The following is a 57,671-nucleotide window of genomic DNA, read 5'->3' as shown; positions in this document are numbered from 1 at the left end:
GCCATGATCGTAGAAGTCGAATACCTGGAAGATATCGAAGTAGCGTCCGTCGTGCATATAGGGAGAGCTTTTCAGGATATTCCGCAGGGAGGGCACTTTAAACTTGAGATAATCCGCGGTATTTCCGGTGATCTTCATGCGGCCCACATCGTTGAGTGCGGGGAGGTAAGGCAGGCCGTTGCTGCGATAGCTGAGGTCCGTGAACAGCGGCTCTTTATGACAGGCCGCGCACTTCTGCTGGTACAGTGTATAACCGGCGGCTTCGTCGGGTGAAAAGGCTGCTCCCGGCACCTTGCGGACGATGCTGTCATACCGGGAGTTACCGGAAATCATAGTGCCAACAAACTGTGTAATGGCTTTGAACATCCGTTCACTGGTGACTTCCTCTGTACCGAAGGCGGCGCTGAATTGTTGCCGGTACTTCGGATCGCCCTGCATTTTTTTCAACAGCTCCTGCAGGTCCACGCCCATTTCCTTGTGATCGGTGAGCGGCGTCAGTGGTTGTATTTCCAGGTTGTTTACCCCGCCGTCCCACATAAACGCTTTCTGCCAGATCATGTTGAAAAGCACCGGCACCGAACGGGTGCCTTGTTGTCCGCCTACGCCGTGGCTCAGTGCGTGGTCAAAATGTCCGAAGGCGGCGAACTGCTGATGGCAAAATCCACAGGACACGGTGCTGTCTTTGGAGAGACGGTAATCGTAAAAAATAAAGCGTCCCAAGGCTACGCCCTGTTTGGTCAGCGGGTTGTTGGAGAAATTGTATACCGGCTCAGGGAACCCCGGTGGCAGGGACAGCGTCAGCGGGTCTGTCCGGAAACCACCTGTTCCGCCCTTATTTTCCTTTTTACAGGCATGGGCGAAGAGGAGCAGTGTCCCGAAGGCAGCAGCGATATATAACGCTTTATGACGCATGCGCGGTATCAGTTTTTAATAGAGAACATCTGTTGATAATTGTTGGCGATGTTAACTGCCGCAGCGCCCGGGCCCATGATAATCGCAGTCTTGGCGAAGCTGGCCTCGTTGGGCGTGAACCATTTATCTACACTGGCCACCATGCTAAAATGCGGTATGGCGGCCATGAACGGTATCACCCTGAAGCTTAACGGCAGTTGCACCGTTCGCAGTACGTTATAAGGCTCTTTGAATCCGCCCACATGCCACTCGAATCCCTGCATGGGCGTTGTTGCGGCATCGGAGGTGCCTTCCATTTTGGCCATGATGTAACCGCTGTTCCAGGTCCAGAACATACCGTTTTCCGGGGCTAAAGCACCGGACTGTACGCCGCTGTTATTACGGGCGCTGTCTACTCCTATCAGGAAACGGACCGCCGTAAAATTGCCCACCGGCACACTATCAAGCACCAGGCGTTTGGTGGAGTCCACCGCGTCATCTATCAGGAAGTAGGCCGATGCCAGCGGGACGGTTTTCCCGGCGTCATCCACCAGTGCGAAATTGCTGAGGTAATAACGGAATTTGGTGATAATGAACTTCTCTCCTAAAGGATTGGAATAAGTGCTGGTATTCCTGACCAGCGGGCTGCCATTCATTTCATGGGAGATGTCCAGCGACAACCGGGTATAGAATACCGGTGGCGGGTCAGAGGGTTTATCTTTTTTTGCGCATCCGCAGAGCCATAGGACAGGCAGGCATATCAGGACACAACGGAAGATATAGGAAGTAAAAATCCGCAAGATCATGGTATTCCTTTTTGTGATCAGGAAGATACGATGATTTTGCGGATTAAAGGATTAAAAAGGCCCTAGCTTCTCTTGTATCCCCGCCAGCCATAGTAGAACACTACTACGAAACAAAGCATTGGGATACCATAGGAAATGGCGGTAGAATACTTTTCTGTCACCACGCCCATCAGGTAAGGAACAGATGCCCCGCCCACGATAGACATCACGATAAAAGAAGCACCTTTTTTAGTATGTTTTCCCAGATCTTTTACTCCCAGAGCGAAGATGGTCGGGAACATGATAGACATGAAGAAAAATACTGCTATCAGCGCATATACGGAAGCTGCGCCGCTGCCTGTCATCACAAAGGCGCATAGCAGCACGTTGACAAACGCATAAATTGCCAGCAGTTTGTTGGGAGCGATTTTACGCATCAGAGCAGTGCCTACGAAACGGCCAGCCAGGAACAACACCATGCCAGCAGACAGCAGATAGGCCGCTTTTTCGTTGGACGTTCCCTGCCAGTATTCGGTGGCATAATTGATAAACAAAGCGCCTACGCCCACTTGTGCCGCCACATAAAAGAACTGCGCCACCACGCCGCCTACAAAATGTTTATGGGCAAACAGGGGCCTTTCATCTTTTAATACCGCTTCTCCTTCCGCCTCGGCCTCTTTGATTTCCGGCAGTTTGGTACGGTAGAAGAAACCAGCGATCATCAGCACAACTACGCCAATCACAATATAGGTAAGCTGTACGGTGGTCAGATCATCTTTTCCGCTGCCAAAAAAGAGCGCGCCGCCGATCACCGGGCCCAGGAAGGAACCCAGCCCATTGAAACACTGCGACAGGTTCAATCGCTGCTCGGAAGATTCTTTTGGTCCCAGTACAGTCACATATGGATTAGCAGCCGTTTCCAGGCAGGCCAGCCCGCAAGCAAGAATAAACAGTGACAGCAGGAAGAAATCAAAATTAAGTGCACGGGCTGACGGATAGAAAAGGAAGGCGCCCGCTGCATACAGCAGCAGTCCCATAATAATGCCTTTCTTATAGCCAAACCTGTTCATGAACATGCCGGCCGGTAAAGCCATGATAAAGTAAGCGCCGAAGTAAGCGCCCTGTAACAGCGTAGAGCGTTTAGGCGTAATGTTCAGCACTTCCTGGAAGTGTTTGTTCAGCACGTCCAGCAGGCCGTATGCGAGGCCCCATAAAAAGAAAAGACTGGTCACCAGTATAAACGGGAAAAGGTAGTTGCCAGCCTGTTTCCCGCTCGAGGGGCTGCTGGTATAGGTGGAATTACTTACTGCGCCTCCGGCCATAACGAAGAGTTTTGTTTTCAGGTAAAAGTGTAATGTATCAGTTTAGTCGGCAAATGCTCAGCTGATGGACCTGTCGAGGTGTGTATAACCTCCGTCTACGAATAATATCTGTCCGGTTGTATGTGATGAACGGGGAGACAGCAGGAACACGGTGGTGTTGGCGATCTCTTCGGAGGTGGTCATTCTGTGCTCAAAAGGAATTTTGGCGGTGATGGAAGCCAGTTTTTCCTTTGGATTGGGCAAAGAATTGATCCAGGTTTCGTACAGCGGTGTCCATACTTCGGCCGGGATGACCGTATTGACACGCACAGAATATGGCAGCAGCTCTACTGCCCATTCACGGGTAAGCGCATTGATGGCGCCTTTGGAAGCTGCATAACCGGAGGTGTTGCCCTGACCGGTAGTAGCTACTTTGGAGCCGATATTCACAATATTGCCTTTGGTGGTTTTGAGGTATGGCAGCGCAAAATGGGCCAGGTTGTAGTAGTGGGACAGGTTGTTCTGCAGCGATTGCATAAAACGTTCCGGACTACCGCTTTCCAGTCCTACACCGTCATTAGCGCCGGCGTTGTTCACCAGGCCGTCAATTTTCCCGTATTTTTCTATGGTTTCAGCGATCACTTTGCGGCAGTCGTCCACGTTAGACAGCTCGGCCCGGATACCATAAGCCTGACCACCCGCCCCGATGATCTCGTTGACGGTTTTGCTGTTATCTGCTTCATTTCTGCCGGCAATTACGACAATGCCTCCTTCAGCTGCTACCAGTTTTGCAATACCTTCTCCAATACCTTTGGCACCGCCGGTAACAATAATCACTTTTCCCTGTAATCCTAAATCCATATGCGTGGTGTTGTACTTGTTTTTTATAGATGATAAAATGAGATGGCGTTGCCTCCCATTATGTTGTTTTGTTCTGCTGTTGACAGTTTGCCAATGTAGCTGACAATGATGTTTTTCACCTGGGCGTATTCCGCTGCCAGCAGGCAAACGGGCCAGTCGGAGCCAAACATGAGCCGGTTGGGACCGAAGCATTCCAGCACCACGTCGAGGAACGGTTCGAAGTGTTCCTGTTGCCAGTGCTGCCAGTCGGCCTCAGTTACCAGTCCGCTGAGCTTACAGTATACATTGGGCGCCTTGGCGATGCGACGCATATAGGCGGCCCATTCGTCCAGCGCGCCGGTTTTGAAATCCGGCTTCGCCACGTGATCGATCACGAAGCGGTGGTCCGGGAATTTTTCCACGAAAGCAGCTGTGGCGGCTAACTGTTTCGGATATACGAGTATGTCGTAGGTGAAACCGAATTCAGCCAACGCGGCGATGCCGTTGCAGAAAGCCTCTCCAAGCAGGAAATTGCTATCAGGCTCTCCCTGCACAATATGCCGGAAACCTTTCAGTTTGGGATGGGCGGTATAAGCGGCCAGCCGTTCCCGTACATCCGGACTGCGCAGGTCTGTCCAGCCTACCACACCTTTGATGAACGGATGTTTATCTGCCAGGTCCAGCAGGAAAGCGGTTTCGTTTTCCGACTGGTCGGCCTGGACTGCCACACAGCCGTGTACACCATTGGAAGCCAGTATCGGTTCCAGGTGTTCCGGGAAAAAGTCCCTCCGAATGACCTGCATGGAATCGTCTATCCAGGCGTCGCGGACGGGATCATACTGCCAGAAATGCTGATGTGCGTCAATAACCATTTGATTATTTAGATATTTTGTTACTTGGTTATTTATTGAGCTGTTTAGTTATTCAGGAACCTGATCATTCAGGAAAATCCAAATGATCAAATTCCTGAATAACAAAATATTACAGTGAGAAAATCTTATCCATGATGATCCATTTCTCTCCGGGCTTCGCTACCGGCAATGCCTGCTGGTATTTCCACATGAGCTGTTCCCATTCCTGTACTTTAGGATTGGCAGCGTCCATGGCGCCTTTGGTGTCAAAAGAGAAAGTATCGTTCACTTCCATGATCATAAACAAGCGGTTGCCGGCACGGTATATTTCCATGTTTTGGATGCCGCTGTCGGTAATGCTTTTTTTGATTTCCGGCCATACGTTGCGGTGATAGTCTTCATATTCGGCTATCAGCTGCGGTTCGTTGACCAGGTCCAGTGCCAGGCAATAACGTTTCATATGCGGTTATTTATAGGCCACTACTGATTGTTTGGAAGTGCCCAGGCCATCGATGCCCAGTTCCACTACGTCACCTGGTTTCAGGTAAACCTGCGGGTTCATGCCGAGACCTACGCCTGCCGGTGTACCGGTGGAGATCACATCGCCGGGGAGCAGTGTCATGAACTGGCTCAGGTAAGACACTACGTACGCTACATTAAAGATGAAGTTGGAAGTGTTGCCGTCCTGCATTTTCTGGCCGTTAACGGTAAGCCATAAACGCAGACTGTTCACGTCTTTGATTTCATCTTTGGTAGCCAGCCAGGGGCCCATCGGAGCGAAGGTGTCGCAGCTTTTTCCTTTCACCCACTGACCGTTTCTTTCCAGCTGGAAGGCGCGCTCGCTATAGTCGTTGTGCAGGCAGTAGCCGGCCACATAGTCCATCGCGTCTTTTTCTTCCACATAGGAGGCTTTTTTACCGATTACCACGGCCAGCTCCACTTCCCAGTCGGTTTTTTCGCTGTTGCGCGGAATCACCAGGTCGTCGTTGGGGCCTACCAGTGCGGTAGTGCTTTTAAAGAACACGATTGGTTCTGTCGGGATCGGCGCATTGGTCTCGCGGGCGTGGTCAGCGTAGTTCAGACCGATGCACACGATTTTGGAAGGCCGTTGGAACGGCGCGCCCAAACGGGTGCCGGCAGGCACCTGCGGACAGGAAGCGCTGTTTTGTTCCCACCATTGGGACAGGCGTTCGAGGCCGTTGGAAGCCAGGAACTGCTCGCCAAAATCTTCACCAAAAGCGCTGACGTCAAACATGCCTGCTGCTGTAACAATGCCCGGCTTTTCTTGTCCCGGTAAACCAAACCTGATCAGTTTCATTTCAATATTTTTTATTGTTATCCTTTAGTCTTTTTTGATTTCTTTCAGTGTTTTTACCTGTAAGTGGCCGTTTTCCACTTTCAGGTCGATGAATGGTTCCGCTTTGCCGTCTTTTACCAGTGAGAAGTACACATGGTCAGCATCTGATGTTTGCTGGATGGTAGGCTGGTAGCCTGCAGGGATGCCGATGTACATGCTTTTGCGTACGCCGCCGAATTCCACGTACAGCTCTACGCTGTCGGGTGTGTTGTCCGGTCTGATTTCTACAATGAAGTCGGCGATGATCATGCCTGACTGCATATTTTTGCTGTACTTTTTACTCAGTTCAGCGGAAGCAGACACTTTACCCAGGCCCATGGTGTTTTCCATGTATTCCCAGATACGTTTCGGCGGGGCAGTGGCCCACAGTATCTTCAGGTCTCCTTTATCATCCTGGCTGGCATGGTAATACCTTACCGCATGATTAGGCTTCAGTACGCCGATGTAGGCGCTGTTGGGCTCGTCCCACAGGACTTTAAACAGTTCCGCATCGGGCGCGTCTTTCAGGACGGCCTGTTCAAATGATTTTTCTTTTTTCAGATCTTTTATCTGAAACTTAATGGTGATCTGCTGGGTGTCTTTATCCTTGCCGGTAATAGCCACTTCCACTGAACCTGCCGGAGTAGCAGGCACCAGTGCGGCAGCCGTATCGGTGCCGTTGTTCTTTTTTCCGGTCCCCGAATTACAGGCGGTAAAGGCCAATACTGCCAGCCCTGCCAGCCATACACGAAAATGTTGCATAATCGTTATTAATGATTGATGAATGAATAGATTGAAAGATAATAACCTTCAGCAATATTCATCACATTCAATCTATTAATTATTTAACCTGATAAAACCGCCGTCAATCGGGTAGTCGCATCCGGTAATGAAACCAGCCTCGTCGGAGCAGAGGTAGAGGGCCAGGTGCCCTACTTCCACCGGCTTGGCCATACGGCCTATAGGCTGGGTTTTGCTCAGTTTCTCAAACATTTCGGCTTCTTTGCCGGGATAGTTTTTAGCGATGAAGCCATCCACGAATGGCGTGTGTACCCTTGCCGGAGAGATACAGTTGCAACGGATATTGCTCCCGAGGTAATCTTTGGCAGCAGACAGTGTCATGGTGAGTACCGCGCCTTTGCTCATGGAATAGGCGAACCTGTCCGGAATGCCCACGCTGGAAGCTATGGAGGCGATATTAAGGATCACGCCGCCGCCCTGTGCTTTCATTTGTTTAATAACTGCGTACATACAGTTATAGGTGCCTTTCACATTTACCTGGTATACGCGGTCGAAATCCGTTTCGGCGGTATTTTCCAGATTGCCCACATGCGCAATGCCGGCACAGTTTACCAGGATGTCCAGTTTACCGGCCTGCTGCACAATGCTGTCCATCACGTTGATCACCGCTGCCTGGTCGGCCACGTTGCAGGCATGTACTTCCGCCTGTCCGCCTGCCGCCCTGATTTCTTCTGCCGTGCTCCGGCCCCCTTCTTCATTCAGCTCGATAATATGCACCCTTGCACCCTGGGCGCCAAAGCTTTTTGCGATCGCCTGTCCTATGCCGCTACCACCACCGGTGATAACCGCCACTTTGTGATCTAATCTGAACAGCTCCATATTAAAAAATTTAAGGGTTCTAAAATACCTATTTTACCAAGCGATTTACAATTGTATTTTCACTGTATTTCATACTTTCTTGCCTAATTTTCGCAAAATTCAATAATTTCCGGAGCAAATGAACGACTTTTTATTATTTAAGCCCATGAGAAAACTGATGTTGACAGCCCTGTTAGGGAGCCTTTTACAATATGCCGGCGCACAGCAGATCAAACCCAATAAATACGGCCTGCTGATAGTAGGCAGCACTGAACAGTATGCCCAACTGGTAAAAAAGGACAGCAGTCAGCAGCTGGTGGACCTGGAGACGTTCATCCCCCATATCCGCAAAGATGTGCGGTATGCCACCACCAATAACTTCACCCATCAGCGATTATATACCCACACAAAGATCTTCCTGCGCCGGCCTGCGGCCGAGAAGCTGAAAGCCGTACAGTCAGCGCTGAACAAAAAAGGATATACCCTCCTGATATACGATGCCTACCGCCCCTACCGGGTTACCGAGGAGATGTTTAAAATTGTGCCCAACGACCTCTATGCCGCCGATCCGCGCAAGGGGTCAGGACATAACCGCGGCGTAGCGATAGACCTGTCCATGGCCGACCTTAAAACAGGGAAGCCCGTGGCCATGCCTACGGACTTCGATGATTTCACTCAAAAAGCGCATGAGAACTACGTCCCCTCCGATCCAACAGTAACGGCTAACCGCAAACTGCTGCGCGACACCATGAAACAACACGGTTTTAAAGGCTCCCGCACGGAATGGTGGCATTATTATCTCCCGGACTATAAAAAATATCCGCTGATGGATATTTTGTTTTAAGATATGTACAGCAAGAAAAAAGGAGTTGCGGTAACTGACCCGCAACTCCTTTTTTATGTCCGATATCTTTCTAGTGTATCACAACGGTATCAATAGCGCCATTGTATGGTCCCCATTTGTAGTAGTGGGTGCCGGGGCCCGGCGTTTTAACGGCAAATGGCAGTTCTGTTCTTTGAAGCGTGTCTGTACAATCGCATGACTCGAAGAAACTTTTGATGTACACCACATGAACACCGGCGGAATCAAATTCTTTAAACCCGGAAAAACGCTCACAACGGGAGGTATAATAGCTCAGGTTAAACCGGATACTGTCAGCGGTCCCTTCTACGCGGGAAGCTTTTATCGGAGGATAGTTCTCCGATGTGCAGGTGGTTTTGTGACACGCAGCCGCAGCAAGGCATACAATGCCCAACAAGACATGGTTAAATTTCATACTGTGTAGTTTAAATGACTCTAGTTGATTTGTGTGAACGCAGTCAACAAAAACCATGCTACACAAAAAAAACGGAGTTGCCGGTTGTTCACCGCAACTCCGTTATACGTTCTGTTGGCAATAGTTAGTATATCTTATTAAGCGCGTCTACATAGGCATGCACAGAGGCATTCACGATATCGGTAGAGTAACCGAAACCGTAGAAGGACTGGCCGTTGTGTTTCACACGCATATTTACTTTACTTACATCTTCGCTGCCGCCATGCATGGCCTGGATGCTGAATTCATCCAGTTCGATATCATCTTTAATGATGGCGTGGATAGCGTTGATAGTGGCGTTTACCGGGCCATTACCGGCAGCACTGGCTTCGCGGTCTTCCCCGTTGATGCGCAGTTTCACGGTAGCCATCGGGCGCAGCGGATCACCGCATACTACTTGTAACAGGGTCACTTTAATGGCTTTGTCGCCATAGTTTTTGCTGTCGCCATCGCCCATCAGCTGCAGCAGGTCGGCGTCGTTGATTTCCTTTTTGTTGTCGGCCATTTCGAGGAAACGTTGGTACACTTCGTCGAGGTTGATTTTATCCATTTTGTAGCCGAGGCGCTCGAGGTGATGCTTGAGGGCATGGCGGCCGCTGCGAGCGGTGAGGATAATGGCGTTGGAGTTGATGCCCACGTCTTCCGGGTTGAGGATTTCGTAGTTCTCGCGGTGTTTCAGCACACCATCCTGGTGGATACCGGAGCTGTGCGCGAAAGCGTTGCGGCCTACGATAGCCTTGTTGGCCTGTACCGGCATACGCATCATTTTCTCTACCAGCGTGCTGATTTCGTAAATGCCTTTAGAGTTGATATTGGTATGATAACCCAGTCCGTGGTGTGTTTTCAGGATCATGGCCACTTCTTCGAGGGAAGTGTTACCGGCGCGTTCACCGATACCGTTGATCGTACATTCCACCTGGCGGGCACCGTTCATAACACCGGCGATGGTGTTGGCAGTGGCCAGACCGAGGTCGTTGTGGCAGTGAACGGAGATAATGGCTTTATCAATATTGGAGACGTGTTCTGTCAGGTATTTGATTTTAGCGCCATACTGGTCGGGCAGGCAGTAGCCGTTGGTGTCGGGGATGTTGACGGTGGTGGCACCGGCAGCGATCACCGCTTCGATCATCTGTGCGAGAAATGCGTTATCTGCGCGACCGGCATCTTCCGCAAAAAACTCTACATCGTCAGTGAATTTGCGGGCGTATTTTACGGCGGCCACCGCGCGTTCCACGATCTGTTCGCGGGTGCTGTTGAATTTATGTTTGATATGGATATCCGAAGAACCGATACCGGTATGGATACGCTTGCGTTTAGCGAAACGGAGGGCTTCCGCAGCAGCATCTATATCGGTGGTATTGGCACGGGTGAGGGCGCAGATAACAGGCTCTGTTACTGCTTTGGATATTTCCACCACGCTCTGGAAATCACCGGGGCTGGAGATAGGGAAGCCGGCTTCAATGATATCTACACCTAGCGCTTCGAGTTTTTTAGCTACAATAATTTTTTCGACGGTAGTCAGCTGGCAACCAGGGACCTGTTCGCCATCACGCAGGGTGGTATCAAAGACGTATACACGATTTTTATCCATGATAGTGTAATATTTTCGATGAAGAAATTAGTTCAGGTTTTCCAGCACTTTGGCGCCCATGGCATCTGTGCCCATGATGAATTCGTTCTCGGTATGTTTGTTGGCGATGTCCATGGTCCTGTAGCCCTGGCGGAGCGTAGCTTCCACTGCTTTGATCACGCGTTGTGATTCGGTTTTGAGGCCGAAGGAAATGTCCAGCATAAGGGCGGCAGACAGGATGGACGCCAGCGGGTTGGCGATGCCTTTACCGGCGATATCATGTGCAGAACCGTGGATAGGCTCATAGAAACCTACGGTGTCTCCTACAGATGCAGAAGCCAGCATACCCATAGAACCGGCGATCTGGGAAGCCTCGTCTGTGAGGATATCACCGAAGAGGTTACCTGTTACCACCACGTCAAAACGTTTCGGGTCTTTGATCAGCTGCATGGCGGCGTTGTCAATGAACATATGTTCTGTTTCCACGTCGGGATATTCTTTTGCTACTTCCTGCATCACTTCTCTCCACAGGCGGCTGGCCTCGAGTACGTTGGCTTTGTCCACTGAGCAGAGTTTTTTGCGGCGGGAGCGGGCAGCCTCGTATGCTTTACGTGCGATGCGCTCCACTTCATAACGATGATAGATCATCAGATCGGAAGCGGTGTTGCGGTCTTCTGTTCTTTTCTTTTCGCCGAAGTACACGTCACCGGTGAGCTCGCGGAAGAAGAGGATATCTGAGCCGCGGAGAATTTCCGGTTTGATGCTGGAAGCTTCCAGCAGTTCATCAAACAGTTTGATAGGGCGTAGGTTAGCGTACAGGCCCAGTTCCTTGCGGATTTTCAACAGCCCCTGCTCTGGTCTTACCTTCAGTGTGGGATCGTTGTCATATTTGGCGTGGCCTATGGCGCCAAACAGGATAGCATCGCTGTTTTTAGCCTTCTGCAGCGTTTCTTCAGGCAGCGGGTCGCCGGTAGCTTCGATGGCCACGTGGCCCATGATACCTTCTTCAAACGTGAATTGGTGGTGATAGTTGGCAGCTATTGCAGTCAGTACTTTCTGTCCCCAGGTGGTTACCTCCTGGCCTATGCCGTCGCCGGGTATTACCAGTATTTTCTTCTCTACGCCCATACAGGATATTGCTTTTTTATGTTGTTGTTTTAGTGATTGTTAGAAATTAAATGCCCGTGTGCCTTCGTATTTTTCGATGTCCTGACGGAGGCTCAGGAGATAGTCGATATCATCGTAACCATTACGCAGACATGTTTTTTTGTAAGCATTGATATCGAAGCTTTCCTGTTCGCCGCTGGCCACGATACGGATAAACTGGTTTTCCAAATCTACTTCCAGCTCCGCTTTCGGATCTGCTTCGATGGCTTTGAACACCTTGTCGAGGAAGGTTTCGCTGACCTGTACCGGCAGGATGAAATTATTGAGCGCATTGTTCTTGAAGATATCCGCGAAGAAGCTGCTCACCACCACTTTAAAACCGTAGTCGCCGATGGCCCATGCCGCGTGCTCACGGGAGGAGCCGCAGCCGAAGTTCTTACCGGCTACCAGGATTTTACCACTGTACAGGGGATTGTTGAGCACAAAATCAGCTTTAGGCTGATTGTTGGCATCGAAACGCCAGTCACGGAACAGGTTTTCACCAAAACCTTCGCGGGTGGTAGCTTTCAGGAAGCGGGCCGGGATGATCTGGTCTGTATCAATATTTTCAATGGGTACAGGTACCGCAGATGAAACAAGATGTTGAAATATTTTGCTCATAGTAATAATGTCATTTAGATTTTTGTAGCGGCTACGCGCAGTCTCACATAATCTGCATAGAGCTGTCCGTCGCGGGTCACCTGCGGGCCCAGCTCCTGCTGCACCTGTTGCAGGATAGCCTGTTTATCATTTTCCGGGACGCCGGCAAAGAAGTGATTGCCGAACATCTCGAGCCAGTCGATGATGCCTTTTTCAGGATCGGCCAGTTTGGTGGGACGGTCAAAGAAATGGACCCTTTCCACGCGGAAGCCGGCGTTTTCCAGCAGGGTAGCGTATTCGCCGGGAGAAGGAAAATACCAGAAAGGCGCGTAGTGGTAGCCTTTGGCCTGCATCACCCTGTCGAGTGTGCGCAGGATGCTGTCCACATTTCCTTTGCCTCCCATTTCGATGACCAGGCGGCCACCTTTCTTCAGATGCGTGTACATCCGGTTGATGGCCTTTTCTTTTTCCCGTACCCAGTGCAGGGTGGCGTTGGAGAAAACAGCATCAAACTGTTGCGGCAGCGAGAAATTGGTAGCGTCGCCCACTTCAAAGGCCACTTCCGGGAATGACTGCCTTGCGGTGGCAATCATTTCGGGCGAAGCATCGATACCGGTGACCAGGGCGCCGGTGGCCCCCAGTTGAGCGGTGAGTTCTCCGGTACCGCAGCCCAGGTCAAGGACAGTTTCCCCGGCCTGTGGTTGCAACCAGTCACCGATCAGGCTGTTGCCATATTCAAACACGAAGGCGTGTTTTGTTTTATATAAGTCGGCGTCCCAAATCATATTGTTTAGCAATTTTGATAGTTAGAAATTGTCTCTGACGTCTGTCACGCGGCCTGTGAGAGCAGCAGCGGCAGCGGTAAGCGGGCTGGCCAGGAAGGTGCGGGCGTTAGGGCCCTGGCGACCTTCGAAGTTGCGGTTGGACGTAGAGATGCAATACATGCCGGCAGGCACTTTGTCTTCGTTCATGGCGAGGCAGGCGGAGCATCCCGGTTCACGGAGCTGGAAACCAGCTGCTGCAAACACTTTGTCGATACCTTCTTCTTTGGCCTGTGCCTCCACCTGTTTAGAGCCGGGCACGATCCATACCACCACATCATCGGCTTTGCGTTTGCCTTTCACATAGTCGGCCACCAAACGGAGGTCTTCGATACGGGAGTTGGTGCAGCTACCGATAAACACATAGTCTATTTTTTTGCCGAGCAGCGCGCTGCCTGGTTCCAGGTCCATGTATTCTAGTGATTTTTTGAAAGAAGGTCTTTCTTTTTCTTCCACCTGGTCCAGTGCCGGGATATGCTGGGTAACGCCCATGCCCATGCCGGGGTTGGTGCCGTAGGTGATCTGAGGTTCGATGTCTGCAGCGTCGAAGGTGAGCACTTTATCGAACTGGGCGTCGTTATCGGAATAGAGTGTTTTCCAGTAAGCGAGCGCTTTGTCCCAGTCGGCGCCCTGTGGCGCGAACTGACGTCCTTTGATATAGTCGAACGTAATATCATCCGGAGCGATGAGGCCGCCGCGGGCGCCCATTTCGATGCTCATGTTACAGATGGTCATACGGGCTTCCATGCTGAGGTTGCGGATAGCGTCGCCGGCATATTCCACGAAGTAGCCGGTAGCGCCGGAAGCGGATATTTTAGAGATGATGTAGAGGATGATGTCTTTAGACAGCACGCCTTTTTTCAAGGAGCCGTTCACCTCTATTTTCATGCGTTTAGGCTTGTATTGCAGGATACACTGGGTGGCCAGTACCTGTTCCACTTCGGAGGTGCCGATACCGAAAGCTACGGCGCCAAAGGCACCGTGGGTGCTGGTATGGCTGTCGCCACACACGATGGTCATGCCTGGCAGGGTGATGCCCAGCTCCGGACCGATCACGTGTACAATACCCTGATAGGGATGGCCGAGACCATACAGCTCCACCCCGAATTCCGCTGTGTTTTTGGTGAGCATCTCCACCTGGTGGCGGCTCAGGGCCTCCTTGATCGGCAGGTGCTGGTCCAGCGTAGGTACGTTGTGGTCTGCGGTGGCCCTGGTCTTCTGTGGGCGGAATACCGGGATGCCACGTTTGCGAAGGCCGTCGAATGCCTGCGGGCTCGTTACTTCATGGATAAAGTGAGTATTGATATACACAGCGTCCGGATGTTCCGGCTTACTCATCACGATATGGCTGTCCCAGATCTTATCAAATAACGTTTTTCCCATCCTTAATGCTTTCCTTTTAAATTGTTTATACCTTCAAATCTAATGGGCAATATTTAATTGCCATATCGCTAAATTTGCTATAATTACAACTTTTAAAATAGGTTGATATACATCAAATGATTGCATATCAATTACTTATAAGAATTTATTAACGATGCCCAACAGCCAAAGTGATGCTTTATTCATATTAATAAAAACGCTAACTAAAGCCGAAAAGCGGAATTTTCAGTTGGCATTTAATAAGAATAATACCAAAGACGACGTATTGTTCATTCAATTGTTCAATACGCTGGACAAAATGAAGGACTACGACGAGGAGCAGATACTGAAGAAAGTGCCGGACCTGAAAAAACAGCAGTTGTCCAACGTAAAGGCACACCTGTACAAACATCTCCTTTCGAGCCTGCGGCAGCTGTATAAACAGAAAGACCCGCTGATAGACCTGCGGGAACAGCTGGACCATGCCCGGGTGCTGTATAATAAAGGACTGTACAACCAGAGCCTTAAAGTGCTGGCCAAAGCCAAAACGATGGCCCTGGAGCAGGAAGAGGTGATGATGAGCTACGAAATTGTGGAGTTTGAAAAGCTGATTGAATCACGGCATATCACCCGCAGCCTCGAGAACCGGGCAGAAGCCCTCAGTTCCGAATCCCGGCAGATAGAGCATCAGCTCACTCATATCAGCCGGCTGAGCACCCTCTCCCTCCGCATGTACGGCCTGTACCTGAAGCTGGGCCATGCCCGCAACGAGCGGGACGCCGACATGGTGAAATCATTTTTTGAAGGCCAGCTGCCACAGCGCGACGCTTCGCAGATGAGCTTCTATGAAAAAATATACCTGTACCAGGCATCCTGCTGGTACTATTATATCTTACAGGACTTTGTGATGTACTACCGGTACACCCAGAAATGGGTAGACTTGTTCAAACAATACCCCAGGCTGCAACAAACCGATATGGACCTGTACATCAAGGCACAGCACAACCTGCTGACCGCCCATTTTTATACGTCCAATTTCGAGAAATTCAAATCAGCCTTGTGCGACCTGGAAACATTCATCCGGGCCAATGAAGAAAGTTTCCACGAAAACACGCGCACTTCGGCGTTCGTATACCTGTACACCGCCAAGATCAACCGCTATTTCCTGGAAGGCACATTCAGCCAGGGTTTGGCCATGGTGCCCGAGCTGGAGTCTGAAATCAGCAACCACACCCTAAAGATAGACCAGCACCGGGTGCTGGTGTTTTATTACAAAATCGCCTGCCTCTATTTCGGTAGCGGCGATAACAGCAAAGCGATTTTTTATCTCAACAAAATCATCAACCTGAAGATCGGCAACCTGCGCGCCGATATTCAGTGTTTTGCCCGTATACTGCATCTCATTGCACACTACGAACTGGAAAATTACAGTCTGGTGGAATATCTCATCAAATCCGTTTACCACTTCATCTCCAAACACAAAGACCTTGGACTGGTGATGGAAGCGATCATGAAGTTCCTCCGCCGTTATATTTACGCCAACCCCAAAGAGCTGCGCAGCGCCTTTGTGGACCTGAAAGACAGGCTGGAACAGATCTCCGAAGACCCTTACGAACGCCGGTCCTTCCTCTACCTGGACATTATCTCGTGGCTCGAAAGCAAGATCGAGAACATCCCTGTGCAGGAAGTCATTCACCGGAAATTCATCAATAAAGAAAGAAGAATTTAATCATTTAAAGCAGTACCATGTCTGTCGAAAAAAAGTATCATTTTATTGCCTTCTGTGGCAGTCTCAGAAAAGGGTCCTACAACGAGATGGCTCTCAAAGCCATGCAAATGCTGGCACCGTCGCACATCACCATTGAGCAGGTGTTTTATGACCACATCCCTATGTATAACGCCGACGTACATACGGAACTGCTGGAACAGGTAGTGCCGCTGGCAGAGAAAATACAAGCCTCTGACGGCGTTATTTTTGTTTCACCGGAATATAACTACTCCGTTCCCGGTGGCCTGAAAAACGTAATAGACGTGCTCTCCAGGCATCCTGACAAACCTTTCAACGAAAAAGCCGTGGCTATCCTGGGCGCCAGCCAGGGCAACGTAGGCACCGCCCGTATGCAGTACCATCTGCGGCAGGTAATGGTGTTCCTCAACGCCCATGTGGTGAACAAACCGGAAATCATGATTGCCAATGCGCAGCATAAGTTCGACGAATCAGGCAACCTGACAGATGAATTTATCCGCAAACAATTACCACTGATGCTGGAATCGCTGGCAACACTGAGTGATCGTTTTCCCCGCGGCGCCCAGGGCTGAAGCCCTGGGCCACAATTAGGTGAATGCCTAATTGCCGTATAAAGATCATAGTCCTTAATGCTGGCAAGTGCGCCTAAAAAGGGAATGATTTTTTGCAATAAAAAATAGCCGTTTACACTAAAATACAAAGCGGGCTGACCTTATCGGTCAGCCCGCTTTGCTTTTAATACATTTGGTTGTTTTGGAAGATAAATTTTACGGCTCTATATATGGTTCGTACTGCCGGTATTTGCTAAAGAACACAATCGCTGAAAGCACCTGTAGCACCAGGATAGCAAGCCATTCGTAATGTCCGAGCACCATAAACAGCACTACAAAACAGGTGAGCAGTACATAACGTACGTGCAGTTCGTTATTTATCTTCGGAAAATACAGGAGCGAGCGGAAAAACATCAGCAGGGAAAGCGCCAGGCAGAAAACCATAAGCAGTGACAAGGCCGTTGTTTTCGTATAGGCGTTGACCGTGATCATCACCATTTCAGGTATCCACATGATCAGGTAGATGGCCGCCATGCGGACATAATGACGGAAGGTGCTGACAGGCAGGTTTTCCATGAAATTGAGCCACGTATCATCGAAGGCGCGGTGATGTGTGAGCAGCTGAAGATGCAGCAGCACGCTTAACATGACGCCCAGCTGGAGGCCGCGCAGATCGAAGTAATCGCCTTGTTGCATGAGGAAAAAAGTAAGCCATAACATCAGCGCAGATACCAGTTTGGCCGTGAGTATGCGGCGGGGAAACTGTGTAAACAGTTCATACAGGAAATACAGCACCGGCGGCTTTGTAAAACGGCGGTTGATCCAGCGTTGCAGATAACCGGTAAAAAAGAAGGTATCCGGCCGGAACAGTTTCCTGTCGTACAGCGCCAGTGGCCAGAGGCCCATGATCACATTAAATACCAGGATGACAATGGAAGGACCGTAGTAGTGGTGCCGGATGCCCACGGCCATCGCTATTCCGCCATAGATCCATACCGGCAGGTAGATGGCGTTATGAATGAGGAACCATTCGCGGAGGCGGCTGTTTTTGTTCATGCTGCCCATGGCGGGGTACAGGAATTCGTAGCCCTGGGTTTGCATTACTTTCATCACGAAGCCTACACATTTGAGGCAGTAAAGCGCCCACAGTCCCAGTACGATCAGCAGAAACGAAGTGCCTTCCAGGAAGCCCATCATGAGCCCTTTGTGATAATTGAGCAGGCTGCCGCTGTCCACCACGCCGAACATGAGATAGAACAGTACGAGGAAGAAGCCCGTGTTCTGTATATAGAACCGGGCAGTGAATATTTTTTGCAGGATGGCCGTAACTGAACGCATATTAATTGAGCGTAATATTTTTTTCCGCGATCCGAAGAGTGCCTGTGATGGTGACCTCTTCCGGGTCCAGCGGCTGGTGGGAGGTGATAAGGAAGGTAACGCCGGCAGCATGGCGGGTGCGGACCAGGTCGTACATGATCGCCAGCGTGCGGGTATCGATAGTGATGAGGGGCTCATCGAGCAGTATCACCGCCGGGTTGCCCGTAAAGGCCAGCAGCAGCGACAATTTTTTGAGCATGCCGCTGGAATAGGTGCTCACCGGGTTATTGACAAAGATATGCACACCCATTCGTTCGGCTATTTCAGCGATCAGTTGGCGGTCGCCCCCTTTGGTGCCGAGGTAGAGCTCCAGCAGATCGCGGCCGGTGAGGAAAGCCGGATAGAACGGTTCCGCCTCTGCGTAGTTGATCAGCCGGCGAAAGGCCACCGGGTGGTCTTTGCTGCTGACATCCCCGCGAAGCCGGATTTCCCCTTTGAAGGGTATGAGGCCGGCCATTACTTTCATACAGGTGGTTTTGCCGGCGCCGTTTTCACCTTGTAGCCAGTATATGCCGGCCGGCAGTTCCAGATGGGGGATATCCAGAATGGGTACACTCTGGTAATTTTTTTTGACAGCATGAAGGACTATAACCGGTTCGGACATACGCATAAGTTGATCTGCCGTAAATATGAAAAATTAATCCTTATAATAATATATTCCGGTATTCAATTTAACAAAAATTTGCCAGCGGCTTTTTTTATGCTGATCATCATACTTTTAGCCGGTCCATGGTGTTTTTATGTATATATCCCCATAAAATGTCATGCTTTTTTCATGAAGAAAAAATGTTATACCCAGGGTTTTCCACATCACCGTGAAACATACGCCGGCACTACATTCCAACAATGTTCACATTGTTTTTCCACACCTGTTGAAAACTAAAACCTCCCCCGCTAATGTCGTTCCTTACATTTGTAATCCCGGACGTAATCAGTTTTAGGATATAGATGCTGGAAACAGGCAGGTGGTACATGTGAGATATGCGAATTTTTCAGTATACCAACCCCACTAGGAAAAACCGAGAACCGCGACCCGATATAAAAAATATTATTATGAGTAACGAGAATGAAATTCTTTTAAAAGAGAACAAGGACCGTTTTGTCTTATTACCGATCAAATATCCCAGGATATGGGAGCAGTATAAGAAACATGAAGCGAGTTTTTGGACGGCCGAAGAGATAGACCTGAGTGCAGACATGAAAGACTGGGCCAGCATGAATGACGGCGAGCGCCACTTTATATCCCACGTACTTGCATTTTTTGCCGCCAGCGACGGAATCGTGAATGAGAACCTGGCCGTAAATTTCATGAGTGAAGTACAGATCCCGGAAGCCCGTTGTTTCTACGGTTTCCAGATCATGATGGAAAATATCCACTCCGAAACATATGCCCTGCTGATTGACACCTATATCAAAGACGCGGCAGAAAAAGACCGGCTGTTCCACGCCATCGACACGGTACCTGCGGTGAAGAAAAAGGCGGAGTGGGCGTTGCGCTGGATCGAGAACGGCACCTTTGCGGAACGCCTGGTGGCATTTGCAGCGGTAGAAGGCATCTTCTTCAGCGGCAGCTTCTGTTCTATCTTCTGGCTGAAGAAAAGAGGACTGATGCCAGGCCTGACCTTCTCTAACGAGCTGATCAGCCGTGACGAAGGACTGCACTGCGAATTTGCCTGCCTGTTATACAGCATGCTGGAAAATAAACTCAGCGAAGAACAGGTACACACCATCATCCGCGATGCGGTGAGCTACGAAAAAGAATTCATTACCGAAGCCTTACCGGTAGCCCTGATTGGCATGAACTCCGACCTGATGTCCCAGTACATCGAGTTTGTGGCCGACAGATGGTTGTCCGAGCTGGGCTATACCAAAATATACAACGCGTCCAATCCTTTTGACTTCATGGAAATGATTTCATTGCAGGGCAAGACCAATTTCTTTGAGAAACGTGTGGGTGACTATCAGAAGTCAGGCGTAATGGGCGGCAGCAAAGAAGCGCAGACCTTCAGCCTGGAAGAAGACTTTTAATCATTTCGGGATTTTTTGATGTATGATTTTTTGATTTCGGGAGATGTTTAAAATATCCAACAAACAAAATTCCAAAATCAAAAAATCCCAAAATTTCAAACTCATTTATCTAACCTCTTAAATTCACAAACCCATGTTCGTAATCAAGAGAGATGGACGAAAAGAAGCAGTGAAGTTCGACAAAATCACTGCCCGTATCGAAAAACTGTGCTACGGTTTTAATACGGAATATGTAGACGCAATAGACGTGGCCAAGAAAGTGATCCAGGGTTTATATGACGGCGTAACTACTTCAGAGCTGGACAACCTGGCTGCTGAAACAGCGGCGTCCCTCACCACCAAACATCCGGACTACGCCCTCCTGGCCTCCCGCATAGCTGTAAGCAACCTGCATAAGAATACAGAAAAATCGTTCTCCAAAACGATGCGCAAACTGTATAACTACATTGATCCCAAAACCGGCAAGAACGCAGCCCTGCTGTCTGACGAAGTTTGGGATATCATCGAGAAAAATGCAGACATCCTTGACTCCAACATCATTTATGACCGCGATTTCGCCTTCGACTACTTCGGTTTCAAAACACTGGAGCGCTCTTACCTGCTGAAAACAGACGGTAGAGTGGTGGAACGCCCTCAACACATGTTCATGCGTGTGTCTGTAGGTATCCACAAAGAAGACATCGAATCCGCGATCAAAACATACAACCTGATGAGCGAGCGCTGGTTCACACACGCCACGCCTACCCTCTTCAACGCCGGCACACCGAAACCACAGATGTCTTCCTGCTTCCTGCTCACCATGCAGGACGACAGCATCGAAGGTATCTACGACACCCTGAAACAGACCGCCAAGATCTCCCAGAGCGCCGGTGGTATCGGTCTCAGCATTCATAACATCCGGGCGACCGGTTCTTATATCAGCGGCACCAACGGTACCTCCAACGGTATCATCCCGATGCTGCGCGTATTCAACGACACTGCCCGTTATGTGGACCAGGGCGGCGGCAAACGCAAAGGCGCGTTCGCTATCTACCTGGAACCATGGCATGCCGATATCTTCGAATTCCTGGACCTGCGTAAAAACCACGGTAAAGAAGAAATGCGCGCCCGCGACCTCTTCTATGCCCTCTGGATGCCAGACCTGTTCATGAAACGCGTGGAAGCCAACGGCACCTGGTCACTCTTCTGCCCACACGAAGCACCCGGACTGCACGAATGCTGGGGCGAAGAATTTGAAGCCCTGTACGAAAAATACGAACACGAAAACCGCGCCCGCAAAACCGTGAAAGCACAGGACCTGTGGTTCGCTATCCTGGACGCCCAGATTGAAACCGGCACCCCCTACCTGCTGTATAAAGACTCCGCCAACCGCAAGTCCAACCAGCAGAACCTGGGCACCATCAAAAGCTCCAACCTCTGCACAGAGATCATCGAATATACCGACGCTAACGAAGTGGCCGTATGTAACCTCGCCTCCCTGGCGCTGCCACGCTTCGTGAACGAAGGCGTTTTTGACCATCAGAAACTGTTTGAAGTGACCTATCAGGCTACTTTGAACCTGAACAAAATCATCGACCACAACTACTATCCGGTAGAAGAGGCAGAACGCAGCAACCTGCGCCACCGCCCGATCGGCCTGGGCGTACAGGGCCTCGCTGATGCGTTTATCCTGATGCGTTATCCTTTCGAAAGCGATGAAGCTAAAAAACTGAACAGCGAAATATTTGAAACCATCTACTTCGCCGGTCTGACCGCTTCCAACGATCTCGCCAAAAAAGACGGTCACTACGAAACCTTCCCGGGCTCACCGGCCTCCAAAGGCGTGTTACAGTTCGATATGTGGGGCGTAACACCATCTTCCCGCTGGAACTGGGATGCGCTGAAAAAATCCATCATTAAAGATGGTATCCGCAACTCCCTCCTGCTGGCACCGATGCCGACCGCCTCTACTTCCCAGATCCTGGGCAACAACGAGTGCTTCGAGCCGTACACTTCCAACATCTACACCCGTCGTGTACTGAGCGGTGAATTTGTGGTAGTGAACAAACACCTGCTGAAAGACCTCGTGGAACTGGGCCTGTGGGACAATGACATGAAAACAAAAATCATTTCCGCCAACGGTTCCATCCAGAATATCAACGAGATCCCCGCTAATATCAAAGAACTGTATAAAACAGTCTGGGAAATCAAACAACGCAGCCTGATAGACATGGCAGCCGACCGCGGCGCGTTCATCTGCCAGTCACAGTCGCTCAACCTGTTCGTAGATACTCCTACAGCCGCCAAGCTGACTTCCATGCACTTCTATGCCTGGAAAAAAGGCCTCAAAACCGGCATGTATTATCTGCGTACACAGGCAGCCACCCAGGCGGTACAGTTTACCGTTGAAAAACAAGGCGGCCAGCAAATCCAACCTGTTATCGCCAAAGGCGGCGACGTATCCATCGACGACATCCCCGAAGGGGCTGTATGCACCATGGAAGAAGGTTGCGTGACCTGCAGCGCCTGATAATCTGCAAAAGGGTTTATAAGTATAATTATCAACATCCCCGGTCTCAGCGGCCGGGGATTTTTTCGTTTATATGTGCCAGATAATTCCTATCTTACCGCCCGATAGCACCTGGCTATTTGGTAACCCGTACCTATTTATGAAACTTATTCACACAGCTATATTCCTGTTCTGTTGTTTCTCCCTGCAACCAACACTGGCACAAGATATCCTGGCCAAAAAGGACAGCGTGGCCGCCAAAGTGCAACAGGTACCGGAGAAATTCATTTCCACCGCCAAAAGCAAAGCCGACAAGCTCAATAAACAGGTGACCGCACGCACCGACAAAGCACTCAAACGCTTCCTCAAAGAAGAACAGGCCATGCAGAAAAAACTGGCCAAAATCGACAGCGTGGCAGCTAAAAATATTTTCACCCGCAGCATCGACTCGCTCGGTAACCTCCAGGCACGCCTCAAAGGGAAACTGGGCAAAGTGAAAGTACCATCCATGCTCTCCCAGCCCGGCGGCCCCTACCTGGACAGCCTGCAAAACTCACTCGCCTTCCTCAAAGGCTCCAACGACCTGCTCAAACAGAGCAAAGGCATCACCGATAAACTCGGCAACGCCACCAAGTCCATGGACGCACTCAAAGACAAACTGCAACAGGCCGAAGCTATCAAGTCCTTCATCCGTGAACGGAAACAGCAACTCAAAGAACAACTGTCTCAATATACCGGCTTCACCAAAGACCTTCAGAAAATGAACAAGGAAGCCTACTATTACGCCCAGCAGTTAAAAGAGTATAAAGAAGTCTTCAAGGATAAAAGAAAAGCAGAACAGAAAGCCATGGAGATCATCAAAAAAGTACCCGCTTTTAATGATTTCATGCAGAAACACTCCCAGATCGCCGGTCTGTTCAACCTCCAGGGAGGAAGTGCCAATCCACAGGACCTCGCCGGCCTGCAAACCCGCTCACAGGTGGAGCAGCTTATCCAGCAACGGCTGGGCGGTGGGCCCAATGCCGGCGCCGCTGTCGGTCAACAGATGGCCGAAGCCCGCAGTCGCATCAACGAGCTGAAAAGCAAATTCCCCGACCTTGACAACGCCGCCGATATGCCCAATTTCAAACCCAAAGAGCTGAAGACCAAAAGCTTTTTGCAAAGGCTGGAATTCGGCAGCAATATCCAGTTTCAGCGCAGCACCAAGTTCTTCCCCACCACCAGCGACCTCGCCGGCCAGGTAGCCTATAAGTTCCATAAAAACGGTAGCGCAGGCATCGGCGCTTCGTACAAGCTCGGGCTGGGTACCGGTTTCAATGATATCCACTTCAGCGGTCAGGGCGCCAGTATTCGTTCTTTCATCGACTGGAAACTGAAAGGCACCTTCTATCTCAACGGCGGCTATGAACAGAACTATCAGCCTGATATTGCCAGTCTCCCTGACGGCATCGGCCAGTCATGGACGCCCAGCGGGCTTATCGGCATCAGCAAAAAGTATAAGATCAACAGTAAACTAAAAGGGAACATGATGGTGCTGTTTGATTTTTTGTATAATCAGCATGTGCCAAGGACTGATCCGATTAAGGTGAGGATGGGGTATAATTTTTAGGCGTTGACAATGAACAAAAAACTTATCATGTAAACTGTTTTTCCCTCACACATTGCGCCATCTATACCATTTAAAAATAGTATCTTACAAGAAGATAACTGTTTAGTAACCCTTCATCAGGCGATCTATGGCGCAATTAACCGACGCCGTGTTTAGTATCAACGGCACCCCGATATCAACATATTCCAGTTTTACGCTGACCCAAAGCATCTTCGAGCATCATCGTTTTACGCTGACCTGCACATCACAGACCATTGACGGCCTTTCCGGGATATTCAGTTCATCACAGGATATGATCGGTAACACCTTCGAAGCGCATATTTCAGGTATTGGGCTCAGTGGTGAACTACAATTCAATGGTATCATCACCAATGTAGAAACTTCGCGAGTGAACGGAGAGTATGGGAATGTCATTATTTCCGGTTATAGCCCTACTATCATTCTGGACAATGGCCCTCATTGCAAAAGCTGGGAAAACCAAACCGTCAAAGGCATTGCAGAAGATGTATTAAAACACTTTCCTCACCAGCTACTGGCACCGAAGTTCATGCCGGTGTCGAAACAGGTATTCGAGTATGCCGTGCAGTATAAAGAAACCGCTTGGGCATTTCTGCACCGGCTTTGCGCCCAGCAGGGAGAATGGCTATACTGGAATGGCAGTGGGCTGGTGATGGCTCCTCCATCAGGAGATACCAAAACCCAACTTGTATATGGTAGTACGCTCAGTCATTTTAACATCCATCTGAATGCCCGGCCCACGGACAGACAGTACATCGGGTGGGACTATCAGAACAGTCTTATATATACCAGCGCCGGGAAAGAAGTCGGACAAAAAGCCGGTTTAAACGCTTTAGGCACTAAAGTGCTGGAAAACGCACAAACCATATTCGGAACGCAACCCAAACAATGGAACTTCAGGTATGCCGACAGCAAAAAACAACAGGATGATATGGCCACCTTACATGGCGCCATAGAAAGCAGTAAAATGATAATGCTTACCGGACAAAGTGGTCACCCTGGTGTAGCCATTGGCAGCAGAACTGAAATCACGGGAAATAATGTTTTTAATGGCGGCAGCACTGAAGACTATGGAGAATATCTCGTTATAGCCGTTGAACACTTTGTCGATACCAAGGGCGATTACAGTAACCATTTTACGGCTGTTCCAGGCTCGTTGCGTGTACCACCGGTAGTCATTCCCGAAGATCCACTCTGCGAAGTGCAAAGTGCTTTTGTGACCGACAATGCAGACCCAAGAGGCATGGGCAGAGTAAGGGTGAAATTCCACTGGATGAATGGCCCAGAAAAAACGCCCTGGATCAGAATAGCCGCTCCGCATGGAGGACACAATAAAGGACATTTCTTTATTCCTGAAAACGGGGAGGAAGTGATGATAGGATTCGAAGGCAAAAATGCTCATCGGCCTTATGTTATTGGCGCTGTTTATCACGCTGACGCCAACACGGAATTTGGCAACGCCGATAATGATATCAAAACCATCCAGACGCGCAGCGGCAATAAAATAGTGTATGATGACGGAGGTAAAAGCATCACACTGCAGGATGCCAGTGGCAATACAGTATTGATGGACGGCAACGGCAGTATTGTTGTGAATGCCGCCAGCAGTAATGTGAATATCCGCGCACCGCAAACGATGAACCTGAACGCCAGTGACCTGAACCTGGTGGCCAATAATACACTTAGCATCCTTGTCGGCAACACTTTCAATATGAGCGCCGGCAATCAGATCATGATGAACGTAATGGCTAAGATGCTGGTCACCACGCCGGAGTTGCGGCAACTGGTGACTAAATACATGCATTTACAGGCCGGCAAAGCGTTGATTAACACACCTGAAGGGGAAATGAAAATAGAGGCAGAGGACTTTTATCTTGCGGGGCAGAAAAAAATATTTCTCCATTCCAATGAGAGCGCTACTATTAACTCAAAAGGGATAGCAGAGATCAAAGTACAGGAGGCTAACAAACATAGCAATACTGCTGTAACATACGAGGTCGCACCTAATCTTCTTACTGCTACAGCCATTGTGCATTTCCGTCCTCAGCGACGATGGAAGGGGCAGTTCGGTTTTGACTGGTTCAGGATCGGTGACACCCGCCTGGATGGCGACGTGTCGTATGACTCGCTCATTGGTCAATACTATACGCTGCCAGTCACCGATGCCAATACGAAACGCAATGCGGATGTCAATTCCTGGACTGCGAACTTTCATGCAGACCCACAGCCCGCGGCATTTACAGCGTACGACCGGTTAACAAGGCTAAAAGGTCTGTACGGTAACTACACCTATTCATTTGATAAAGATGCTCAAGGTAAGCCGATCAATATTCCTTACTACATTCCCTTTTTAGCGCTGTTGCCCAGAAAAACCGACCCCGCCAATCCCAATACTGTCCTCGAGTCCGGCGAAGCCGATCTGGAACTGCATTTGACAATCAAAAAGGTAGACAAAACAGAACAAAAGCCAGACAAGCTGATATTCGAAATGGACAATACGCTCATGGATGAAAAACATCCACTGGTAAGCATCGATAAGCATACCATTCTCAAAGAGAAGATCAGCAGTAAGATTGACGTGACGATCACCTGTAAAGCGGATTTTAATGACGATAAAGAAATCAAAGTGTGGGCAATAAGCCTTGATCCACAAAGCAAACAGGAGATCGCCCGCTTTCCCGCCGGGATCTTAAAAATAGTTGCACCTCTAAAGAAGATGGTCAAAGACATCGTAATTGTGAAGGTCCGGACCAATGCTGGCACTGGTAGCCCTTCTTCTCTCAATGAGATCAAACGAAACCTTAAACAAGCGCTGATTGGCATCAATCTCATTGAGAAAGCGATGAATCCTGATAGTAAACGCAACGATTTTGTATCTTTAGATGTAAGGGACCATACGAAAAACCATCAGACCATCGATTTTAATGCAGAGTACAATGTAGAAGGAACAAATATCAAATCCAGTTCCGGCAGCAAAAACGTGTCACTGGACAGTTTCCTGAAGACGGAGCTGGAGAAGCGTTATCCAGGTACTTTCACGAATCACTTCAAGCTCTTCTTTCTGGCAAATACCTATCAGCAAGTGCTTGCGGATGATGGAACAGGAACGGGCGTAGGCGGGTATTCCAACCTTGGTACAGATTACGGCCTGATGTTCAAGACGCACAGCGCCACCACCATTGGGCATGAATGCCTTCATGGACTGGGGCTGCCACATACCTTCTACGGAGAGGAGTATATATACAAGGCCATGTCAACGGATAATGTGATGGACTATTCCCATCTGACGAAAGATAAAGTGACCGGCGCTGCTCACACTGCTATTGACAGAGTTAGTACCTGGTACTGGCAATGGAAAATAATAAATTCTAAGATCTGACAAACATGAAGCAATTATTTATAGGACTGATCATCACCATATCTATTACTGGTTGTAAAACAGCTGTAGTCGCTCAAAAAAAAGACAAAATGGACGCCACATTTGAAAAATTCGATTTTGAAAGCTGGGATAACAATTATGCGAACTATAAAAAAGGCACCACCGAGTATTCTTATTTTATGAAGGATGGGGCAGAAATATACCCTGATATAACAGGAACGATCATTATTCCACCTAAACCGGATTTTTACTCCATCTATAAATCATATTATAAAAACAACGGTCATATCAAAGAAAAAGGAAAATTGCTGGGCATAAAAAATAGTCTCATTAAAATCGGCACCTGGTACTACTTTGACAGCACCAGCACCAAACCCAGAGAAGTCAATGAAGACAAGAAATTTGGGAAATTCGACTACAACAAACTACTGACTTTTCTAACCAACAAAGGAGATATTAATATACATACCGGTATGAACCGCGATAAGCTGGAGATTGAGTTTTACGCCACGGATTCCTCCCTGCAAAAACTATGGAAGGTATATCTCCTGCAGGAAGCACATGACCTGGGTGACAAGATAGGAATGAAAGGCAGGTTGTATTTCATAGATGGAAATACCGGTGAAGTGATCAAATCGAAGCAACTGAGTGCGTATAAAGAAGTCTACCCACAGGCGCTTTATATGCGGTAGTTGATTGTATATATTATCCTGGCAAGCGATTTTCCCGCGACGGTTTTTCATAGCCTACAAATAAAAAATCCAGACGACTGGATTTTTTATTTGTAGGCTATAATATTATTATCCGAGAATAATTACCCCATCTAATTAACCTTTCACCTCTGCTTTTTAAATCAATAATACTGTGGTCCTGCTACACTCAACTATAGACGTTTAATACAAACAGTTAACAACACACTCATTCACTACAGGTATCTACAAAATACCTCAATTCCCCCAACAAAAAAGGAGGGGTTTATTCCCCTTCCTCTTTATACCCCCACTGTTCCGCGAGAGCGTTATATTGTTCAGGAGGCAATCCCGGCTTATCATAATGACCGGCCAGCGTTTTCTGGCGCATGGCTTCATAGATGCTGACCGCACAGGCCACGGATATGTTCAGCGATTTGATAATGCCCATTTGCGGAATGATGAAATTTCCATCCGACAGGGACCTTATCTTTTCACTGACACCCATTTGTTCATTGCCGAATACCAGTGCCACGGAACCGGTGAAGTCGATATCATACAGACTGATAGCATCTGTTGCCAGATGCGTGGTATATATCCTGTCATATTTGGCGCGCAGCGCGGCCATACATTCCTCTACATTATCAAACTGATGGATGGTCAGCCACATAGCGGCACTGCTGCTGCTTCTGTGCCCCCATTTCTTCTGGCGCGGGGCCATGGTACTAATAACATATACATCCTGTATGCCTACGGCATCGCAGGTACGTAATACGGCAGAAACGTTATGCGGGTCCTGCACATCTTCCAATACAACCGTTAAATTGGCCTGCCGCCTGTTCAGGGTGGTCAATAACCGCTCCTTCCTTTCTGGTGTCATACGTCTGATATTTTCGCGAATACCGCAAAAATAGTAAAAATGACAGGAAGCTGCCAGGTTACCTCTCGGCAGACTTTGATCCTTTCCCGGAAAAAACTACCTTCACATTCATAAAAATCAAAAGATAACCTATGCTCAAAAAAATCCTGAAGATTGTAGCGGTTACACTGGTAGTACTCATTTTGGCAGCCATCGCCATTCCTTATTTCTTTAAGGACAAGATCATGGCCAAAGTGAAAACAGAACTCAATAAACACCTGACAGCTAAAGTAGACTTTAAAGACGTGGATATCAGCCTTTTCCGGCATTTTCCACGGCTAGCGGTAGGACTGGACGAGCTCCAGGTGACCGGTACCGGCGAGTTTGACGGAGACACCCTGCTGGCAGTAAAACAAATAGATGTAGCCCTCGATCTGATGAGTGTCATCAAAGGCGGCAAAATGGATATCTATAACGTGGCGCTGATCAACCCACGCATATACGCTGTGGTACATAAAAACGGCGCGGCCAACTGGAACATCACCAAGCCGGATACTACCCAGGCCAAGCCGGCAGATACCAGCAAAACCACTTTCGCCCTGAGCCTCCAGCAATATAAAATTGAAGATGCGCTGATCAACTATGACGACCAGCAAGGCAATATGCAACTGATCATCGATGGATTTACCCATCAGGGCAAAGGAGACTTCACCCAGGATAAGTTCACCCTCTCTACCAGCACCAAAGCGGACGGCATCACTTTCCGCTATGGCCCTATCCCTTATCTCTCCAGTGTAAAAACCAAACTGGACGCTGATATCCAGATAGATAATACTACGAGCACGTATACACTGAAAGAAGGCAAAGCAGCGCTCAACAACCTGGAAGTGGCCTTGCAGGGTTTCTTTAAACTGGTCAACGATTCCACCTACGGCATGGACCTGAGCTTTAAGGCTCCTTCCACCGACTTCAAAGACCTGCTCTCCCTCGTTCCGGCCATCTACAAAGCTGATTTCGATAAGATCAAAACCAGCGGCAACGCTGCCTTCGGAGGTTATGTAAAAGGTAACTACTCCTCCACACAGATGCCGGCCTTCGGACTGGACCTCAACGTAAAAAACGGTTTCTTCCAATATCCTGATCTGCCCAAACCGGTGAAAAACATCCAGATCGCGATGAAAGTCAGCAATCCCGATGGTGTGCCTGATCATACCGTAGTGGACATGCCGACTGCCCACCTCGAAATGGACAACACACCACTGGACCTGCGCCTGCTGGTGAAAACACCGGTGTCCGATATGTACCTGGACGGCGCCGCCAAAGGTAAAATAGACCTGTCTAAAATTACGCAGTTCGTGAAACTGGGTGCCGGCACCAGCCTGAACGGCCTCCTCGATGCCGACATCTCCGCCAAAGGCAATATGAGCGCCATCGAAAAACAGCAATACGACCGCTTCTATGCCGCCGGCACACTGCAACTCAGCAATATGTTGTATAAAAGCCCGGATTACCCAGATGGCGTCAACGTAAAAAATCTCTTTCTCCAGTTCAATCCCAAAAACGTGACCGTGAAAGAACTGAGCGGTCAATACCTGGGCACCAACTTCGATGCCAACGGTGAAGTAAATAACCTGCTCGCCTATACGTTTAAAAACGCTCCTCTCGACGGTAAACTTAACTTTAAAGCCGATCAGGTGAATGTGAATAAATTCATGGGCACCACGGCCACTACTACAGCCGGCACCGACAAAGCCCCTGCTAAAGTGGATTCCGCTGCCATGATGCCGTTCGCTGTGCCTGCCAATCTGAACATCAGCCTGCAAACCGCTGTGGGCAAAGTGCTGTATGATAAAGCAGAACTGAACAACGTCACAGGCACCCTGCTGCTGAAAGATGAAACCCTCACCATGCAACAGCTGAAAGCCAACGCGCTGCAAGGCACCATGGAAATCAACGGCAGCTACAGCACCAAAAACAGCAAGGCCAACCCCGACGTTAACATCGCCTACGATGTGCAGAACCTCGACGTGCAACAGACTTTCAACACTTTCAATACAGTACAGAAACTGATGCCCATCGGCAAATTCCTCTCCGGTAAAATCACGTCACAGCTGAAAATGCACGGCAAACTCGGCAAAGACATGAGCCCTGTGCTCAATACCCTCACCGGCGATGGTAACCTGCTGCTGATACAAGGTTTCCTGAAACAATTTGCACCAGTGGACCAGCTGGCCAGCACACTCAATATCTCCCAGCTGAAAGACATCTCCCTGAGAGATATCAAAAACTATTTCGCCTTTGAAAATGGCCGCGTAAAAGTGAATCCGTTCAAAGTGGCGGTCAACGGCGTTACCATGAACATCGCCGGTTCACACGGCTTCGACCAGTCGCTCGACTACACCCTGCAACTGGCGCTGCCCCGCAGCCTCATGGGCGCTGCCGGCAACAGCCTGGTGAACAACCTCGTGTCACAGGCACAGAACAAAGGCATCCCCGTTAACCTGGGCGACAGCGTTCACCTGCAGGTGCTCATGGCCGGCAACATCATGAAACCATCCCTGAAAACAGATCTGAAAGAAAGTGCCAACAACCTGAAAAACCAGGCCGCTGAACTGGTGAAAAATAAAATAGATACTGTGAAAAACGTGGTGCGTGATTCTGTGAACCAGATTAAAAACAATGCTGTCAATGCGTTAAAAGACGAACTTAAAAATCAATTGAGCGGTAAAAAAGATTCTGCGCACACAGGTGGCAAACCGCTGGAAAACGTAGGCAAACAAGCCGGAGAATCCGTGAAAAACACGCTCAACGGCTTATTTGGCAAGAAAAAACCGGCAGCTGATTCTACCAAACAATAATATATCATGAAAAAACTCATCCTGTTTTGTCCCATCCTGTTACTGATGCTGGAAAGCAAAGCCCAGGTGGCTTCCAGCATAGCGGTTCAGGATACCAGAAATGACAATGAAGTGCCTATCCAGTTCGCAAGGACTGTACGCTTCGATTTTAAAGACAGATCGACAGTGAACGTGCCCGGTTCCGGTGCTTTCTCCGGTATGATGACCTTTGCCCCCTGGGGCGATGCCTCCGGCGATAAGTCGCATCAGTTGAACTTCAACAACGGCGGTCTTTACTACCGGCAGGGCGCGATAGGCGCCAACTGGGAAACCTGGCGCAAAATAATCATGGAGGATGTAGACGGCCGCGTACGTACAGACAGAGAAGTCTCTATTACCAAAGGCGGCGGATCTCTTTTTCTGAATGCCGGCTCGCTGGACCATGCCTATATGGCCTTTTATGCCAGCAGCCAAAATCCGGGCCTGCGTAGCGGCTGGTTTGGCTATGGCGCCGCAGGCAACCCTCATATCACACTGGCTAATGAAAGGGCTGGCGGAGCTATCCTGCTGGCTACAAACGGCGGTAATGTCGGCATCGATGCAACTGCCACCGAAAAGCTAACTGTAGGCGGCGGTATCAAAGCCAAAAGGGTGAAAGTAACCATCAGTGACTGGCCCGATTACGTATTCAGTCCTGGTTATACACTACCTTCCTTGCAGACAATAGAACAATACATCACCCGGCACCAGCACCTGCCGGACATTCCATCCGCCAAAGAAGTGGAAGCTGACGGGCTGGACGTAGGAGAGATGAACAAAAAGCTGTTACAGAAAGTAGAAGAGCTAACCCTGCACCTGATTGAACAGCAAAAAACGATTCAATCCCAACAGGCTGCCATAGGGCAATTGAGCACAGAACTACAATCAATCAAACAACAACTGAAACATTAATTATCCGAAAAAAAGCTCCTGACACGCGCAGGAGCTTTTTTCTTTTTACCCCAACTGTATTTTTTCGTAACTTATAGTAACCAAACCCCTCTCCCATGTTCATGAAATTTGTGCATTCCACCTACTGCAATGCAGCTATTTTCGCTGGGATAATCTTCGTCTTCATGGGGTATTTTATCCGGCGTTACCCACCTAAAAGCAGCAGATCCTGGTACGGCTACCGTAGTGCCCTTGCCACCCGCAGCCCTGAAATGTGGCAGGCCGCTAATCAGCATGCCGCTTATATTTCCAGACGCATCGGTATCATACTGATTCCTACCGGCATCGCCTGCGCCCTCTTCTTCGACAGCCAGACGGACTGGTTCTGGTACATCACCGTAGGGGCGGTAGTAACAGGCGCCATGTACATGGTAGGTTATACAGAATGGCGGCTCCAGCAAATAGAACCCGAATCCCCGGGAGAAATCAATGACAATTTATAGCGGTCACCAATAAAAAAGCCCCCATTGACTTTATGTCGATGGGGGCTGCTAATATGTACTGTTTTACTTGTTATCGTTACAGTTTACCCTGTATGTCATGTTCGGGCACTGCCTGATAGTTCTCTTTCATTTTCTGCAGTTTCTCCTTACCATATGCCAGTCGGGTGATGACTACATACAGCACCGGTACAATGAAGATGGCCAGGAAGGTAGCGGTAAACATACCACCCAGTACCGTCCAACCCATGGTTTTACGGGCTTCGGCGCCGGCGCCGGAAGATAATACCAGCGGCATGATACCGAGCAGGAACGCCAGCGATGTCATGATGATCGGACGCAGACGCAGCTTGGCGGCTTCCACGGCGGCAGTCACAAGGTCCATGCCTCTGTCCACACGCTCTTTGGCAAACTCTACGATCAGGATGGCGTTTTTGGCCGACAGACCGATGAGCGTGATCAAACCAATCTGCGCATATACGTTGTTGCTCAGTTTAGGCAGGAACGTGAGTACCGTGATCGCGCCAAATGCGCCGATAGGCACTGCCAGCAGTACAGAGAACGGTACTGACCAGCTTTCATACAGCGCTGCCAGGAACAGGAACACGAAGATGATGGATAACGCGAAGATATATACGGTTTTGGAGCCGGATAATATCTCCTCACGGCTCAAACCGGAGAACTCATACCCATATCCTTCCGGCAATACCTGCGCAGCCACTTCTTTCAGGGCATTGATAGCGTCGCCGCTACTGTAGCCGGGGGCCGGGTTACCGTTGATTTCCGCGGAGCGGAACAGGTTATAGTGGGAGATCACCGGCGCGTTCTCAATCACTTTGTAAGATGTGAGCGCGCTCAACGGCACCATGGTACCGGAACTGTTACGCACATAAAACTGGCCCAGGTTCTTAATATCTCCACGGTAAGAAGAGTCCGCCTGTGTTACCACGCGGAAGTTACGGCCATATACGGTGAAGTCGTTGATATAGGCACTACCCATATACGTCTGTAAAGCGGTGGCAATGTCAGAGATCTTCACGCCCATTTTCTTCGCTTTTTCACGATCGATGTCCAGCTGGTAACCAGGGGTACGGGCGGTGAAGAAAGAGAACGCACGTGCTATTTCCGGCCGTTTGTTGACAGCGGCAATGAACTGCTGCAACACACCTTCGAAAGCCTTGATATCACCGCTTCCGCGTTGTTGCAATACAAAGGAGAAACCGGCGGTCTGGCCCAGACCGGGGATGGCCGGCGGTGGAATCACCACCACATTGGCTTCTTTGTATTTGCTGAGTTTTTTCTGCACGGCAGCCACCATTCCGAAGATCTGGAGGGAATCCGGTTTACGCTCGCTCCAGGGTTTCAGGGAACAGAAGATAGTGGCACTGTTGGACTTGGTGGAGAAGTTCACCGCATTCAGGCCTCCGAGCGCCGCATAGTGATTGATGCCCGGCGTTTCATCGAGGTCTTTCATCATCTGGCTCATCACCGCCACGGTACGTTCTGTGGAAGATGATTCCGGCAGGTCGAAGGTGATGATCAGACGGCCTTCATCTTCTGTGGGGATAAAGCCGGACGGTTTGGCTTTGAACAACATCACCGTACCTACGAAGATGCAAAGCAGCAGGATAATGCCGAAACGGGCATAACGGATGCTCTTTTTCACACCTATGGAGTAACGGGAGGTAGTATGACCAAACCAGCGGTTGAATTTATAGAAGAACTTGTTAAGGCCTTTGGAATCTTTATCGAGATGCATGGGCTTCAGCAGCAGCATACACAACGCCGGCGTGAGTGACAACGCCACGAAAGCGGAGATCAGTACGGAGATGGCGATGGTGATAGCAAACTGCTGGTACAGGCGTCCTACGATGCCCGGGATAAATCCTACCGGCACAAATACTGCCGCCAGGATCAGCGCAATGGCAATCACCGGACCGGAGATCTCTTTCATAGCCTGTATGGTGGCGTCTTTCGGCGACATCTTCTCGTGGTCTATGTTATGCTGCACCGCTTCCACCACCACGATGGCGTCATCCACCACAATACCGATGGCCAGTACGAAACCGAACAACGTCAGAGTATTGATGGTAAAGCCCAGCGGGATGAAGAAGATAAATGTGGCGATGATAGACACCGGGATGGCCAGGATCGGGATGATGGTGGCCCTCCAGCTCTGCAGGAACAGGAATACCACGATCACCACCAGTATCAGCGCTTCTACCAGTGTATGCAACACTTCTTCGATGGACACTTTCACCACAGACACTGACTCGAACGGCACTACGTAATCCACATCATTAGGGAACTGTTTCTTCAGTTGCTCCATGGCTTCGGTCACATTAGCGGCCGTTTCCAGCGCATTGCTGCCCGGGGCCTGGTATACCAGGAGGTAGGCGGCACGTTTGCCATCCACAAAGTTGTTACCGGAGTAGTTGAACTTGCCCAGCTGAATGCGGGCCACATCTTTCAGATATACCAGGGAACCATCGTTCGGGCGGGTTTTGACAATGATATTGCCAAATTCCTCCGGTGTAGTCAGACGTCCTTTGGTGAAGATATTGTATTCAAAAGTCTGACCTGTCTGTTGCGGTGGCGCACCTACGGAGCCTGCAGTGATCTGCGCGTTCTGTTCCGCCAGCGCCGCGCGGATGTCTTCGGCGGTAACACCCATCTGTGCCAGCTTGTCGGGCTTCAGCCAGATACGCATACTGAAGTCGTCAGCACGGGTGAAGATATCGCCCACCCCTTTCGCACGCAGCAACGCATCTTTTACGTACACGTTGGTGTAGTTGTCGAGGAAGGTGATATCGTGTGTGCCTTTGGGTGAGTACAAGGCCACCAGCATCAGGATGCTGGGATTACGCTTTCTAACGGTGAGGCCTAAACGCTGTACTTCCTGTGGCAGGGTGGGCTGTGCAATGCCTACACGGTTTTGCACGTCCAGTGCGGCAATATTGATATCGGTACCGACTTCAAAGTTGACCGTCATGCTCATCTGACCGCTACTGGTATTGTTGGTGGAGATGTAGGTCATACCGGGCGTACCGTTTACCTGCACTTCCACGGGCGTGGCCACGGTTTGTTCCACCGTTTGCGCGTCCGCGCCGGTATAGTTACCGGTCACCTGCACGGTAGGGGGCGAGATCTCAGGATACTGCCCTATGGGCAGGTTCATCATCGCCAGTATCCCTACCAGCACCAGTACAATAGAGATCACTATTGCGGTCACCGGCCTTTTTATAAAAGTATCTGCAATCATGAGTTTCTGCTGTTGATTCTACTAATAAACTATTTCTTCTGCGGTGCGCCCTGTGCGGGTGGCATTCCTATCATTATGCGGCCACTGTCACGCAGACGCTGGAAGCCTTCTGTGATCACTTTGTCGCCGGCCTGGATACCGTCCATGATCACGATCTTATCGGCGATCTTAGGTCCGAGGTGTACCTTTTTCTGTACGGCGATGGTATCTTTTGCCACGAACACAAAGTATTCACCCATTTGTTCGGTAACAGCTTTGTAAGGTAGCAGCAGGCGATGACCGGATTGTTCGTTGAGCACCTGCAATACGCAGCTCATCCCGTCTTTCAGCTGGTTCTCCGGGTTGGTGAATTCAATCCTTACTTTCACGGTAGCGGTCTGGTTGTCCACCCCACGGTCGATAGCCAGTATACGGCCGCCATGCTGGTACATGTTGCCGTCAGGCAGTTGCAGGCGGAAAGTGGAATCGCCGGCGCCGATGCTTTTGCCCTGCATGGCAGCGAAGCGGGGAAGGTCTGTTTCGTTGATCACGAAATCCACCGCGATAGGATTCTCGCTGGAGATGGTATTCAGCAGCGTGGTGCCAGGACTAACCTGTGCGCCCAGCCTCACCTGGGAAATACCGATACGGCCGGTGAACGGCGCTTTCACGAGGGAATAGTCCAGGTCCGTGCGTACTGCCGCCAGATTGGCTTCTGCGGCCGCAAGCGCGCTGCGCGTGGTTTCCAGTGTAGCTTCTGCATTATCCAGTATCTGACGGGCTACCGCATCCTGCTCAGCGAGGCGTTTGTAGCGTTCGTCATCTTTTTTGGCCCTGTTATAGTTGGCCTTCGCGCTGGCGATATTGGCTTCTGCCTGAAGATAGGCAGCCTGGTATTTGCGGCGGTCTATTTCATATAAAGGTTTTCCCTGCTGCACAACTTCTCCGTCCTTAAAGAAAATACCGGTGATAAAACCGGCTACCTGGGAACGCAGTTCTACATTGTTGAGTGCGGTGACGGTAGCGGGGAATTTATCATAATAAACGGCCGGCGCTTCGGATGCCTCCGTAATATTAACCGATGTAGGGGGCATGGCTGGCGCTCCTTTCTGGGCTGGCCCTTTACAGGCGGCGAAGCCCAACAGGCCGGTAGCGCTGATTAAGACAAAGTGGTTCATTTTTTTCATATCCGATCCGGTTACCATTTAATAATTAGCAGTTAAGGTTCCTAATGCTTTTTGCAGGTCTATCTTGCTGGACAGCACCTGGTACATAGCGTTGTAATAACTCAGCTGCGCGGTGCGCAGGTCTGTTTCTGAAATCAGCACGTCCAGGTATGTCTTGATGCCTTCCTTGTATTGCAGTTGCAGCATGTTATAGACATCCTGTGCCATCGCCACGTTATCTTTCAGCGTGTTGAAGTCGTTCAGGTTACTTTTATATGCGGCCATCGCCTGTGCATACTGTGTGCTGATCTGGTTCTTCAGGGTCGCGAAATCCCAGTCAACGCGCTGCAGCTGCAGCTCGGCCATTTTGATATTATGTATCCGCTTGCCGCCCTGGAAAATAGGAAGCGACAGTTTCAGTCCCAGCAGGGAGTTGGGATAATCAGTATTATACAATTTGCTGAAGGTCTGGTTCTGCCAGACGAAATTATAATTCACAAAGGCAGACACAGAAGGCAGGAAGCTCCACTTATTGTATTGCAGGTTGGCTTTCTGCAGGCTCTGTTGTGTTTGCAGCTGTTGATATTCTATCCTGTTCTCATAGTTGGCGGTAAGCGCGGTATCGGCGCCTGTCACCAGCTGCACCATCTGAGCGGTATCATATACCAATGGCACGTTACCGGCGCTTTCCGGATAGCCCATCAGCTGTTTCAGGTAGACTTGTTTGGCCGTGAGCAGTTCGCGGGCGGACTTCTGTTGGGCGCGCGCATTGTTCAGCGAGATGGTAGCGCGTTTAAAGTCGATCTTATCCACTGTGCCGCTCTCGTACTGGTTACGGGCGTCTTTCAGGCTGCGTTCCAGCCGGATGATATCTTCATCCAGTACCTGGATCTGCTGGCTGGTCAGCAGGATGTCATAATACGCTTTGCTCACATCGGCCACCACGTCAATCTGAGTACGGACGGTGTTCTGTTTGCTTTGTTTTCGTACAGCCTTGGCCGTATTGGAGGCCAGCAACAGGTCGCGGGTAAAAATGTTTTGGTTAAGCCCAAATCCGGCGGTAGACGTATTGGCTACGCCCACTTTAGTGGCATTACCACCAAAGATAGAGGTGGGCAATTCCATGTAATGCTGGAGGTTATAGTCCAGGTTGATCTGAGGGTACCAGTCGGCCAGCTTGCTTTTGACGGTCCGGTCGGTGATGGCTTCATCGATCTGTGATTGTTTCAGCACAGGCTGATGGCCCAGTGCATACCGGATACAATCCTGCAGCGTGGCGCTGGTTAAAAGGGAGTCAGCAGGTTGCTGCGCATACAGCGGTGGGGATAACATTATCCCACAGGCAGCTGCCAAAAAGTAAAATGCTCTTTTCATAAAAGGCTTTTGACATTCAGTTCTTCATTGTACCAATCGTGAGCATGAGGCGTCGGCAGGCAGACCTGCACAGGCTGTTCATGCTCCATTAATGCTAAAGATTTCCTCTGCACATAGTCAAACATAACAGTAATGACCACGACATGCTGCAATCGCAGGAAAACAGGTAGGCTCGATAAAATTGCTGGTTATTCTGGTTATACCGTGGTATTGTCCACCGGCAGGTTTGACCTTTTGAACAACATCCAATAACAGCGAAGTAGGTTGGGTAACAGACCGTCTGTTACTTAGGTAAAATTAAAATTGAGGCGCTAAGATAACCTTCTCCAAACAAAAATCCACCCATTGGGTGGATTTTAACAATTACTTGAAATTCTTTCCCGGTCATCCTTTATTACGACCGCTGAAAATATGTTTCTCCGCATGATAGGAAGATCTTACTAACGGGCCGGCCTCTACGTAGTCGAGTCCCATGTTGTAACCTATCTCACGTAACTCGGCAAATTCATCCGGATGAACGAAGCGGACTACCGGCAGATGTTTGGGGGTAGGCTGCAGGTACTGGCCCAGTGTTACTACGTCACAACCGTTATCGTAGAGGTCCTGCATGGCCTGTACCACTTCTTCCTTGGTTTCGCCCAGTCCGAGCATGATACCGCTCTTGGTGCGCATACCACCTTCTTTCAGGCGGCGGATCACTTCGAGGCTGCGGTGGTATTTGGCTTGTATTCTTACCTGTTTGGTGAGACGTTCCACTGTTTCCAGGTTATGGGAAACAATTTCAGGCGCCACGTCGATGATGCGCTGCAGGTTTTCCCACTGGCCACGGAAGTCCGGGATGAGGGTTTCCATGGTGGTTTCAGGGTTCAGCGCCCTTACTGCGTTGATGGTATTGGCCCAGATGATGGAACCGCCATCTTTCAGCTCGTCCCTGTCTACGGAGGTGATCACCGCATGTTTTACTTTCATGAGATAGATGGCCTCGGCTACACGCTGCGGCTCATCGAAGTCCACGGCTTCCGGACGGCCGGTGGCCACAGCACAGAAGCCGCAGCTACGGGTACAGATATTGCCCAGGATCATGAAAGTGGCTGTGCCGGCTCCCCAGCATTCGCCCATATTGGGACAGTTGCCGCTTTCGCAGATAGTATGTAATTTATGGGTATCTACCAGGTTTCTTACCTGCTTGTAGTTCTCGCCTATCGGTAACTTAACGCGCAGCCAGTCTGGCTTCTTCACTCTGGTGGTGGCTGGTTCTGCTGCTATAACGGGTAGTTCTTGCATCGTTAACTCCTTTCTTTAAAAAAACAAAGTTAACACTTATCTCCTATTCCAGCGCTTACCAAATTGCAAGCTGACATATGCATTAAAAAACAACTGTTTATCTTTCTGTTCTGCCATAATCTGTATCTTTTTTGAATACATTTCGGCATTTACTCCTACCTCCAGGGCGCTCACGATCTCATTAAAGTGGGCCCAGTCGAAACGGAGGCCGGCCCGGGCATGCAGGCCAGGCACAAAGTCCAGGTCGCCCCATCCCTTGCCGAATCCGGCAGCACCAATGATCTTATCTTCTTTCAGGAAGTTGTTATTAGGGTCATTGACGTCATATTTGACTTCTTTTTCAGGCCCTTCCTGGCTTTTCACCCGCAGATAGTACGGTTTGAGCAGCCCGAAGGTGATGCCGCCATAATAGATAGCGTCTACCTCTACCCCGTTTTTATTGGCTTTGCCCCCGATCAGGTAACGCTGACCGATACCCAGCTTGGCCTGGTAGAAGTTATTCACTTTACCATATATGAAAGGCCGCTCTGTAAAGGAGAAGCCGCTGCCGCCATTGCCCTGGCGCTTGGTTTCCTTGGGGTCTTTTTTCTCGGCGAACTCAAACTGGAAATAATTCACCACCTTCCTGCTTTTGCGGTAGCCCATTTCCACAAAGCCGGACCAGCCATCGGTGTTCAGACGGGCGCCTGCGGAAAAGTCACGCTGGAACACGTTCTCCCCCTCTTCCTGTTCCCGGAAGATAGAAATCCGTTTCAATTTACGCTGTTCTTTTTCACTTTTCTTCGGGGAGGACACAGATTCCCGGCCTGTTGTCTGTGCGTACAACCCGCCGCTGATGGTTGCTAAAAATAGGATGATGTATAATTTCTTCACAGTGAATGGGCTATTATTGTAATAAATAAACGCTTGAACAAAGGTATTGTTATATTAATATTACAAACGTACCTAATTTTTTTTGAGTTTGCCAGGCCATCTTCTCCGGTCTTCCTGATCTACTAAAAATACATTTATTTTACGGGCGATATCCAACAGCAATAACATCTTCTAAAAATAAAAAATTATGGCAACAGCTGAAATTATCTATAACGGCGATCTGAGGACCAGCGCTACGCACCTGAAGTCCGGCACTGTGATTGAAACCGACGCCCCAGTTGACAACCAGGGCAAAGGCGAGCGCTTCTCCCCTACCGACCTGGTAGCCACCGCGCTGGGCAACTGCATGCTCACCATCATGGGCATCAAAGCAAGAGACAACAACTGGAATATTGAAGGCACCAAAGTTACCATCACCAAGATCATGGGCACAGAACCACGCCGTATCACCGGTATCACCGTGGTTTTCGACATGCCGGCCGGCCATAACCTGGGCGAAAAAGAAAGGACCATCCTGGAAAGGGCCGCCCACACCTGCCCGGTAGCCTACAGCCTTCATCCAGACATTAAACAGGACGTTACGTTTAACTGGTAGTAAATAAACAGACCGATAAAAACCGGCCTTTCCTTAACCGGCGGCCCACTCAACGAACAGCCTGGATCACAATGTAGCCCAGGGCTACATTGTGATTCAGGTTTTTTATTCCACGGGTTTCTTTTTTTTATTCCTTAGTCCTTTCAGCTTTTCGGAATTTTCCTTTGGTCTTTGCTGTCAGCGTCTTTGCGGGAATTCCTTTTGCGATATGATCCGCGTTCCCACCGCACATTCCAGGCATCTCTTCTGTTCACAATAGTACTGCTTCAGTTCCAGCATGGCCTGTGTTCCCGAGGCCTGTCCGGGTGCCACGCCCAACTGCTCCCATTCGCGGATGATATGATTGTCTTCTGGCGGCAGTTCCTGCAACAAGGTGAGTGCCAGCTCCTGGTAGTCGGGCTGTTGCCCGTACCGGCCGTACAGGTGCATCAATGGCAGCACGCTGTTGATCAGCACGGCGTGCAGTGCCTGCCGCCCCGGCTGGCGGGCACGTTTTACGGGGTGCTCAAAGCGGTAATGGGTAAGCCAGTACGGTGACGGGGGTACGAAAAACAGCTGTTCCAGCTGCCGCCGGGCGGCCACTTCCAGCATGGCGGTAAACAGGCGTCGGCTGCCTTGCAGCAACGCCGCCAATGCAGCGATGCGCATAGACGGAAACGATGAGGGCCGCATCCGCAGCCACCGCCAGCCATGGGCCGGCAACGGCTCCAGCCGGTGCTGCTGTCGCAGCTGCCGGTATTCCTGCTGTAACTGTAAAGGATATACGTCAGTAAAAGTATCTTCCAGCATACCGGCCTGCCCGAACAACAGCGCTTCGATGGCCGGCGGACGGTCGTGGTACTGCTGTAGTAACCGGTAGGGCAGCGACTGTGCCAGCGCCAGGAAAGCCGGAGCGTTGACCGGTGCGCCGTAGCTGCGGGCCACCGCCCAGTAGCAGGTCTCTTCCCAGTTGTGGCGGTTGACCGACAGCCAGTGCAGCAGCTCCCGCTGTCGCCTTTCCCAGCGTTCGGCCAGCAGCCGGTCCTGCCATGATGTCCACACCAGTGGCGGCACGCGGCCGGCATGGGCGCTGCAGGGCACAAAAGCGGCCGATTGCCGCAGCTCCTCGTAACGCTGCAACAACAGGTTGGAAATATAAGGCTGCAGCTCGAGGCACCGTATATGCCCGCCGATCCCCGCCGGCAGGTCATGCCTGTACACCACATGCAGGATGATATGACCGTATTGCGCATCGCCGGCATGGCCATGACGGTACCAGTCAGACGAGCGCAGATGCAGCTCCACCGGTCCTGCCCACAAAACAGGGCCGATTTTTATCCGGGCGCCCGTGAAATCAGGGCCGCTATGATGATTATGCGTGCCGGGATGAATGACCTGTACAGCCTCGCCGGTGGTGGTCACCAGGCCTTCATGCCGGTACAGGCGGCACTTCCAGATATGCTGGAACAGCGCTTCCGTGAGCGGGGGGTTAACGTGCATAAGATATGGTTGGTCAGTAAAACAATGTCTTTAAAGATAATAAAACACCGGCGCCCGGAAAATATTTTTGTGCATCAAATTTGGAAAATTGATAAAACTGCTGTTACCTTTGCACCCAGTTCTTAACATCACTTATCCAGAAAGGCGGAGGGACTTGGCCCTGCGATGCCTTAGCAACCATTCCAGACCAGCATTGGTCGGGAAAAAGGTGCTAATTCCTGCCCCGGTGTACCGGGGAAAGATAAGTTGGCAGAGATAAATCTTCACCAGATATATAATTGATTCATAGCTCTTCCAACACCCGGAAGGGCTTTTTTTATGCCTTCTCCCCACCCACTTCCTGGAAATAAGGTTGTTAAAATAGATTTTTAATGATAAAGTTGCACGAAACTGCGTGACCTTCGTGACATCATTAAAATTTTATTAACATGAAAACAGCTACACAACTGATTCACAGCATTCCGGTAGACGAACTGACAGGCGCCATTTCAGTGCCCATCTATCAGACGTCCACCTTTGTGCAGGAATCACCGGGCATCAATAAGGGTTTTGAATTTTCGCGGGCCAACAATCCCACGCGTAAAGTGTTGGAAGAGCTCATCTGTAGCCTGGAAGAAGGATATGCCGGCTTCGCCTTCGCCAGCGGCATGTCTGCCATCGACGCCGTGCTCAAACTGCTGAAATCCGGCGACGAGATCATGGCCGTGGAAGATACCTATGGTGGCATCTTCCAGATCTTCAACCACATGTTCGAACGTTTTGGCATCAAAGTAAACTTTGTGGACACCAGCAACCTGGACAAGGTATTGGCCGCCATCACGCCCAACACCCGTATCATCTGGCTGGAATCCCCCACCAATCCTACTTTGCGCGTGTCTGACATTAAATCCGTCAGCAAGATCGCCAAACAACATAATATCCTGCTGGCAGTAGACAATACCTTCAGCACCCCGCTGCTGCAACAGCCACTGACACTCGGTGCGGACATCGTTATCCACAGCGCCTCCAAATACCTGGCCGGCCACTGTGACGTCATAGCCGGACTGGTAGTGGTGAATTCAAAAGCACTGGCCGATCAGATACGGTACAACCAGAACATCTCCGGCAGCATCCTGAGCCCGTTTGAAGCATGGCTCACCATCCGCGGCATTGAAACGCTCTACCTCCGGTTCGAGAAACAATGCAGCAACGCCAGCGCCATCGCCAACTGGCTCGCCACACACCCGGCGGTGGACAAAGTGTTCTATCCCGGACTGGCCACCCATAAAAATCATCATATTGCCCGCAAACAGCAGAAGAACTACGGCGCCCTCGTCAGCTTCTCGCTTAAAGCCGACAATATTAAAAATGCGATCCGCATCGTTAACGCCACCAAGCTGTTTAAACTGGCGGAAAGCTTCGGCGGCGTGAAAAGCATGCTGGCCCACCCGGCCACCATGACACACCGCACCATCCCGGAAGAATTCCGGAAAAAAACAGGCCTGCAGGACTCCTGTATCCGACTCTCCGTAGGGATCGAAGATGCAGAAGACCTCATCAACGACCTGAAACAAGCGCTGGATAAATTAAACCATCCGGCCGGCAAACAAATTACTGTTTTACAATAGCTGTCAGCCCGGGCCACCCGCCAGGAACACTGATAGCACCAACCAATTATGAACTAAAGTATGGAAAACAAGATCATCAATCTGGGTATTTTCGGTTTCGGCGTAGTAGGCCAGGGTCTGTACGAGGTATTGAACAGGACCAAAGGTATTAATGCACGTATCAAAAAAATCTGTATTAAAGACCCCAACAAATCAAGACCTATCGACAGTAGCTATTTTACAACGGATAAAAATGAAATCCTTGAAGATCCTACTATCGACGTAGTGGTGGAACTGATCAACGATACGGAAGCCGCTTTCGATATCGTCAGCACTGCCCTGCGCAACGGCAAAGCTGTTGTCAGCGCCAGCAAACGCATGATCGCGGAAAACCTGCCGGCATTGTACGAACTGCAATCCGCCAACAAAGTGCCTTTCCTTTATGAAGCTTCCAGCTGCGCCTCTATTCCCATCATCCGCAACCTGGAAGAATACTACGATAACGACCTGCTCAACGCAGTGGAAGGTATCTGTAACGGCTCTACGAATTATATCCTCACCAAAATATTTGAGGAAAACCTCAGCTTTGAAACGGCCCTTCAACAGGCGCAGGACCTGGGCTTCGCCGAAACAGACCCCACCCTCGATATCGAAGGCTACGATCCGAAATTCAAACTCGTGATCCTGCTGCTCCACGCATTCGGTACCTTCGTGAAACCCGAAGAAGTGTACAACTTCGGTATTCACCACCTCAACGATTTCGATATCCAGTTTGCCAAACAACGCAACTGTACCGTTAAACTGATAGCGCAATGCCGCCGCCAGAACGGAAGCGTGTTCGCCTACGTATTGCCCCACCTCGTAAAAGAGCATAACCTGCTGTACGACGTGTACAACGAATACAACGGCATCCTCCTCGAGAGTGCCTTCACCGATAAACAGTTCTTCGTAGGCAAAGGAGCCGGCGGTACCGCCACCGGCAGCGCTGTCCTCTCAGACATCTCAGCCCTGCTTTACAATTACCGTTATGAATACAAAAAAATCAAACAAAACAACCAGCCCAATTTCACCAACGATGTGAAACTGAAAGTGTACCTGCGCTACAAAACACCCGATCAGGTAGACCTGGCCGAGTTCTTCAATATCTCTGAAAAATATGAATCCCCAGAGTGGAGATACGTAGTAGGCACTATCAACCTGCAGAAACTGAAAGAAGCAGGCTGGCTGAAAAAGAAAGACGTTAACCTGTTGGTCCTCGAATAAAACATTGGTGCCGAAGGCACAACCAACCACATATACAGGCCGGTCCGCTTGGACCGGCCTAATTTATTTTGGCGCCACGCGTCCCAGGGCTGAAGCCCTGGGCTACGTTTTGTTCTTCAATTTCTTTCTGATGAAAGAAGCCTTTCTCTCAGGTGTGAACTACATATATGCTAATCTGTTGTTCAATTGTCTTCTGATGAAAGAACTCCTTTCTCTGGTGTGAACTACATATATGCTAATCTGTTGTTCAATTGTCTTCTGATGAAAGAACTCCTTTCTCTGGTGTGAACTAGGTTTGGATTATAAAATGTTACTCAATCCTCTTCCAATTAAGGACCTGAAACTAATCGTCACCCAGGGCTTCAGCCCTGGGAAGCCAGCTCTTCCGCCACTTTGCTCACAGGCAGTCCCATTACATTATAAAAACAGCCATGGATACTATCGATGCCTACGGCTCCGATCCATTCCTGGATAGCGTATGCGCCGGCTTTGTCGTATGGCTTGAAGTTATCCACGTAGTAGGTTACCTGTTCTGTGGTGAGCGGCTTAAAATGTACGGTAGTTGTTTGGGAGAAAGCTTTTTCAGTGCCGTTGCGGCGGATTACTACGCCGGTGATAACCCGGTGTTCGCGGCCGCTGAGGGCTGTCAGGATACGGATGGCGTCATCGCGGTCTTTGGGCTTGCCGATGATGGTATCGTCCAGCACCACGACGGTATCTGCTGCTATGATGATTTCTTCCGGTTTGCACAGCGTCATGACGGCAGCGGCTTTTTGTTGTGCGATATGCACGGGAATCTGTTCAATTTCCAGTCCTGGAGGATATGTTTCTGCTGTTTCCACTACTCTCACTTCGAAAGGAATGCCCGCCTGTTCCAACAATTGTTTTCTGCGGGGCGACTGGGAGGCCAGCACTACGGGAGCACCTTTGTACATTTTGATATTTTGATATTGGGTTGTGCTATAGATAGCATTTAAAAAATACCATTGATAAGATCCCGGTCAGCATGACCCATTTTACGACGGAGCTGACACGATGATAATGTTCCGGCAGGTGTGCTTTTTTGAGCAACGTATAGGCATATACGCAGGGCACCTGTACCAGCAGCACCAGGTAGGCGATAGCGACATACCAGCCCAGCAGCCACACCCTTACCTCAACGGCTATGATGGTCACCTGCAGGGCCAGCAACAGCATATTGCACAGCCTTTTGGCCGGCAACACGCCCCAGAGGATGGGAATGGTACGGCAACCGTCTTTGCTGTCACCGATCATGTCTTCCAGGTCTTTCACGATTTCGCGCACCATGGAGATGATGAAGGCGAACAGGGCATATACGCCGATGATCTGTATCAGTTTACGGCCGGTGGGCGACAGGATCGCTTCAAAGCTTTCGTAGATCTGTTTTTCGTAGAAGCCCACCACTGATACCGACAGGGCGGTCAACAGGGAGATGATCACGTTACCGATCAATACCTGCCGTTTGAAGGAGGTGGAATAAAACCAAAGCAACAGGGAGCAGATCACCTGGGTGAAGCCCAGGTAAATCTGGCCCGTTTTCCAGGCCACGATAAAACCGAGCGACACGCCGGCCATATTAAATATGGTATGCCAGGCCATGGCCCAGCGGCGGCTGATGATTTTGTCCAGCACCATTTTGTCCGGTTTATTGACAATATCGATGTTGATATCAAAATAATCGTTGATAATATAACCCGCAGCCGCAATGAGTACTGTCGAGAAACTGAGCAACACGAACTGTGCCACCGAGAGAGAGGGCTCTTCGCCGCTGCTGTGCAATACCGGTGCTACCACGCAATACTGCAACAGGAACTGGGTAAGGGCAATATAAATGAGGTTGGGATATCTCACCAGCTTAAAAAACGCAGCCCAGAGCTTCATAGTGTACTGTTTATTATTTCGATGCAATGCCTTCGTCCATCAGCCAGTGATTGTTGAGCTTCAGAACTTTTTCTATTACTTCCCGCACACAGCCTTGTCCGCCTGCTACCGGGGATATATACCGGGAGATGCTTTTGATCTCGCTGGCCGCGTCAGCAGGACAGGTAGGCAGGGCTACCAGTTGCATCACCTGATAGTCAGGGATGTCGTCGCCCATATACAGGATCTCTTCCCAGGTGAGGTCATGTTCAAACACATAATCCTGGAGTTTCTCTTTTTTATCGATTATACCGGTATAGATATCAGTAATACCCAGGCCTTGCAGCCTGCTGACCACACTCTCCGATTTTCCGCCGGAGATGATGACCACCCGGTACCCCTTTTTTACAGCCAGTTGTAAGGCGTAACCGTCTCTGATATTCATTTTGCGTGACATTTCCCCGCCGGGCAATAACTGCAGTGTGCCATCCGTCAGTACCCCGTCCACATCCAGCACGAAAGTGGTGATAGGCTTGAATAAAGCTAGTACGTTCATCCAACAAATGTAATTACGAATTACCAATTAAGAATTACGAATTTAGGAAGCGTTGAAAATATATTTCATTATTTTATTATAGAACCGGGGCTGTATAGCAGCCAAAATTCGTAATTCGTAATTCGTAATTCGTAATTCGTAATTCGTAATTCGTAATTATTTATGATGTAACTGGTAGATAGCTTCACTCATCACATCGTATACCCGTTTCAGGTGTTCATTGCCGGCCAGCAGGGTACGGTGCAGCGCCATGGTGGTCTCGTCGTTACGGAGCGCCGGACCGGTTTGCACCGTTTCGGGGGCATGTTTCTCCAGCCGGTCGAATGTCTCCTTAATAATAGGTTGCAGCAGGGTGAAGTCCAGCTGTTCCCGGTCACAATAGGCCTTCGCTTCAGCAAAGAGATGGTTGGTGAAGTTATTGCACAGTACTGCGGTGAAGTGGTATTTCAGGCGCTGTTCCGAGTCGGCGATGGTGATACGGGAAGCGATGCTGCCGGCAATGGCCTGCAGGCGTTTCAGCACATCATCATTGCCCGCTTCCAGCATAATGGGTATAGGCGGATAGTTTTTGAGCTCTTTACGGATGGACTGCAGCGGGTACAGCACGCCGGTATTGACCGATATCCGGGAGATAGCGCTCAGGGGCACGGCGCCCGCAGTATGGGCCACGATCCGCTTGCCCAGGCGCAGCTGGCCATTCAGCTCCGGGATGGCCGCATCACTGACCGCCAGCAGATAAACGTCTGCCTCCATATTAATATCCGTCAGGTCAGTGGTAAAAGTGGAGTTCAGCATCTCCGACAGCTCCCTGGCATGTTCGGGGTTACGGCCTACCACCTGCTTGACCTGGTGGCCATGCAGTTTTAACAACTGTCCGAAACAATGGGCCACATTTCCGGTACCAATGATTACAATATCCATAAACTAAAAATACGAATCCAATTACGATTTACGCATGACGGATTACGAATTAAGATGTTCTTTAATGGTTTATTATTAATTATTCGTTTAAACAAATTAATATTATTTATTATATAGAAAAATTTAAATAACCAGATTACTAATACCATCATGGGGATAGCACCCCTTCATTGATAATTCATGGTCCGGAATTCATCATCGATAGGGGGTAATTCGTACTTTTACCAAGGGGCCTTATTTTTTAATTTGACGGTACTTTTATATAATTGCAAACCCTATTAGTATTTATTTTACGATTTTTTACGTATTTAGCAGCACATTAAAGAAGCATACATGGCAAAAAATTTAGTTATAGTAGAGTCCCCGGCAAAGGCCAAGACCATTGAAAAAATTCTGGGCAAGGACTTTGAAGTCAAATCCTGCTTCGGGCACATCCGTGACCTGGAGAAGGACGACATGGGGATAGACATCGAAAATAACTTCAAGCCTAAATATGTAATACCGGAAGATAAAGAAAAGGTGGTAAAAGACCTCAAGAAGCTGGCAAAGGAAACCGATGAGGTTTGGCTGGCAACGGATGAGGACCGTGAAGGGGAAGCCATTTCATGGCATTTGTGCGAGGTACTGGGCCTCGATCCGAAAGAAACCAAACGTATCGTATTCCACGAAATTACCAAACCGGCCATCGAAAACGCCGTACAGCACCCGCGAAAGCTGGACATGGACCGCGTAAACGCGCAGCAGGCCCGCCGTATCCTGGACAGGATCGTGGGTTTTGAGCTTTCTCCCGTGTTATGGCGTAAAATGAGCATGCGTAACTCCCTTTCTGCCGGTCGTGTGCAGTCTGTAGCGGTACGCCTTATCGTGGAAAGAGAACGTGAAATCAACGGTTTTACCGCCGTTAGCACCTTTAAGGTAGAGGCATGGTTCACCGGCAAAGACATCAACGGTAAAAACATCTCCTTTAAGGCCGAAGGCCCTAATAAATTTAAAACAGCGGAAGATGCGGAGAAATTCCTCAAAGAATGCGTGGCTGCTGTCTATTCCGTTAAAGATATACAGGTAAAACCCGGCAAAAAATCACCTGCCGCTCCTTTCACCACTTCCACCCTGCAACAGGAAGCCAGCCGCAAACTGGGGTACAGCGTGTCTAAAACCATGCTGCTGGCCCAGAAGCTGTATGAAAGCGGTTTTATCACCTACATGCGTACTGACTCCGTGAACCTCTCCGATACAGCGGTAGCGGAAATTGAAAAAGCGATCAAAACCAGCTTTGGTGACCGCTATCACCAGTTCCGCAAATTCAAAAACAAAAACGAATCCGCCCAGGAAGCGCACGAAGCGATCCGCCCCACCTACATGGAAAACCCCACCGTAGACGACAGCGATACCCGCAAACTGTACGAACTGATCTGGAAACGGACCATCGCCAGCCAGATGGCTGACGCTGAACTGGAAAAAACCATCGCTAAAATCAATATCTCCACCAACAAGGAAGAACTGACCGCCAGCGGTGAAGTATTGAAATTTGACGGCTTCCTGAAAGTATACATGGAAAGCCACGATGATGAAGATATCAACGAAGACGAAGCACAGGAAGGATCACTGCCGCCACTGGCCGTGAAACAAACGCTGGACCTCAGAGAAATGAAGGCCACCGAAAGATTCTCCCGCCCTGCGCCCCGCTATACGGAGGCCAGCCTCGTAAAAAAACTGGAAGAACTGGGCATCGGCCGCCCGTCTACCTACGCCCCTACCATTACCACCATCCAGAAAAGAGGATATGTGGAAAAAAGGGACAAAGAAGGCATTAAAAGAGAATTCCGCATTCTGGTGCTCAAAGCTGACAAAATCAGCCAGCAGACAGAAAGCGAAAACACCGGCGCCGAAAAATCCAAACTGTTCCCGACAGACCTCGGCATGATCGTGACCGATTTCCTCAACCAGTACTTCAATTCCGTGATGGACTACGGTTTCACCGCTAAAATTGAAGAAGAGTTCGACGAAATCGCCAACGGCAAAAAGGTATGGAACAAAATGCTGAAAGAGTTTTACAGCCCTTTCCATAAAGATGTGGAAAACACGCTGGAAAACGCTGAACGCGTAAAAGGAGAACGCCAGCTGGGCGTAGAAGAATCTACCGGCAAGCCCATTGTGGCCCGCATGGGACGCTATGGCCCGATGATCCAGATCGGTAAGGTGGAAGACGAGGAAAAACCCCGCTTCGCCAAACTGAAAGCCACCCAAAGCATCGAAACCATTTCCCTGGAAGAAGCCATGGAACTGTTCCGGCTGCCCCGTAACCTGGGACAGTTTGAAGATTCAGACGTGATCATCAACATTGGCCGCTTCGGTCCGTATGCACAGCACGACAAGAAGTTCTACTCCCTCAAAAAGGAAATGGACCCGTACACCGTGGAACTGGACGAGGTAGCTCCCCTCATCGTGGAAAAGAGAGCTGCCAAAGACGAACGGACCATCAAAATATTTGAGAAGGAAAAAATCCAGATACTGAAAGGTCCTTATGGCCCCTATATCAAACAGGGCCTGAAGAACTACAAGATACCGAAAGAGAAAATTGACACCGCTGCGGACCTGACCGTGGAAGAAGCCAAAGCTATCATCGAAGATGCCAAAGCCAATCCGCCCAAGAAAAAAGCGCCACCGCGGAAGAAGAAAGCTGAATAACCCGTAACCCGGGCATATTACCATTGCGTATGCACGAAAACAAGGAAATAAATGCATTGTTCCACCTGTTGGATGATCCGGACCAGGAAGTATTCGACACCGTTGCCAGCAAAATTCTGCTGTACGGCAAGGATATCATTCCCAACCTGGAGAATTTATGGGAGAATACCGTGGACGAGTCCATACAGGAAAGGATAGAACTGCTGATCCACCGGGTACATTACCAGGACCTGCAGGCGGCCTTGCGTGCATGGAGCTTGTCGGAACTGCAGGACCTGATGCAGGGCGCCATCTTGGTGGCCCGCTACCAGTTCCCCGACCTGGCGCCTTCACAGGTGCTCAACGAAATAGAACGCATCAAACGCAATATCTGGCTGGAGCTGAATAACTACCTGACACCGCTGGAGAAGATCAATGTGCTCAACAGCATGATCTATAATTACTTCGGACTCAAAGGGGAAGAAGTGTCCTATCAGCGGAAAAACCAGTTTTTCATCAACCAGGTGATAGAATCCAAAAAAGGCAATCCTCTTACCAACGGCATTATCTATCAAAGCCTGTGTGCTATGCTGGACCTGCCGGTATATGCGGTCAATATCCCCCGGCAGTTCATACTGGCGTATTTTGATACGTTCATCGATTTTGATGAACCCGTAGAACCGGACGACCAGCGCATCCTGTTCTTCATCGATCCCATTCAGGGCCAGATCTATACCCAACAGGACGTAGATACTTATCTGAAAAGGGTTTCCGTGCCATCCGTGCCATCTTATTTCAAACCGCAGTCCAACAAACGCATCATCCAGTTCCTGCTGGAAGAGCTGGCGAAATGTTTCCGGGACGATAAAGATGCCTACCGTCAGGATGAATTAAGCAACCTGGCCTCTCTGCTTGAAGAATAAAAACGTACGATTATAATCAAATAAAAAAGCCGATCGCATGCGATCGGCTTTTTTATTCTTGCAAGAATTGATATTATTAGCAATAATATTCGCTTACTTAGCAGGAGTTGCAGCAGCAGCAGAATCAGCAGCTGGAGCTTTAGCAGCAGAGTCAGCAGCTGGAGCTACAGCAGCAGCAGCAGAATCAGTTACAGCAGGAGCTACAGGAGCAGCGTTCATTGTGTCTACAGTAGTAGCAGTAGAGTCAGCAGCAGGAGTGCTACCACCGTTACAAGCTACGAAGAACATACCAGCTGCGATTGCAAATACAAATACTTTTTTCATTTTCAGTTTGTTTTATTTTTTTAAAACCGCGGCAAAGGTATAGAATAATTTCAGAATACAAAATCAATTCATTTCCTTTTTTTACGGCTATTTTTTCCGGAAAAAGATCTTCACCGGCACACCGCTAAAATTGAAGTTGGTACGGAGCTGGTTTTCCAGATAGTTCCTGTACGGCGTCTTCACATCATCGGGCAGGTTGCAGAAGAAAGCAAACGCAGGTGTGTGCGTAGGCAGTTGCGTTACGTATTTAATACGGATGGGTACTCCTCTTACTACCGGTGGATGGTACGCTTCAATTGCTTTCAGCATCACCTCGTTGAGACGGGAGGTCTGTACTCTGCGCAGGCGGTTCTCATATACTTCCAGCGCTGTTTCGATCGCTTTGAAGATACGCTGCTTTTCCACCACGGAAGTGAAGATGATGGGCACATCGGAGAATGGCGCCAGGCGGTTTTTCAGTTCCTTTTCGTAGTCACGTGCTGTGTTGGTGCTTTTTTCCACCAGGTCCCACTTGTTGACCAGCACCACTACCCCTTTACCTTTACGGGCAGCGAGGCTGAAGATGCTGAGGTCCTGTGCGGTGATGCCTTTTTCAGCATCCAGCAGCAGCATTACCACGTCTGCCTCATCTACCGCTTTGATGGCGCGGATCACGGAGTAGAACTCCAGATCTTCATTCACCTTCTGTTTGCGGCGGATACCGGCCGTATCGATCAGGATAAAGTCTTTCTGGTACATATTGTACCGGGTATGAATGGTATCGCGGGTAGTACCGGCGATATCGGAAACGATGTTACGGTCTGCCCCTACCAGTGCATTGAGCAGGGATGATTTGCCCACGTTCGGCTGGCCGATGATGGCTATTTTCGGCACATCAGCTTCCAGGTTCGGGTCATCCATATCATCAGTGATATGGGACACCACGTCGTCCAGCAGTTCACCGGTGCCGCTGCCGCTCATGGAAGAGAGGAAGTAAGTTCTTTCGAAGCCGAGGCTGTAGAACTCGTTGGCTTCCAGCTGGCGCTGGGCGTTATCTACTTTATTGACCACCAGGTATACCGGTTTGGAAGTACGGCGCAACAGGTTGGCCATGTCCGTATCGAGGTCGGTGATACCCGTCGTTACGTCCGTCATGAAGATGAGCACGTTAGCCTCATCCATGGCCACTTTCGCCTGTTTGCGGATTTCCCGCTCAAAAACGTCATCGCTATTGGTCACAAACCCACCGGTATCGATCACGTTGAAGGATTTGCCGTTCCAGTCTGCGATACCATATTGACGATCGCGGGTAACACCGCTCTGATCGTCCACGATAGCGCGGCGCTGTTCCAGCAAACGGTTGAACAACGTTGATTTGCCCACGTTGGGGCGGCCCACTATAGCTACTGTAAATCCAGCCATTGTATTATTATGATTACTACTTTTTAAAATTACTGACTAGTACCCATATTCTTTAAGGTACAGGTCATTGTCCCTCCATTTGCCACGTACTTTCACATGCAGTTCGAGGAACACCTTGCGTTCGATGAATTTCTCGATGTCCTGCCTGGCCAGTGTTCCCAGCTCACGGATGGATTTGCCTTTCTCGCCGAGGATGATGCCTTTCTGTGTTTCGCGGGTAACGATGATCTCTGCTGCTATTTTTGTCAGTGTTTCTTTTTCCTGGTATTGTGTAACGATCACCGTGGTATGATAAGGGATTTCTTCTTCAAACAGCTGGAAGATTTTCTCCCGGATCATTTCTGCCACGAGGAAGCGTGTAGACTTGTCCGTTAGGGTGTCGTCCGGATAGAACGCGTTGCCTTCGGGCAGCAGCGCTACGATTTCCTGCATCAGTTCCTTGATACCTTTTTTCTGTCTGGCGGAGATAGGTACCACTACTTTTGCTTTGCCCCATGCTTTCGCTTTCTCCATCAGCGTGTCCATATCCTCTTTGGAGAGGTTGTCCATTTTGTTGAGGATGAGGATGGCCGGTACTTTGAGGCGCAGGGAATCGAACAGTTCGAGGTTCTCTTCCAGCGAGTCTTTCGCGTCCATGATCAGCAGGGCAACGTCTGCATCCTCCAGTGCGGATTTTACCGCACCCATCATTTTCTCGTGCAGTTTGTATTTTGGGTCGATGATACCTGGTGTGTCCGAGAATACGATCTGGTAACCGGGTTCGGTGATGACACCGGTGATACGGTGCCTGGTGGTTTGCACTTTGGGCGATATAATAGCGAGCTTTTCGCCGATGATGGCGTTGAGCAAGGTACTTTTCCCCGCATTGGGCTTACCGAATATGTTTACAAAACCTGCTTTGTGCATGACTATCTAATAAAGGCTGTGCTGCTTTTTCTCTACTCAAACTTACGGAAATAAAAAAAGCCGAATTTCTTCGGCTCTTTCTGGTCTCTTTACCAGCGCTGATGCGCTCTTTTGTAGCGAGGAGCGGATTCGAACCACTGACCTTCGGGTTATGAGCCCGACGAGCTACCTCTGCTCTACCTCGCAATGAGGGTGCAAAGATAGTATTAATTTCATTCGCACCAAAACTTTTTTCAAAGAAAATGAAAAAGCCAACCATAACCGGTTGGCTTTCATATTGGAATGCATGTCTTTTTTAGAAGGGCAGATCATCGGCGGGTTGTTCTTCCACCAGTTCCTGTTCCGGAACGGCCGGGACCTCTACAGGAGCGGGACGGCGTCTGTCGTCATCCTTACGGCTGAGCAGTTGCAGGTGGTACACCCGGAGCCTTAAGGCCGCGGCAGGCTGATCGGTGCGGGAAATATACCCTTCCACCCTGGGGCCGCCTTCCACGTACACCAGCGTTCCCTGGTGCAGGTGCGCCGCCATGGTTTCCCGTCCCCACAGGGAGCAGTCCACCCAGGTGGTCCGTTCTTCCAGTACCCCGTCACGGTTCCGGAAACGCTCGTTAACGGCCACCGGAAAATTGAGCACCACGTTGCCGTTCACTTCTTTCCTGACAACATCCCGGCCCAGATAGCCGATAAACTGAAGTTTCATCATCTCATAAAGATTTAATGGTTAAAAATTAAATACAAGATGATTGAGAGAAGTGTAACAGGAAATTAAGCAATTTTTTGTTTCACACAGGAGAAGAGAGCAAAGTATTTTTCCTTCACGCAAAAGCCCGGCAGAAAAGCAAAACCGCAAAAGATGTTTTTTTGTGCTACCTTTGTGGCTTCGCAAGGAGATCAACCGTTCCGCCGCGATTTATGGGGTGCCTTACTTTTCAGGCTGAGATCACACCCACAGAACCTGGACCAGGTAATGCTGGTTAGGAATTTAAAAAAACGAAAACAGACATACTAGAAATGAAACAGCTGATGTTGCTGGTGCTGCTGTCTATGGCAGGCACTTTACATGCACAATCCCTGGTTACTGGTACCGTTACCAGCAAAACCAATGGTAAGCCACTGGAAGGCGTTACCATATCTGTGAATCAAACCGGCGCCTTAACAGACCGGCAGGGGCACTTCTCTGTCCATCTCCCTAAAAAAGGAAGTTATACACTGCAAGCCAGCTATATCGGCTACAAATCATACACCACAACAATACAATCCGCCAATAATACACAGGTGGCAGACATCGTCCTCGAAGAAACCGGTCTGCTGGTGAAACCGGTAGAGATCAGCAGTCTCCGTGCCGGTAAAAACGCGCCGTTCGTCAACAGCACGCTCACCGCCGCCGATATCAAAAAAGGCAACCTCGGCCAGGACCTGCCACAGCTGCTGGACCAGCAGCCCGGCGTAGTCACCAATTCAGACGCAGGCACCGGTATCGGCTATACGGGCATGCGCGTACGCGGCTCCGATATCACCCGCATCAATGTGACCGTCAACGGTATTCCCATCAACGACGCAGAATCGCAAGGCACCTTCTTCGTGAACATGCCCGACTTCGCCTCTTCTGTCAGCAGCATCGAACTGCAACGCGGCGTAGGCACGTCCACCAACGGCGCCGCCGCCTTCGGCGCCACGCTCAACCTCAGCACCAACGAATACCGCGAGAAAGCCTATGGCGAAATCAGCAGCAGCTACGGTTCGTTCAACAGCTGGAAAAACACCGTCAAAGCCGGTTCCGGCCTCATCAACGACCACTTCA

49 protein-coding genes, 1 tRNA gene and 1 riboswitch (2 of these 51 only partly in view) are annotated in these 57,671 nt (G+C 49.8%); of the genes, 18 read left to right on the top strand and 32 right to left on the bottom strand.

Annotation, left to right across the window (positions count from 1 at the left end; genetic code table 11):
• The 9 genes from ACTJJS_RS01500 to ACTJJS_RS01460 form a co-directional block, all read right to left on the bottom strand.
• Positions 1-912, bottom strand: partial view of a cytochrome-c peroxidase gene (locus ACTJJS_RS01500; RefSeq protein ID WP_440662133.1) — the 5' portion only. It extends 153 nt beyond the left edge of the window; 912 of the gene's 1,065 nt are visible here — the first part of the coding sequence; the start codon lies at positions 910-912; its stop codon lies beyond the left edge, outside the window.
• 8 nt (positions 913-920) lie between these two features.
• Positions 921-1,697 carry an MbnP family protein gene (locus ACTJJS_RS01495; RefSeq protein WP_168869635.1) on the bottom strand — a complete coding sequence of 259 codons (777 nt, stop codon included), beginning with the start codon at positions 1,695-1,697 and terminating at the stop codon, positions 921-923.
• 62 nt (positions 1,698-1,759) lie between these two features.
• On the bottom strand, positions 1,760-2,998 hold the full coding sequence (locus ACTJJS_RS01490; protein ID WP_168869636.1) for a sugar MFS transporter: 1,239 nt from the start codon (positions 2,996-2,998) through the stop codon (positions 1,760-1,762).
• 57 nt (positions 2,999-3,055) lie between these two features.
• Positions 3,056-3,838 (bottom strand): SDR family oxidoreductase, encoded by a 783-nt coding sequence (locus ACTJJS_RS01485; RefSeq protein WP_168869637.1) that lies wholly within the window; start codon positions 3,836-3,838, stop codon positions 3,056-3,058.
• 23 nt (positions 3,839-3,861) lie between these two features.
• Positions 3,862-4,689, bottom strand: a complete 828-nt coding sequence (locus ACTJJS_RS01480; protein WP_440662132.1) for an amidohydrolase family protein — start codon at positions 4,687-4,689, stop codon at positions 3,862-3,864.
• 109 nt (positions 4,690-4,798) lie between these two features.
• Positions 4,799-5,128 carry an L-rhamnose mutarotase gene (locus tag ACTJJS_RS01475; RefSeq protein ID WP_168869639.1) on the bottom strand — a complete coding sequence of 110 codons (330 nt, stop codon included), beginning with the start codon at positions 5,126-5,128 and terminating at the stop codon, positions 4,799-4,801.
• 6 nt (positions 5,129-5,134) lie between these two features.
• The gene (locus tag ACTJJS_RS01470) at positions 5,135-5,986 is read right to left on the bottom strand and encodes a fumarylacetoacetate hydrolase family protein (RefSeq protein WP_440662131.1); all 852 of its coding nucleotides are present in this window, start codon (positions 5,984-5,986) and stop codon (positions 5,135-5,137) included.
• Between the two features lie 24 nt (positions 5,987-6,010).
• Positions 6,011-6,766: a hypothetical protein gene (locus tag ACTJJS_RS01465; RefSeq protein ID WP_440662130.1), complete on the bottom strand. Its 756-nt coding sequence runs from the start codon at positions 6,764-6,766 to the stop codon at positions 6,011-6,013.
• A 75-nt stretch (positions 6,767-6,841) separates the two neighbouring features.
• Complete coding sequence (locus ACTJJS_RS01460; protein ID WP_247654827.1) at positions 6,842-7,624, bottom strand: SDR family NAD(P)-dependent oxidoreductase; 783 nt, start codon at positions 7,622-7,624, stop codon at positions 6,842-6,844.
• Positions 7,625-7,769: 145 nt separating this feature from the next.
• Between ACTJJS_RS01460 and ACTJJS_RS01455 the strand changes: the two genes are divergently transcribed.
• Complete coding sequence (locus ACTJJS_RS01455; RefSeq protein WP_440662129.1) at positions 7,770-8,447, top strand: M15 family metallopeptidase; 678 nt, start codon at positions 7,770-7,772, stop codon at positions 8,445-8,447.
• A gap of 70 nt (positions 8,448-8,517) precedes the next feature.
• On the opposite strand, the gene ACTJJS_RS01450 is transcribed toward ACTJJS_RS01455, so the two are convergent.
• From ACTJJS_RS01450 to leuC, 6 genes are all read right to left on the bottom strand, one after another.
• The gene (locus ACTJJS_RS01450) at positions 8,518-8,880 is read right to left on the bottom strand and encodes a hypothetical protein (protein WP_440662128.1); all 363 of its coding nucleotides are present in this window, start codon (positions 8,878-8,880) and stop codon (positions 8,518-8,520) included.
• A 124-nt stretch (positions 8,881-9,004) separates the two neighbouring features.
• Positions 9,005-10,510 carry a 2-isopropylmalate synthase gene (locus tag ACTJJS_RS01445; protein WP_343745209.1) on the bottom strand — a complete coding sequence of 502 codons (1,506 nt, stop codon included), beginning with the start codon at positions 10,508-10,510 and terminating at the stop codon, positions 9,005-9,007.
• 27 nt (positions 10,511-10,537) lie between these two features.
• A complete protein-coding gene (gene leuB, locus ACTJJS_RS01440; protein ID WP_168869645.1) occupies positions 10,538-11,617 on the bottom strand; it encodes a 3-isopropylmalate dehydrogenase in 1,080 nt (359 codons plus the stop codon).
• A 39-nt stretch (positions 11,618-11,656) separates the two neighbouring features.
• Positions 11,657-12,256: a 3-isopropylmalate dehydratase small subunit gene (gene leuD / locus ACTJJS_RS01435; RefSeq protein WP_343745211.1), complete on the bottom strand. Its 600-nt coding sequence runs from the start codon at positions 12,254-12,256 to the stop codon at positions 11,657-11,659.
• A gap of 14 nt (positions 12,257-12,270) precedes the next feature.
• The gene (locus tag ACTJJS_RS01430) at positions 12,271-13,020 is read right to left on the bottom strand and encodes a class I SAM-dependent methyltransferase (protein WP_440662127.1); all 750 of its coding nucleotides are present in this window, start codon (positions 13,018-13,020) and stop codon (positions 12,271-12,273) included.
• A 21-nt stretch (positions 13,021-13,041) separates the two neighbouring features.
• The gene (gene leuC / locus ACTJJS_RS01425; protein WP_168869648.1) at positions 13,042-14,439 is read right to left on the bottom strand and encodes a 3-isopropylmalate dehydratase large subunit; all 1,398 of its coding nucleotides are present in this window, start codon (positions 14,437-14,439) and stop codon (positions 13,042-13,044) included.
• Between the two features lie 229 nt (positions 14,440-14,668).
• Here leuC and ACTJJS_RS01420 point away from each other — a divergent pair, with 229 nt between their 5' ends.
• Positions 14,669-16,147 carry a hypothetical protein gene (locus ACTJJS_RS01420; RefSeq protein ID WP_247654828.1) on the top strand — a complete coding sequence of 493 codons (1,479 nt, stop codon included), beginning with the start codon at positions 14,669-14,671 and terminating at the stop codon, positions 16,145-16,147.
• 17 nt (positions 16,148-16,164) lie between these two features.
• On the top strand, positions 16,165-16,737 hold the full coding sequence (locus tag ACTJJS_RS01415; RefSeq protein WP_343745213.1) for an NADPH-dependent FMN reductase: 573 nt from the start codon (positions 16,165-16,167) through the stop codon (positions 16,735-16,737).
• A gap of 195 nt (positions 16,738-16,932) precedes the next feature.
• Here the strand turns inward: ACTJJS_RS01415 and ACTJJS_RS01410 are convergent, their stop codons facing one another.
• Both ACTJJS_RS01410 and ACTJJS_RS01405 read right to left on the bottom strand, forming a co-directional pair.
• Positions 16,933-18,054: a hypothetical protein gene (locus ACTJJS_RS01410; protein WP_440662126.1), complete on the bottom strand. Its 1,122-nt coding sequence runs from the start codon at positions 18,052-18,054 to the stop codon at positions 16,933-16,935.
• A gap of 1 nt (position 18,055) precedes the next feature.
• Positions 18,056-18,697 (bottom strand): ABC transporter ATP-binding protein, encoded by a 642-nt coding sequence (locus tag ACTJJS_RS01405; RefSeq protein ID WP_168869652.1) that lies wholly within the window; start codon positions 18,695-18,697, stop codon positions 18,056-18,058.
• A 449-nt stretch (positions 18,698-19,146) separates the two neighbouring features.
• Between ACTJJS_RS01405 and ACTJJS_RS01400 the strand changes: the two genes are divergently transcribed.
• The 5 genes from ACTJJS_RS01400 (at position 19,147) to ACTJJS_RS01380 (ending at position 28,307) form a co-directional block, all read left to right on the top strand.
• Positions 19,147-20,121 (top strand): ribonucleoside-diphosphate reductase small subunit, encoded by a 975-nt coding sequence (locus ACTJJS_RS01400; protein ID WP_168869653.1) that lies wholly within the window; start codon positions 19,147-19,149, stop codon positions 20,119-20,121.
• A 133-nt stretch (positions 20,122-20,254) separates the two neighbouring features.
• Positions 20,255-22,630, top strand: a complete 2,376-nt coding sequence (locus tag ACTJJS_RS01395; RefSeq protein ID WP_440662125.1) for a ribonucleoside-diphosphate reductase subunit alpha — start codon at positions 20,255-20,257, stop codon at positions 22,628-22,630.
• A gap of 139 nt (positions 22,631-22,769) precedes the next feature.
• Complete coding sequence (locus ACTJJS_RS01390; RefSeq protein ID WP_168869655.1) at positions 22,770-24,218, top strand: hypothetical protein; 1,449 nt, start codon at positions 22,770-22,772, stop codon at positions 24,216-24,218.
• A 127-nt stretch (positions 24,219-24,345) separates the two neighbouring features.
• Complete coding sequence (locus tag ACTJJS_RS01385) at positions 24,346-27,615, top strand: type VI secretion system Vgr family protein (protein WP_440662124.1); 3,270 nt, start codon at positions 24,346-24,348, stop codon at positions 27,613-27,615.
• Between the two features lie 5 nt (positions 27,616-27,620).
• Complete coding sequence (locus ACTJJS_RS01380; protein ID WP_440662123.1) at positions 27,621-28,307, top strand: hypothetical protein; 687 nt, start codon at positions 27,621-27,623, stop codon at positions 28,305-28,307.
• Between the two features lie 283 nt (positions 28,308-28,590).
• On the opposite strand, the gene ACTJJS_RS01375 is transcribed toward ACTJJS_RS01380, so the two are convergent.
• The gene (locus tag ACTJJS_RS01375; protein ID WP_168869659.1) at positions 28,591-29,184 is read right to left on the bottom strand and encodes a TrmH family RNA methyltransferase; all 594 of its coding nucleotides are present in this window, start codon (positions 29,182-29,184) and stop codon (positions 28,591-28,593) included.
• 131 nt (positions 29,185-29,315) lie between these two features.
• On the opposite strand from ACTJJS_RS01375, the gene ACTJJS_RS01370 reads away from it, so the two are divergent.
• The 3 genes from ACTJJS_RS01370 to ACTJJS_RS01360 all read left to right on the top strand — a co-directional run bounded on the left by ACTJJS_RS01370 (position 29,316) and on the right by ACTJJS_RS01360 (position 33,433).
• Positions 29,316-32,021, top strand: a complete 2,706-nt coding sequence (locus tag ACTJJS_RS01370; RefSeq protein ID WP_440662122.1) for a hypothetical protein — start codon at positions 29,316-29,318, stop codon at positions 32,019-32,021.
• Positions 32,022-32,027: 6 nt separating this feature from the next.
• A complete protein-coding gene (locus ACTJJS_RS01365; RefSeq protein WP_440662121.1) occupies positions 32,028-32,951 on the top strand; it encodes a hypothetical protein in 924 nt (307 codons plus the stop codon).
• Positions 32,952-33,046: 95 nt separating this feature from the next.
• Positions 33,047-33,433 carry an SdpI family protein gene (locus ACTJJS_RS01360; protein ID WP_440662120.1) on the top strand — a complete coding sequence of 129 codons (387 nt, stop codon included), beginning with the start codon at positions 33,047-33,049 and terminating at the stop codon, positions 33,431-33,433.
• A 76-nt stretch (positions 33,434-33,509) separates the two neighbouring features.
• On the opposite strand, the gene ACTJJS_RS01355 is transcribed toward ACTJJS_RS01360, so the two are convergent.
• The 5 genes from ACTJJS_RS01355 to ACTJJS_RS01335 form a co-directional block, all read right to left on the bottom strand.
• Positions 33,510-36,692: an efflux RND transporter permease subunit gene (locus tag ACTJJS_RS01355; protein ID WP_168869664.1), complete on the bottom strand. Its 3,183-nt coding sequence runs from the start codon at positions 36,690-36,692 to the stop codon at positions 33,510-33,512.
• A 29-nt stretch (positions 36,693-36,721) separates the two neighbouring features.
• Positions 36,722-37,858 carry an efflux RND transporter periplasmic adaptor subunit gene (locus ACTJJS_RS01350; RefSeq protein WP_440662119.1) on the bottom strand — a complete coding sequence of 379 codons (1,137 nt, stop codon included), beginning with the start codon at positions 37,856-37,858 and terminating at the stop codon, positions 36,722-36,724.
• Positions 37,859-37,876: 18 nt separating this feature from the next.
• On the bottom strand, positions 37,877-39,211 hold the full coding sequence (locus ACTJJS_RS01345) for a TolC family protein (RefSeq protein ID WP_343745224.1): 1,335 nt from the start codon (positions 39,209-39,211) through the stop codon (positions 37,877-37,879).
• Positions 39,212-39,595: 384 nt separating this feature from the next.
• Positions 39,596-40,495, bottom strand: a complete 900-nt coding sequence (gene lipA / locus ACTJJS_RS01340; RefSeq protein ID WP_168869667.1) for a lipoyl synthase — start codon at positions 40,493-40,495, stop codon at positions 39,596-39,598.
• 36 nt (positions 40,496-40,531) lie between these two features.
• Positions 40,532-41,368 (bottom strand): hypothetical protein, encoded by an 837-nt coding sequence (locus tag ACTJJS_RS01335; RefSeq protein WP_440662118.1) that lies wholly within the window; start codon positions 41,366-41,368, stop codon positions 40,532-40,534.
• Positions 41,369-41,555: 187 nt separating this feature from the next.
• Between ACTJJS_RS01335 and ACTJJS_RS01330 the strand changes: the two genes are divergently transcribed.
• Complete coding sequence (locus tag ACTJJS_RS01330; RefSeq protein WP_440662117.1) at positions 41,556-41,963, top strand: OsmC family protein; 408 nt, start codon at positions 41,556-41,558, stop codon at positions 41,961-41,963.
• A gap of 177 nt (positions 41,964-42,140) precedes the next feature.
• On the opposite strand, the gene ACTJJS_RS01325 is transcribed toward ACTJJS_RS01330, so the two are convergent.
• A complete protein-coding gene (locus ACTJJS_RS01325; protein WP_440662116.1) occupies positions 42,141-43,442 on the bottom strand; it encodes a DUF2851 family protein in 1,302 nt (433 codons plus the stop codon).
• 129 nt (positions 43,443-43,571) lie between these two features.
• Positions 43,572-43,690, top strand: a riboswitch (SAM riboswitch).
• Between the two features lie 180 nt (positions 43,691-43,870).
• On the opposite strand from ACTJJS_RS01325, the gene ACTJJS_RS01320 reads away from it, so the two are divergent.
• Positions 43,871-45,049: a trans-sulfuration enzyme family protein gene (locus tag ACTJJS_RS01320; protein WP_168869671.1), complete on the top strand. Its 1,179-nt coding sequence runs from the start codon at positions 43,871-43,873 to the stop codon at positions 45,047-45,049.
• Between the two features lie 60 nt (positions 45,050-45,109).
• Positions 45,110-46,291: a homoserine dehydrogenase gene (locus ACTJJS_RS01315; protein WP_168869672.1), complete on the top strand. Its 1,182-nt coding sequence runs from the start codon at positions 45,110-45,112 to the stop codon at positions 46,289-46,291.
• A gap of 362 nt (positions 46,292-46,653) precedes the next feature.
• Here the strand turns inward: ACTJJS_RS01315 and ACTJJS_RS01310 are convergent, their stop codons facing one another.
• The 4 genes from ACTJJS_RS01310 to ACTJJS_RS01295 form a co-directional block, all read right to left on the bottom strand.
• On the bottom strand, positions 46,654-47,226 hold the full coding sequence (locus ACTJJS_RS01310) for a Maf family protein (protein WP_440662115.1): 573 nt from the start codon (positions 47,224-47,226) through the stop codon (positions 46,654-46,656).
• A gap of 25 nt (positions 47,227-47,251) precedes the next feature.
• Positions 47,252-48,193, bottom strand: a complete 942-nt coding sequence (locus ACTJJS_RS01305; RefSeq protein WP_440662114.1) for a geranylgeranylglycerol-phosphate geranylgeranyltransferase — start codon at positions 48,191-48,193, stop codon at positions 47,252-47,254.
• A gap of 13 nt (positions 48,194-48,206) precedes the next feature.
• A complete protein-coding gene (locus ACTJJS_RS01300) occupies positions 48,207-48,728 on the bottom strand; it encodes a KdsC family phosphatase (protein ID WP_440662113.1) in 522 nt (173 codons plus the stop codon).
• A 156-nt stretch (positions 48,729-48,884) separates the two neighbouring features.
• Positions 48,885-49,649, bottom strand: a complete 765-nt coding sequence (locus ACTJJS_RS01295) for a Rossmann-like and DUF2520 domain-containing protein (RefSeq protein WP_440662112.1) — start codon at positions 49,647-49,649, stop codon at positions 48,885-48,887.
• 333 nt (positions 49,650-49,982) lie between these two features.
• Here ACTJJS_RS01295 and topA point away from each other — a divergent pair, with 333 nt between their 5' ends.
• Genes topA through ACTJJS_RS01280 form a run of 3 tightly spaced genes read left to right on the top strand, consistent with a single transcriptional unit; the run spans position 49,983 to position 53,606 of the window.
• Complete coding sequence (gene topA / locus ACTJJS_RS01290) at positions 49,983-52,337, top strand: type I DNA topoisomerase (protein ID WP_343745227.1); 2,355 nt, start codon at positions 49,983-49,985, stop codon at positions 52,335-52,337.
• 29 nt (positions 52,338-52,366) lie between these two features.
• Positions 52,367-53,239 carry a transglutaminase-like domain-containing protein gene (locus tag ACTJJS_RS01285; RefSeq protein WP_440662111.1) on the top strand — a complete coding sequence of 291 codons (873 nt, stop codon included), beginning with the start codon at positions 52,367-52,369 and terminating at the stop codon, positions 53,237-53,239.
• Positions 53,240-53,276: 37 nt separating this feature from the next.
• On the top strand, positions 53,277-53,606 hold the full coding sequence (locus ACTJJS_RS01280; RefSeq protein ID WP_440662110.1) for a hypothetical protein: 330 nt from the start codon (positions 53,277-53,279) through the stop codon (positions 53,604-53,606).
• A 44-nt stretch (positions 53,607-53,650) separates the two neighbouring features.
• Here the strand turns inward: ACTJJS_RS01280 and der are convergent, their stop codons facing one another.
• From der to ACTJJS_RS01260, 4 genes are all read right to left on the bottom strand, one after another.
• The gene (der, locus tag ACTJJS_RS01275; RefSeq protein ID WP_440662109.1) at positions 53,651-54,964 is read right to left on the bottom strand and encodes a ribosome biogenesis GTPase Der; all 1,314 of its coding nucleotides are present in this window, start codon (positions 54,962-54,964) and stop codon (positions 53,651-53,653) included.
• 36 nt (positions 54,965-55,000) lie between these two features.
• Entirely contained in the window at positions 55,001-55,870 is an 870-nt protein-coding gene (gene era, locus ACTJJS_RS01270) for a GTPase Era (RefSeq protein ID WP_168869681.1), read from the bottom strand.
• A 114-nt stretch (positions 55,871-55,984) separates the two neighbouring features.
• A tRNA-Met gene (locus ACTJJS_RS01265) sits at positions 55,985-56,056 on the bottom strand.
• 109 nt (positions 56,057-56,165) lie between these two features.
• Positions 56,166-56,573, bottom strand: coding sequence for a single-stranded DNA-binding protein (locus tag ACTJJS_RS01260; RefSeq protein ID WP_168869682.1), 408 nt, complete (start codon positions 56,571-56,573; stop codon positions 56,166-56,168).
• 308 nt (positions 56,574-56,881) lie between these two features.
• Here ACTJJS_RS01260 and ACTJJS_RS01255 point away from each other — a divergent pair, with 308 nt between their 5' ends.
• A protein-coding gene (locus tag ACTJJS_RS01255) for a TonB-dependent receptor (protein ID WP_440662108.1) crosses the window boundary here: on the top strand, positions 56,882-57,671 show its 5' end (the start). Its footprint extends 1,586 nt past the window's final position; the window shows 790 of its 2,376 coding nt (coding positions 1-790); the start codon lies at positions 56,882-56,884; its stop codon lies off the right edge, out of view.

This window comes from Chitinophaga sp. 22308 (assembly GCF_052045305.1).
Classification (GTDB): Bacteria; Bacteroidota; Bacteroidia; order Chitinophagales; family Chitinophagaceae; genus Chitinophaga; species Chitinophaga varians_A.
Note: the sequence above shows the minus strand (reverse complement) of the source record. Positions and strands in the feature narration are given on the sequence as shown.

Excerpts from the sequence above, each read along its gene's own strand:
- ACTJJS_RS01495 (WP_168869635.1), bottom strand. The coding sequence starts at position 1,697 with ATGATCTTGCGGATTTTTACTTCCTATATCTTCCGTTGTGTCCTGATA.
- ACTJJS_RS01490 (WP_168869636.1), bottom strand. The coding sequence starts at position 2,998 with ATGGCCGGAGGCGCAGTAAGTAATTCCACCTATACCAGCAGCCCCTCG.
- ACTJJS_RS01485 (WP_168869637.1), bottom strand. The coding sequence starts at position 3,838 with ATGGATTTAGGATTACAGGGAAAAGTGATTATTGTTACCGGCGGTGCC.
- ACTJJS_RS01480 (WP_440662132.1), bottom strand. The coding sequence starts at position 4,689 with ATGGTTATTGACGCACATCAGCATTTCTGGCAGTATGATCCCGTCCGC.
- ACTJJS_RS01475 (WP_168869639.1), bottom strand. The coding sequence starts at position 5,128 with ATGAAACGTTATTGCCTGGCACTGGACCTGGTCAACGAACCGCAGCTG.
- ACTJJS_RS01470 (WP_440662131.1), bottom strand. The coding sequence starts at position 5,986 with ATGAAACTGATCAGGTTTGGTTTACCGGGACAAGAAAAGCCGGGCATT.
- ACTJJS_RS01465 (WP_440662130.1), bottom strand. The coding sequence starts at position 6,766 with ATGCAACATTTTCGTGTATGGCTGGCAGGGCTGGCAGTATTGGCCTTT.
- ACTJJS_RS01460 (WP_247654827.1), bottom strand. The coding sequence starts at position 7,624 with ATGGAGCTGTTCAGATTAGATCACAAAGTGGCGGTTATCACCGGTGGT.
- ACTJJS_RS01455 (WP_440662129.1), top strand. The coding sequence starts at position 7,770 with ATGAGAAAACTGATGTTGACAGCCCTGTTAGGGAGCCTTTTACAATAT.
- ACTJJS_RS01450 (WP_440662128.1), bottom strand. The coding sequence starts at position 8,880 with ATGAAATTTAACCATGTCTTGTTGGGCATTGTATGCCTTGCTGCGGCT.
- ACTJJS_RS01445 (WP_343745209.1), bottom strand. The coding sequence starts at position 10,510 with ATGGATAAAAATCGTGTATACGTCTTTGATACCACCCTGCGTGATGGC.
- leuB (WP_168869645.1), bottom strand. The coding sequence starts at position 11,617 with ATGGGCGTAGAGAAGAAAATACTGGTAATACCCGGCGACGGCATAGGC.
- leuD (WP_343745211.1), bottom strand. The coding sequence starts at position 12,256 with ATGAGCAAAATATTTCAACATCTTGTTTCATCTGCGGTACCTGTACCC.
- ACTJJS_RS01430 (WP_440662127.1), bottom strand. The coding sequence starts at position 13,020 with ATGATTTGGGACGCCGACTTATATAAAACAAAACACGCCTTCGTGTTT.
- leuC (WP_168869648.1), bottom strand. The coding sequence starts at position 14,439 with ATGGGAAAAACGTTATTTGATAAGATCTGGGACAGCCATATCGTGATG.
- ACTJJS_RS01415 (WP_343745213.1), top strand. The coding sequence starts at position 16,165 with ATGTCTGTCGAAAAAAAGTATCATTTTATTGCCTTCTGTGGCAGTCTC.
- ACTJJS_RS01410 (WP_440662126.1), bottom strand. The coding sequence starts at position 18,054 with ATGCGTTCAGTTACGGCCATCCTGCAAAAAATATTCACTGCCCGGTTC.
- ACTJJS_RS01405 (WP_168869652.1), bottom strand. The coding sequence starts at position 18,697 with ATGTCCGAACCGGTTATAGTCCTTCATGCTGTCAAAAAAAATTACCAG.
- ACTJJS_RS01400 (WP_168869653.1), top strand. The coding sequence starts at position 19,147 with ATGAGTAACGAGAATGAAATTCTTTTAAAAGAGAACAAGGACCGTTTT.
- ACTJJS_RS01395 (WP_440662125.1), top strand. The coding sequence starts at position 20,255 with ATGTTCGTAATCAAGAGAGATGGACGAAAAGAAGCAGTGAAGTTCGAC.
- ACTJJS_RS01390 (WP_168869655.1), top strand. The coding sequence starts at position 22,770 with ATGAAACTTATTCACACAGCTATATTCCTGTTCTGTTGTTTCTCCCTG.
- ACTJJS_RS01385 (WP_440662124.1), top strand. The coding sequence starts at position 24,346 with ATGGCGCAATTAACCGACGCCGTGTTTAGTATCAACGGCACCCCGATA.
- ACTJJS_RS01380 (WP_440662123.1), top strand. The coding sequence starts at position 27,621 with ATGAAGCAATTATTTATAGGACTGATCATCACCATATCTATTACTGGT.
- ACTJJS_RS01375 (WP_168869659.1), bottom strand. The coding sequence starts at position 29,184 with ATGACACCAGAAAGGAAGGAGCGGTTATTGACCACCCTGAACAGGCGG.
- ACTJJS_RS01370 (WP_440662122.1), top strand. The coding sequence starts at position 29,316 with ATGCTCAAAAAAATCCTGAAGATTGTAGCGGTTACACTGGTAGTACTC.
- ACTJJS_RS01365 (WP_440662121.1), top strand. The coding sequence starts at position 32,028 with ATGAAAAAACTCATCCTGTTTTGTCCCATCCTGTTACTGATGCTGGAA.
- ACTJJS_RS01360 (WP_440662120.1), top strand. The coding sequence starts at position 33,047 with ATGTTCATGAAATTTGTGCATTCCACCTACTGCAATGCAGCTATTTTC.
- ACTJJS_RS01355 (WP_168869664.1), bottom strand. The coding sequence starts at position 36,692 with ATGATTGCAGATACTTTTATAAAAAGGCCGGTGACCGCAATAGTGATC.
- ACTJJS_RS01350 (WP_440662119.1), bottom strand. The coding sequence starts at position 37,858 with ATGAAAAAAATGAACCACTTTGTCTTAATCAGCGCTACCGGCCTGTTG.
- ACTJJS_RS01345 (WP_343745224.1), bottom strand. The coding sequence starts at position 39,211 with ATGAAAAGAGCATTTTACTTTTTGGCAGCTGCCTGTGGGATAATGTTA.
- lipA (WP_168869667.1), bottom strand. The coding sequence starts at position 40,495 with ATGCAAGAACTACCCGTTATAGCAGCAGAACCAGCCACCACCAGAGTG.
- ACTJJS_RS01330 (WP_440662117.1), top strand. The coding sequence starts at position 41,556 with ATGGCAACAGCTGAAATTATCTATAACGGCGATCTGAGGACCAGCGCT.
- ACTJJS_RS01325 (WP_440662116.1), bottom strand. The coding sequence starts at position 43,442 with ATGCACGTTAACCCCCCGCTCACGGAAGCGCTGTTCCAGCATATCTGG.
- ACTJJS_RS01320 (WP_168869671.1), top strand. The coding sequence starts at position 43,871 with ATGAAAACAGCTACACAACTGATTCACAGCATTCCGGTAGACGAACTG.
- ACTJJS_RS01315 (WP_168869672.1), top strand. The coding sequence starts at position 45,110 with ATGGAAAACAAGATCATCAATCTGGGTATTTTCGGTTTCGGCGTAGTA.
- ACTJJS_RS01310 (WP_440662115.1), bottom strand. The coding sequence starts at position 47,226 with ATGTACAAAGGTGCTCCCGTAGTGCTGGCCTCCCAGTCGCCCCGCAGA.
- ACTJJS_RS01305 (WP_440662114.1), bottom strand. The coding sequence starts at position 48,193 with ATGAAGCTCTGGGCTGCGTTTTTTAAGCTGGTGAGATATCCCAACCTC.
- ACTJJS_RS01300 (WP_440662113.1), bottom strand. The coding sequence starts at position 48,728 with ATGAACGTACTAGCTTTATTCAAGCCTATCACCACTTTCGTGCTGGAT.
- ACTJJS_RS01295 (WP_440662112.1), bottom strand. The coding sequence starts at position 49,649 with ATGGATATTGTAATCATTGGTACCGGAAATGTGGCCCATTGTTTCGGA.
- topA (WP_343745227.1), top strand. The coding sequence starts at position 49,983 with ATGGCAAAAAATTTAGTTATAGTAGAGTCCCCGGCAAAGGCCAAGACC.
- ACTJJS_RS01285 (WP_440662111.1), top strand. The coding sequence starts at position 52,367 with ATGCACGAAAACAAGGAAATAAATGCATTGTTCCACCTGTTGGATGAT.
- ACTJJS_RS01280 (WP_440662110.1), top strand. The coding sequence starts at position 53,277 with ATGCGATCGGCTTTTTTATTCTTGCAAGAATTGATATTATTAGCAATA.
- der (WP_440662109.1), bottom strand. The coding sequence starts at position 54,964 with ATGGCTGGATTTACAGTAGCTATAGTGGGCCGCCCCAACGTGGGCAAA.
- era (WP_168869681.1), bottom strand. The coding sequence starts at position 55,870 with ATGCACAAAGCAGGTTTTGTAAACATATTCGGTAAGCCCAATGCGGGG.
- ACTJJS_RS01260 (WP_168869682.1), bottom strand. The coding sequence starts at position 56,573 with ATGATGAAACTTCAGTTTATCGGCTATCTGGGCCGGGATGTTGTCAGG.